Genomic DNA, 54,766 nt, shown 5'->3' with positions numbered 1-54,766 from the left:
CGCCGAACAGGTTGCTGAAGAAGTTGCCTTTCTTCGCCGCCACCGCACCAGCGCCCGCCGCAGCGGCGGCGGCGGCCGGAACCACTTTCGCCGGTTCGAACGACTTGCCCGCCGCCAGGTCTTCAACCTGGCTGGCTGCACGTTGACCGGTGCGCAGCGCGCCTTCCAAGGTGCCCGGGTACAGGGTGTCGGTGTGTTCGCCAGCGAAGGTTACGCGCTGAACCGGGCGTTCCCACAGGCGCCAGAATTTGCTGATCTGGCCCGGGCCGAAGGCCAGGTAGGCGCCGCCAGTCGACGGGTCGGTGCTGTAGCGACGGATTTCATAACCGGTGAACGAACCACGGGCCTGTGGATAGAACGCGTGCAGGCGGATCAACACCTGATCGACCATCTGCTTGTCGCCGAATGCCTGCATCACTCGCGCATTGTCGCCAGACAGGTTGATTACCACGTTGGCGCCGCCCTTCAGGGCAGGCTCGACCCACAACATGCCCAGGCCGGTGTTGCTGTAGATCTCGCCGGACATGCGCGCCTTGCTTTCCCACACCGGCGTCTTGAACTTCAGCATGATCTGGTCGCGCCAGCCGTAGTTGGTGCCCTTGATCGCCGCCAGGTGCTGGGCGTCCAGCGCCGGGGTCATCTGGATCTTGTTCAGGGCGCGCAGTGGCACCGCCAACACGACGTAGTCAGCCCGATAGCCGACGCCATCGACTTTGACAGTCACGCCATCCTTGTCCTGAATGATCGCCGAGACTGGGGAGTTGGTCTTGATGGTTTTCAACTGCTTGACCAGGGCCTGGGCCAGCACCGGGCTGCCACCGACCAGGCGCGCAGCGCGCAGGTCACGATCGGAGACGCCACGGTAGACGCGGCTCTGCTGCGCGAAGTACAGCAGCGACAAGCGCGAAGGTTCGTCGTAGCGGGTACGGATCTGCTGGTTGATCAACTGGCGGGCGGTGGCCGGCAGGTTCTGCTTGTCGAGCCAGCTGGACACGTTGATCTGATCCAGCGCGTGCAGCGTGTTGTTGGCGGCCGGGTTCAGCGGGTCGTCGATCGAACGCGCCAGATCGTCCACGGTCTTGTCGAAGCGCTTGAGCGCCTCGGCGGTGGCCGGCTGTTTGGTCGCCAGATCGGCGGCAGAGAAATACTCGCCATCGATCAGGTAGCTTGGGGTCCGCACGAACTCAGGGGCCGGCGTGGTGCTCAGCTTGAAGTTCGAAACGTACTTGTTCAGCACCGGCTGGGTCTTGTCGTTGCCGATCCATTCGCTGGTGGCCATGCCGGAACGGCCGCCCAGGCTCGACCTGGCTTCCAGCAGGGTGACCTGCCAGCCCTTGCTCTGCAGCTCGTACGCGGCAGTCAGGCCCGACAGGCCGCCGCCGATCACGATCGCGGTTTTATCCTTGGCCAGCGCAGACACGCTGAACAGCCCCAACATCACCAGCGCACAGGCGCGCAGCCAACCGACAGACATTCAGCGAACTCCGGAAATACACGAGGAAAACAGCAGTTTTTGCGAGCCAGACGGCTCAAGAGCCGCGAAGGATACGTCAGCCATCAGGCACCTGCCAGCAACGTCTATCGGCCTGAACAAAGTAGCTCATTCGACACAATGGGTTGTCCCCGTGGCACGCATTGCATAGGCTTGCCCGATTGTTTGTCCGCGCAGGTCACGGACTGCCTCCAGGAGAGTGAAAATGGGCCTGAATAATCAGTGGATGCAACGCGATCTCGCCGTGTTATGGCATCCCTGCACCCAGATGAAAGATCACGAACAACTGCCGCTGATCCCGATCAAACGCGGGGAAGGCGTGTGGCTGGAAGACTTCGAAGGCAAACGCTACCTCGATGCGGTCAGCTCCTGGTGGGTCAATGTGTTCGGGCACGCCAACCCGCGGATCAACCAGCGCATCAAGGATCAGGTCGATCAGCTCGAACATGTGATCCTTGCCGGCTTCAGTCATCAACCGGTGATCGAGTTGTCCGAGCGCCTGGTGAAGATGACGCCGGAAGGCCTGACCCGGTGCTTCTACGCCGATAACGGCTCGTCCTGCATCGAAGTCGCGTTGAAAATGAGCTTTCACTACTGGCTCAATTGCGGTCAGCCGAACAAGAAGCGCTTCGTTACCCTGACCAACAGCTACCACGGCGAAACCATGGCGGCGATGTCGGTGGGCGACGTGCCGCTGTTCACCGAGACCTACAAGGCGCTGTTGATGGACACCATCAAAGTGCCGAGCCCGGACTGCTACCAGCGTCCCGCGGGCATGAGCTGGGAAGAGCATTCGCGCAATATGTTCGCCGCGATGGAACAAACCCTGGCCGAGAACCATGACAGCGTCGCAGCCGTAATTGTCGAGCCGCTGATCCAGGGTGCCGGCGGCATGCGCATGTACCACCCGGTGTACCTCAAGCTGTTGCGCGAAGCCTGCGACCGCTACGGCGTGCACCTGATCCACGACGAAATCGCCGTCGGTTTCGGCCGCACCGGGACAATGTTCGCCTGTGACCAGGCCGGTATCCGCCCGGACTTCCTGTGCCTGTCCAAGGCCCTGACCGGCGGCTATCTGCCGCTGGCGGCGTGCATGACCACCGACGAAGTCTACAGCGCCTTCTACGACGACTACCCGACCCTGCGCGCCTTCCTGCACTCCCACAGCTACACCGGCAACCCGCTGGCGTGCGCGGCGGCCCTGGCGACCCTGGACATCTTCGAAGAAGACAACGTCATCGAGAACAACAAGGCCCTGGCGCAGCGCATGGCTTCGTCGACGGCGCATCTGGTGGATCACCCGAACGTGTCCGAAGTACGCCAGACCGGCATGGTGCTGGCCATCGAGATGGTCAAGGACAAGGCCACCAAGGAAGCTTACCCGTGGCAGGAACGTCGCGGCCTGAAGGTGTTCCAGCACGCCCTGGAGCGCGGTGCCTTACTGCGTCCATTGGGTAGCGTGGTGTATTTCCTGCCGCCGTACGTGATCACCCCGGAGCAGATCGACTTCCTGGCCGAAGTGGCGAGCGAGGGGATCGACATAGCGACCCGTGACAGCGTCAGCGTGGCGGTGCCGAAGGACTTCCATCCGGGCTTCCGTGATCCGGGTTGACAGTCGGTGATTACCCTGTGGCGAGGGGGCTTGCCCCCGTTGGGTCGCATAGCGACCCCAGATTCGGCAACCTGGTTTCCCCAGATAAATCGCACCAGCAGGATTTGCGACCGCTTCGCAGCCGAACGGGGGCAAGCCCCCTCGCCACAAAAAGCTACTCCGACACACTTACGATGCCGAACATTAGATTCAGTAGAGACCCCGCATGAGACTGTCCCGCTTCTTCATCGACGCCCCCCTGAGCACCGGCGAGCACGAGTTGCCCGAAGCCCAGGCCCATTACATCAGCCGCGTGCTGCGCATGGCCGAGGGCGATGCGTTGCAATTGTTCGACGGCTCGGGCCAGGAGTTTCGCGCCAGGCTGGTCGAAGTCGGCAAAAAGCGCGTCGTGGTGCAGATCGATGAAAGCTTCGCCGGGCAAATCGAATCGCCGCTGCAAATCCATCTCGGCCAGGGCCTGTCCCGGGGCGAGCGCATGGACTGGGCGATTCAGAAAGCCACGGAACTGGGCGTCAGCGAAATCACCCCGATCTTCACCGAACGCTGCGAAGTCCGGCTCAAGGACGAGCGCGCCGACAAACGCCTGCTGCACTGGCGCCAGGTGGCGATCAGCGCTTGCGAGCAATGCGGCCGCTCAAGGGTACCGGTGATTCATCCGCCGCTGTTGCTGGCTGACTGGTTGAAGCAGACGCAAGCCGAGTTGAAGCTGGTGCTGCATCCGGTGGCCGAGCCGCTGGTGAGCCATGCCAAACCTTCAAGCCTGGCATTCCTGATCGGTCCGGAGGGTGGTTTGTCCGATGCCGAAGTCGATCAGGCCAAGGCCGGCGGCTTCCACGCCGCCCGCCTCGGTCCACGGGTACTGCGCACCGAAACCGCGCCGGTTGTTGCACTGGCGGTGGCCCAGCAACTGTGGGGGGATTTCTGAAAAGATCGCAGCCTGCGGCAGCTCCTACAGGGATGTACGCCATCCAATTGCAGGAGCTGCCGCAGGCTGCGATCTTTTGCATTTACTGCACCGGATCGCTCACCGGTTTTGCAATGATCGCCTTGAGTTCGCTGGTCATCGGGAATTCAAGGTTCAAACCCTTCGGCGGGATCGGCTGCTCGAACCAGCGTTTGTAGATGCCATTGATCTCGCCCGAGCTGTACAGATCCGCCAATGCGCCGTTGACCAGCGCCAGGAGCTGCGGATCGTCCTTGCGCACCATGCAGCTGTAGATCTCCCGCGATTGCTCCTCCCCGACCACCACCCATTTGTGCGGGTCGTTGGCCTTTGCGCGCTCGCCATAGAGCAGCGCGTCGTCCATGTAGAACGCCGCCGCCCGGCCAGACTGCAGCATCTGGAAGGCTTCACCGTGGTCCTTGGCGCTGATCACGAACATGTCGATCTTGTGATCGACGTTGTAGCTTTTCAGGAAGCGCTCATTGGTAGTGCCGGCGGTGGTCACCACGTTCTTGCCGCGCAGGTCAGCGAAGCCCTTGATCCCGCTGTCCTTCGCGGTCAGCAACTGGCCTTTGACGTAGATGAAACCATAAGAGAACGCCACCTGCTTCTGTCGTTCGGCGGTCACGCCGGTGGAGCCGCACTCCAGGTCCACGGTACCGTTTTGCACCAGTGGAATACGGGTCTGCGAGGTCACCAGGTTGTACTTCACCTTCAAGTCCGGCAGCGCCAGTTGCTGCTGGATGCGCTCGACGATCTTGCCCGCCAGATCCACCGAGTAACCCATAGGCTTGCCGCTGTGATCACCCACGTAGGAGAACGGTACCGAAGCATCGCGATAGCCCAGGGTGATGCTGTTGGCGCTGGCGATTTTGCTCAGGGTGCCGGTCAGCGGCGCTTCATTGGCCTGAACCTGATTGCCGAGCAACAGGCCAAGTGTACAAGCGAGCAACGTGATTTTTTGCATTGTTATTCTCCGTTGTGGGTGTTGGTTTATCAGACGCGTGCAGCGATGACGGTGATTTCCACCAGCACCTGCGGGCGGGCCAGTTCGGCCTGAACGGTGGTGCGGCTCGGTGCCTGCCCCGGCGATAGCCAGGCCGACCAGGCCTCGTTCATCGCGGCGAAATCCTCGGTAATGTTCTTCAGGTAAATGGTCGCACTGAGCAGATGATCCTTGTCGCTGCCCGCCTCGGCCAGCAAGGTATCGATTTTCGCCAGCACTTCGCGGGTCTGGCCGCTGGCATCCCGGGCATCGCCCGGCACCTGCCCGGAGAGAAACACCAGGTCGCCAAAGGTCACGGCGCCGGACAGGCGCGGGTTGCTGTGCAGTCGGGTAATGGTCATTGCAGTGTCCTCTTCAGAAATCAGTATTCAGGCGGCCCGGTGGCTGAAACCCTGAAGGTCGATGGACGGCTGGCGCTCGCCGATCAGTTCGCTGATCAAGCGCCCGCTGCCGCATGCCAGGGTGAAACCCAACGCGCCGTGGCCGAGGTTGAGCCACAGGTTGCGATACGCCGTCGCGCCCAGCAACGGCACGCCGCTAGGGGTGGCCGGGCGCATGCCAGCCCACTCGACGGCCTCGTCATAGGCGCCGGCATTTGGAAAGGTGTCATGGGCCTGGCGCTTGATCAGCGCCAGGCGTTTGGGGTCCAAAGCAGGGTCGAAGCCGACAATGTCGACCATTGCCGCCACTCGCAATTGCTTGCCGATGCGGGCATAGACGATCTTGCGGTCGTAGTCGGTGATGCTCACGTCCGGCGCCCGGTGACCGGCGCCGATCGGCACGGTCAGGCTGTAGCCCTTGAGCGGATAAAGCGGCAGTTGCAGCCCGGGAAGCGCCAACAGCGGACTGCGGTGACCGGCGGCGATCACCAGTTGATCGACCGGCAGCACTAGTTCGCCCAGTTCGATGGCGTTGACGTTGCCGTTGCTGTGGCGGATGCCGGTTACCGCTTGCCCGAGACGAAACTCGCAACGGCCGGACGCTTGCAGCCGGGCGGCCAGTTGCTGGCAAAAACCGTGGCAGTCGCCCACCTCTTCGTCCGGGGTGTAGATCGCCCCGACAAAGGGCGCATCGATCAGCGCCGGTTCCAGTTGCGCGCATTCGGCCGGCGACAACACCTGCTGTTGCTGCGGGTCGGCCAGGTTCTGGCGCGCATGCTCGAAGCTGCTGTTCTGACGGAAGGTCACCAGTTTGCCATTGCGCCGCCACTGGAATCCCGTCAGCCCATCGTCCTCGCGCCAGGACTTCAATGTGTCCTGGCTGAACAGCGCCAGGCGCAGCAGGTGCGAGGCGTTCTCGCGGTTGACCGAACGGCGGCAGGCGCCGAGGAACGATGCCATCCAGCGCCACTGGGCCGGGTCAAAGCGCGGGCGCAGCTTCAACGGTGAGTCGCCGCGCAGCATCCAGCCAATGGCTTGCAAAGGCACACCGGCGTCGGCCAGGGGCGCGACATAGCGATAGGACAACTGGCCGCCGTTGGCGAAGCTGGTTTCGCTGCCCAGCGAGTCCCGCGCCTCGACCACCGTCACTTCAAAGCCGTCGCGCACCAGCGCATAGGCCGTTGCCAGGCCAATCACACCGCCACCGATGATGCACACACGCTGAGCCATGTCCGCCCTTAAAACCGTTGTGAAGACGAGGCCAAGGTTAGAGCCAGGTGACAGACGTTGAACAATGCATAAAGATGGCAACCCCATAAACAAAGGTTATGGACTTGCCATGCGCCTTCGCCATATCGAGATTTTCCAGGCCATCCGCCAGACCGGTTCGATCAGCGCTGCCGCGCAATTGCTGCACGTCTCGCAGCCGGCGGTGAGCAAGGTGTTGCAGCACGCCGAGCAACAATTGGGTTTCCCGCTGTTCCTGCGGGTACGCGGCAAGTTGCAGGCGACGCCGGAAGCGCTGGAGCTGGAGCGTGAAGTGGACAAGGTCAGTGAAAGCCTGCAAGGCGTGCGACGCCTGGCGCAGAGCCTGCGCCGCGAACCGGGCCACAGCCTGCGCATCGGCGCCACCCCGGCGCTGGCCCTGTCATTGCTGCCGCCGGCCATTCACGAATGGACCGGGCGATACCCGGACATCGCTTGCGAACTCTCCAGCGCCCACAGTCGCGAACTGATGCAGAACCTGTTGATGCGCGAAGTGGATGTCGCCCTGACCCTGCAACGCCCGGATCACCCGGGGCTCAAGGCCCAAGCGCTGGCGTCTGGCGTGTTGGTGGCGCTGGCGCCGAGTGGTTACTGGCCTCAGGAAGAGGTGGGTAAACCCTTGCCGCTGATGGCGCTGGCGGATGCGCCGCTGATCGGCTTGTCCAGCGCCGATCCTCTGGCCGCGCGGCTCGACAGTTACCTGGAAGCGGTCGAACCGCCGCCCCGGGTACGCATCGCCGTGCAAACCTACTCACTGGCACGGGCGATGGTGGAATCCGGCGCGGGCCTGGCGGTGATCGATCCGTTCACCGCCCTTGGCGCCTCTCCCGCCAACACAATGATCCGCCCTCTGGCACCGCCGCTACCCATCACCCTGTACGCAGTGACCCGCACCGCCGAACCGCCGCCCCACACCTTGAACGACCTGTTGCAGGTATTCAGCCGCCGAGCCCGGGAGCAGCTGGATCGGCTGGCCCCGGTACAGCCTTAAAGGACATAAAAGAAAATCGCCACAAAGTGCAGCAAACTCCCGGCGATCACGAACAGATGCCAGATCCCGTGGGCATGGCGCAGGCGATGATCAAGGGCAAAAAAGATAATCCCCACGGTGTACAACACCCCGCCCGAGGCCAACCACGCAAATCCGGCGCCGCCCAGTGCCGCGAGCAGCGGCTTGACCGCCACCAGCACAATCCAGCCCATCACCGCATAAATCACGATCGACAGAATCCGCGCCTCCGAACGCGGCTTGATCTCTTGCAGGATGCCGATCAGCGCCAGCCCCCAGACAATCCCGAACAAGGTCCAGCCCCACGGCCCGCGCAGGGTCACCAGGCAAAACGGTGTGTAGCTGCCGGCGATCAACAGGTAGATCGAGAAGTGATCGACCTTCTGCATGATCGCTTTCTTGCGTCCGCGCACGCTGTGGTACACGGTCGATGCGCTGTAAAGCACCAGCAAGGTAAAGGCGTAGATCGCCATGCTGACAATCTTCCACGGGCTGCCGTCGAGACTGGCCAGCACAATCAGCCACACCCCGCCGATAAACGCCGCCACCGCCCCGGCCAGATGCGTCCAGGCGTTCAGTCTTTCTCCGTGATACATGTGGTGCTCACCTCGAATTTCATCAGCGCAACGCGCAAGGCTCAGCCCTCAAGATTAAAAGCGCAATGTTTCCGTATAGCGCCATCCCGTGTAGGAGCTGCCGAAGGCTGCGATCTTTTGATCTTCAGCAGCTTCAAGGGCAGCGAAAATCAAGATCAAAAGATCGCAGCCTTCGGCAGCTCCTACAACGCTCCGTGTTTAACGGGCACAATTGACCGATACCAAAAAGAGTCCGCCCCATGCTGATCGATGAAGAGTTGACCCTGAAAAAACTCGAGGTGTTCCTGGCCTTCATGCGCACCGGCAACCTGGCACGCGCCGCCGCCGAATTGCAGACCAGCAACGTCAGCGTGCATCGGGCGATCCATTCCCTGGAAAGTGCCCTGCGCTGCCCGTTGTTCAAGCACGAAGGCCGCAACCTGACGCCGCTGGAAAGCGCCTATGTGCTGGAAGAGCGGGCGCAGAAGCTGATTCAGGATGTCGTCGAAAGCGTGCGCCTTACCCGCGAGGCCGCCGGGTTCTCGGCCGAGCGTTTCAAGTTGGGCTCGCTGTATTCGCTGACGGTGAAGACCGTACCGCAACTGATCATGGGCCTGAAAATCCGCCGCAGCGAACTCAACATCGACCTGATTCTGGGCTCCAATATCGACCTGCTCTACAAGCTCAAGAACATGGAAGTCGATGCGATCCTGGTGTCGCTGGACGACAGCATCAACGACCCGGATTGCGAACAGATCCCGCTGTTTTCCGACGACATCTTCCTCGCCACACCTGCCGACTCGAAGTTTGCCCAACGGACTGAAGTCGACCTGGCCGAAGTCCGCGACGAAACCTTCATCACCCTGACCCAGGGCTTCGCCACCCATCAGGATGGCAAGCGGGTATTCGAGCAGGCAGGGTTCGAGCCGAAGGTGGCGATGCAGGTCAACGACATCTTCACCCTGCTGAGCATGGTCAGTTCGGGCGTGGGTTATGCGTTGCTGCCGGGGCGGATTGCGGCGGTGTACGAGAACCGGGTGAAGCTGATCCCGTTGCAGGAAAAGTACCGTTTGCAGCAACACATTGGCGTCGTGTTCCTGAAGGCCAAGGAGCGTGATCCGAACCTGCTGGCGTTGCTGGCGGAGTGTCGGATGTATGCCAATCGCCAGGCTTGAAACCGTGTCGCACCCTTCGCGAGCAGGCTCGCTCCCACAGGAGGATGCATTCCAATGTGGGAGCGAGCCTGCTCGCGATGGCGCCGGGACATTCAATGATGAAGTAGCGGACTACCCGACAATCCCGCGAACAATGAAGAACAACAACGAAGGCCCGAGCAAGCAGCCAAGCCCGGTATGGAAGGTCGCGGTCAACGCGCCATAAGGCACCAGACGCCGATCCGTCGCCGCCAGCCCCGCAGTCACGCCACTGACCGTCCCGGCCAGCCCGCCGAACACCATCGCCGAACGCGGGTTGTCCAGGCCCATCCAGCGCGCCGCCATCGGTGTACCCACCATCACCAGGATCGCCTTGATCAGGCCAGTGGCAATCGACAGCGCCACCACATCGGAACTGGCGCCAATCGCGGCCCCGGTTACTGGGCCGACGATGTAGGTCACCGCACCGGCGCCAATGGTGGTCATGCTCACCGCGTCGCGGTAACCGAATACCCAGGCCATGCACGCGCCGACGATAAACGGCAGCACAGTGCCCAACAACAGCGCGATCACGCCGATCAAACCGGCCTTCTTCGCTTCCGTGGCCTGCACCTCGAATGCCGTGGCGACGATGGCGAAGTCCCGCAGCATGGCACCGCCCATCAGGCCGATGCCGGAAAACAGCGTCAAGTCCGCCAGGCCCTTTTGCCCGCCGGTCATCGTTCCGCCAACCCAGGCCAGTACCAGGCCGATGACTATGGCAATCGCCGAGCCGTGGATGCGTCCGAAGGTCAGGCGCTTGGAGATCACCACTGACACCCACATGATCACGCCGACGAAGGCGAATGCGGTGACCAGACCGTTGTGTTCCAGACCGTTCTTGATCAGATCCCACATATCAGCGACCTCCTGCCGGTGCGCCAACCTGCGTTATATCCGCCGGTTCATCGGGCAAGGGTTCGCCTTTGTGGGTCCGGCTGATCAGGGCAATGGTGCAACCGCAAACCACCACCGAACCGATCGCCGCCAGCACCGCCACCGGACCACCGTGCAGCGCCGTGACCACGTTTTGTTGCGCCGCCATCGCCACCACCACCGGGATGTACATCGCGCCCCAGAAGCCGACGCCCATCTCGCACTCCCGGGTCATGCCGCCACGCCTGTGCATCCACAACCGTGCGCAAATCAGCAGGATCATCGCGATCCCGACGCCGCCGACGTTTGATTTCACGCCCAGCAACACGCCGAGCATGTCACCCATGATCACCCCTGCCAGCGTACAGATCGCCAACAGCGCCACACCGTAAATAATCATTGTCGTAGTCCTCAAAGTGCATTTCGAATGTTGTTTTTGTTGTTCGAAGCCTGAGTTTTAGGAGTGGCGGCTTCCCTCCTCACGCATCAGCGCCTGCAGGGTATCGAGCCGCGCACCGTCGAAGGCAATCACGGTGCCCTGCTCGAATACCCGGCGCGCCAGCCCGGTCAGCACCGCACCGGGCGGCAGTTCGATCTGTAGACGTACGCCGCGCTCGTAGGCGCTTTGTACCGTGCCGCGCCAGTCGACGATGCGGCACATGTTGAAGGCCAGGTCGTCACGCAAGGCTTCAGGCTTGATCAGCGGACGCGCACGGCTGCCGCTCAGGTAGCCCATCTTCGGGGTTTGCAGCGGTACCCTGGCGAAGGCTTCGGCTAGTCGTTGCGCGGGCACCTCAAGCAATGGGCAGTGGGACGGCACGCTCACTGCCAGACGCTTGGCCAGGCCAGCTCCGCGACCTTTCGCCAACTCCGCCACCGCTTTCATCGCCGCGTCGCTGCCGGCAATCACCACCTGGTTATCGGCGTTGATATTGGCCAGATAAACCGGCATTTCTGCGCTGTGCACCCGGGCCAGCAATCCTTCCACCGTGGCCAGCTCCAGACCGATGATCGCGGTCATGCCGTAGCCCTGTGGATAAGCCTGCTGCATCAGCTCACCGCGCAGGCTGACCAGATGCAGTGCATCGCTGAAACCCAAGGCACCCGCCACCACTGCCGCCGGATAAGCGCCGATCGACAAGCCGGCCACGTAGTCCGGGGCCATGGCCAGCTGGCGTGAAGCGGCGACACCAGCGATCAGCAGGCAAAGCTGAACCGCCCTCGTCGACCGCAGTGCTTCGGCAGAATCCAGCTGCGTCACGTCTTCACCGAGCCAATCGCTCGCCTCGTTCAACGTTTCCCGAGGCAAGCGCGCCAGCATGCCGGGTTGCTGCGCACCCTGGCCGGGGAACACCAGCAAGCTGCTCACGCTGCCTGCTCCTGTGGATGCCACGGGTCAGTGACCAGACGTGCCTGAGTGGCATTTTTCAGCAGGACCCGCGACGCAGTGCCGGCCCACTCGCGCAAGGCAACGGCGCCCAAGGGTGTCTGCAACTGCAGGTCCACGCGGCACACGACCGTGTCGAGAATGGCCACCAGCGCCTGCGCGTCGGCACGACTCAACGGACGCGGTGTACGCAGGATCAGATCGAGATCGCTGCCCTCGTGCAACGCGGCAAACCCACTGGCCAACTCAAACCCGGCACTGCCACTGACACCCCAGACCCAGCCACTCTCATCGAGGTGCGAGCGCAGTTGCGCCAAGGCACGCAGCGCCGGGAAATCACGCAGGCCTTGAACACGGCAGAGTTCTTCCGGCCGCACCCGCCGCGTGATGGCGGCGACTTCCATCTGCGTCGCAAACCGCTGCTCGCGCAACGGCCCGCGCACACCCACCGCCACCTGCCCCGCCGCGCTCAAGGCGCGACGGACCACCACCGGCTGGCCGGCACTGATCGAGTCGATCACCCAGGTCGGGGCATCCGCAGGCAACTGCCGCGGGGTCATGCCCCACAGCAGGTCGTGAGCCAGAAGCGCCTTCACCACTGTGCTCTCAACAATTGGCGAACCTTGCTCGACGCCGCACGATTGGCCGCACCGAGACGACCGCTGAGATCTGCACCCTTATCGGCGATATCGCCCATCGCCTGACCCAGGCACTCGGTCACCCGCGCCAGATCCGCCGCAGTCGGCTGCTCGATCTGCTCCACCGACAAGGTTTCCCACAGCAGCCCGAGGCTGGCATAACTGTCGATGTCATAGGCCATCGGCGGCACGCTGGCCGCCAGGGCTTCGAGCTCTTCGACGCTGCGCAAGGTCACTCGCGCCGCCGACGCCTTGCCCATGGCATGCACCATCACCCCCGGATCGCGCAGGGCGATCAAACGATTGGCCTGATAGCCGTGGGCGAGGAACGCCCCGGACATCGCCTTGCCCACCAGCAAACCGATCACTGCATGGCCGGCCAGACGGGCACGGGCGTAACTGCCCGCCGCTGCGGCCAGCGCCTGATGAATGCCGAGGGCTTCTTCGCGGCGACCGTAGGCCTGGCTCGGCACGTCGACGACGGCGATCAGGGCGCGTTTTTGCGTCTTGTTCTGATCGGCCGCGATGACTTCATCCACCGCCTTGGCCAGGCCCCAGCCTTCGAGCAAACCCACTTCGCCATTGCGTGCACGGACGAAGCGGTTTTCCGGGTCGGCCACCACCGCGATGAAACGCACAGGCTGATCGCCCAGCGCACCGTCCGCGACCTTCAGCGAAGCCGGCAAACCCTCGACCGCTTTCGCCCCGGCACTCAAGGCGTTGAACCAGTTCAAACCACGCAGGGAATACGAGCTCATGGGCGTTCTCCTTGGTACAGATCGCGAACCACGGACGGCTCGATTTGCGGTTCGGCGTCCAGATGCGCCAGGCGTTGCAGGAACAGTTCGGCCTGACGACTGCGTGATTGCGCCGGCAAACCTTGCTGGAGCAACTCAAGCACCTGCTGGCGAATCTGCGCCACGTCGTCGGCCACATAGCGATCCACCAGACCACTGGCGAAGCGCTGCTCGCCTCCGGTCAGGCTCCAGATGAAGGGCCGGTCGCGGGAGTCGTATTCCTCGAGTCCGGCTTCCTGCTCGATCACCTGTGGACCGTTCAGGCCGAGTCGCGCTTCCTGGGTCACCAACAGGTAGCTGCACAACCCGGCAGCAATCGACATGCCGCCAAAGCAACCAACGCTGCCCGCCACGACGCCGACCACGGGTTGGTACTGCTGCAAATCGACAATCGCCGCGTGGATGTCCGCAATCGCCGCCAGACCGAGGTTGGCTTCCTGCAAACGCACGCCACCGGTTTCCAGCAGCAGCACGGCGCGAGTCGGGATGCCGTTGCGGTTGTCTTCGGCGGCCAGTTCCAGCGCACCGGCGATTTTTGCCCCGCCGACTTCACCGAGGCTGCCGCCCTGGAACGCGCCTTCAATGGCGGCGATCACCACCGGCAAACCATCGAGGTTGCCCTTGGCGATCACCACGCCGTCATCGGCTTGCGGCACCACGCCCTGGCGCGACAGCCACGGCGACATGATCCGTTGAAAGGGGTCGAGCAGTTCGCGGAAGGTGCCGGCGTCGAGCAGGGCCTTGGCCCGTTGCCGCGCACCGAGTTCGACGAAGCTGTGCTTGTTCAGCAGGGATGCGCTGTCAGTCATGGCCGATCTCCTCGAAACCCTGTTCCAGACGCAGGCGCACCACGCCGGGGGTCGCGCCGAAATCGTGGATGTCGATATCCATCGCCGGCGGCGTCTGGCCGTCGAACATCCGTGCGAACAGATGCCGCCAGCGTTGTTCGCTGCCATTGACCGAGGTCTGCACGTTGATCGTCAGCTTGCCGGCCTGACCCGGTTCGATCAGCACTTCCAGATCGCCCGAGCCGACGCAACCCACCAAGGTACGACCGCGTGGCGGCTGCCCGGCGGGGAATTCAAAAGATAAGGTTTCCATCAGAAAGCTCCCTGTTTGAGGCTGTCGCCCGACTCGATACGGTCGATGAACAGGCAGGCTGCGAGCAGGTCCGCAGCACCACCGGGCGAGGCATTCAACGCGATGAGTTGTTGGTCCAGCTCATGCAGGCGACAACGTCCGGGGAGGCTGGCGCTCCCCCCGGCATCGAGCACTGCCTGGGCACCAAGTTGCATGGTGTGCAGGCCTTGTTCTCCAGCGCGGTACAGCACGCAGGTGTCGGCCAGATTCGTCATGATCGCCAGCAGCGCATCGAGCCGGGCGTTCTGTTCGCCATGGCCGGCGGCGCGGCTGCATTTGAGTTGCGGCAACGCGCGTTGCAACACCGCCGGGAAGCCCAGCTGCGCTTCCTCACGGGCTCCGCGAGCGCCGTAACGTTGAGCGACTTGAGCACCGTGGCTGAGTGGACGCGGCGCGTAACGGTCGTCGAGCAGCGCCAGGCGCGCCGCACGAATCGATACGCTGCTTGCAGCCGTGGATTCAGGGTCCAGCGCAGCGGCAGTGACCAACAGGCCCAAGGCCCAGATCGCCCCGCGATGAGTGTTCACGCCGCCCGTGGTGTCGAGCATCGCTTGCTCGCCTTCGCGACCGATGCGACCGACGGCTTCGCGCAGGGGCAAGCCGATCTCTCCGAACGCTATCGCAGCATCGGCCATCGCCTTGAAGGCCGGCCACAGGGACAGCGCCGACGCGTGCATCAGCCCCAGGTGCAAATCGGTGTGGGCGCCATTGCCGCGACGGTCGACCAGTGCCGGTTTCGGCGACAGATCAGCCTCGTCGATCAGCGCGTCCACCGCCAGGTCCGACAGCCGCTCGGGCAGGCTCAGGGGTTTGGGTTGCAGGTTGAATGCGTGCATTACCAGCTCCTGAACTTGGCGGGCGGGTTGTAGAGGCCACCGGACCACTCCACCAGATCGGCCACGCTTTTCGCCGCGAGCAGTTCGCGAGTGGCGTCGGTGCGACGGATGCCGAGGTCTTCGGGCAAGGCGATCAGGCCTTCGCGGCGCATGCGCGCGGTGTCTTTGGGGTTGTGGCGCAAACCGATGGCGGTCACCCCGGCGACGGCAGCGATCATCGCCTGGCGTTCTTCCAGCGAGCGCGCCTTGTACAGGTAGGCGATGCCTTCTTCGGTCAACAAATGGGTGACGTCGTCGCCGTAGACCATGATCGGCGCCAGCGGCATGCCGCTTTTCTTCGCTACCTCAACGGCATCAAGGGTTTCGACGAAGGTCGGTTTGCCGCCCTCCTGGAAGGTCTCGACCATCTGCACCACGAGTTTCTTGCCGCGCTCGAGCATTGGCTCGGCCACGTCGGTGTTGCGCATATCGAGCCAGGCGGGCGTGCCGTGGCGACGACCGCGCGGGTCGTGGCCCATGTTCGGTGCCCCGCCGAAACCGGCCAGGCGCCCACGGGTCACGGTGGAAGAATGGCCGTCGCCATCGACCTGCAAGGTCGCGCCGATGAACAGGTCCACGGCGTATTGCCCGGCCAGTTGGCTGAACATCCGGTTGGAACGCAGGGAGCCGTCACGCCCGGTAAAGAACACATCCGGCCGCGCCGCAATGTAGTTCTCCATCCCCAGTTCGGTGCCGAAGCAATGCACGCTTTCGACCCAGCCACTTTCAATCGCCGGAATCAGGGTCGGGTGTGGATTGAGCGTCCAGTTGCGGCAGATCTTGCCTTTGAGGCCGAGGGATTCGCCGTAGGTCGGCAGGATCAGCTCGATGGCCGCGGTGTTGAAACCGATGCCGTGGTTGAGCGACTGCACGTTGTGTTTTTCGTAGATGCCGCGGATCGCCATCATCGCCATCAGCACGTGCACCGGCTTGATGTGCCGTGGGTCGCGGGTGAACAGCGGTTCGATGTAGAACGGCTTGTCGGCCACCACCACGAAGTCGACCCAGGAGGCGGGAATGTCGACGCGCGGCAGATCGCTGACGTCGTCCACCAACTGGTTGACCTGGACGATGACGATGCCGTCGCTGAAGGCCGCCGGTTCGATCAGTGCCGGGGTGTCTTCGGTGCTCGGCCCGGTGTAGATGTTGCCGGCGCGGTCGGCCATGAAGCCGGCCGAGAGCACGACGTTGGGAATCAAATCCACCACCAGCCGTGCGTAGAGTTCGATGTAGGTGTGGATCGCACCGATTTCCAGCAGGCCGTCTTCGAGCAACTGGCTGATGCGCAGGCTTTGGGTGCCGGCGAAAGAGAAGTCGAGCTTGCGCGCAATGCCGCGTTCGAACAGGTCCAGGTGCTCGGAGCGCCCGACGCTGGGCATGATCATGTGCAGGTCATGCAGCTTCGCGGGGTCGGCCTTGGCCAGGGAACGTGAAAGGAAATCCGCCTGCTTCTGGTTGTTGCCTTCGAGCACCACGCGGTCGCCCGGCAGGATCAACGCCTCCAGCGCCGCGACGATGTTATCGGTGGGCAACACCACACCGTCGGCAAGACCTCGCACCAGCTCGAGACGCCGCTGCTTTTCGCTGCGCCGCCGCGTCCATCGCGAGTCGGGGGATATTGTTGTTGTCATGACCACTCCACGGGTTCGCTGTCGTGGGGGTCACATTAGGAGTGTTGGGTGGGGAGCATCAATCAAGCAGAGTGGCGGATCGTTACGCTTGGAGTAATGGTTGTCTGGACTGACGCCTTCGCGTGCAGGCTCGCTCCCACAATGGGCCTGTGTCGCACCCAAGAACCCTGTGGGAGCGAGCCTGCTCGCGAAGAAGCCGGTGCAGTCAACGCAAGGCCGCGATCAGGTGACCAACCCGGCATCCACCAGCAACGCCTCCAGCGCCAACAAATCCGGCACCTTCGCCACCTGCTCCGCCACCTGCACCGCCGCCTGCTCCAGCGCACACAACGGCACATCCACGTAACTCAACTGGCTGTCGAGCTTGCACGAGCGCGGAATCCCCTGCACCAGCAGCGCGATGAACTTCAGCTCGGGTCGCCCGCCCAGGGCGTTGAGAATGACGATCCGCGCGCGTTCACCGATGACGATTTTCTGCCCGCAGGCCGACTCGAAACTCAGCAGCGGTATCTGCCGTTCGCGCCATGTCACCAGGCCCAGGTACCACGGCGGAGTGTCGAGATCGAAAGTCCCCGGTTGCTGGTAATCGATCAGCTCGGCCACGGCGACGTTGGGCAGGATCAGGTTGCGGTCGGCCAACGGCAGCAGCAGGCCGGTGAGGTTGCTGGTGCGGTGTTCAAGCATGGGTCTTGCTCCAAAAGGCGATGCTTTCGAGCAGCACCGATTCCTGGTACGGCTTGCCCAGGTAGTCGTTGACGCCGATGGCCATGGCACGGTCGCGGTGTTTCTGCCCGGTGCGGGAGGTGATCATGATGATCGGCAGGTGCTGCAGGCGTTCGTCGTTGCGCACCTGGGTCGCGACCTCGAAGCCGTCCATGCGCGGCATCTCGATATCCAGCAACATCAGGTCGGGCATGTGCTCTTCCAGCAGCAGCATGGCATCGACCCCGTCCTTGGCGGTCAGTACGTTCATGCCGTGGCGTTCGAGCAAGCGGCTGGTGACCTTGCGCACGGTGACCGAGTCGTCGACCACCATCACCAGCAACGGCCGATGCGGTTCGACCTCGATCTCCTGTCCCGCGGGATGATGGGGTACGCGGGCCTGCATGGCGCGGATCGGCGCCAGCAGATCCAGAATCAGCACCACCCGGCCATCGCCGAGAATCGTCGCCCCGGACACCCCTTGCACCGCCGCGAACTGCGGCCCCAGGCTCTTGACCACGATCTCGCGAGTGCCGGCCATGGCGTCCACCAGCACCGCGATGTGCCGTTCGTTGCACTGCACCAGCAACACCGGCAATGGCAGGCTCTGACCCAACAGTTTCGGGCGCGGGAAGGTTTTCAGCAGCTCACCCAGATAGCACAGTTCGTAACGTTGCCCGGCGTATTCGTAGGTTGGCGAATCGAAACGGAAATAGCCTTCAAGCTCATTGGGCAGGACGCGCACGATGCCGTCGATGGTATTGAGCGGGATCGCGTATTGGTCCTCACCGCACTGCACCATCAGTGCCCGGTTGACCGATACGGTAAACGGCAGGCGAATGCGGAAATGCACACCCTGCCCGGGCACCGAGTCGATGCTCATGGTGCCGCCCAGTTGCCGCACCTCTTCGTGCACCACGTCCATGCCGACGCCGCGACCGGAGATCTGGGTGATTTTCTCGGCCGTGGAAAACCCCGGTTGCAGGATGAACTGCAACACGTCGTGATCACTGATGACGCTGTCCGGGGCGAGCAAGCCGCGCTTGATCGCCTTGCGCCGCACCGCATCCAGCGGCACACCGGCGCCGTCGTCGCGGATGTCGAAAATGATGTCGCCGCCTTCGCGCAGCAGATCGAGGGTGATCTTGCCCTTGGCTGGCTTCCCCGCCGCCAGCCGCGCTTCGACGGATTCCAGGCCGTGGTCGACGGCGTTGCGCAGCATGTGTTCCAGCGGCGCGGCCATGCGTTCAAGCACGTTGCGATCCATCTCGCCTTCGGCGTTATCGACGATGAAATCCACGTCCTTGCCCAACTCGCTGGACACCTGGCGGACGATGCGCTGTAACCGCGGGAGCATGCGTTCGAACGGCACCATGCGCGTGCGCATAAGGCCTTCCTGCAACTCGGTGTTGATGCGGCCCTGCTGTTGCAGCAGGTTTTCCGTGTCCTGATTGCGTCGCTCGAGGGTTTCCTTGAGGTCGAGCAAGTCAGAGGCCGATTCGAACAGCGCGCGGGACAGTTGCTGCAACTGCGAGTGGCGGTCCATTTCCAGCGGGTCGAACTCTTCATAGCCCAGGCGTTCGGCATCGACTTGCTGGCGGCTGAGGATCCGCCCCTGGGTTTCGGTATCGAGGCGGCGCAACTGGTCGCGCATGCGCTCGATGGTGGTCTCCATCTCGCTCAGGGCGATGTGCGCATCGTTGACCTGCTGTTCGATCCGGCCACGGAAGATCGATGTTTCACCGGCCAGGTTGACCAGATCGTCGAGCAGCTCCGCCGAGACCTTGACCATGTCGGCGCCGGCATCGGACGGCGGCGCCAGTGGCTCGGCCTTGGGCGTGGCCGGCGACGCAACCGGCGCGGGCGCTTCGGGCACGGCCGGGTGGCTGAAGTTCTTGATCGCGTCGATCAAGCGGTCGGCGGGCGGCATCGGCTCACCGGCGCGGGCCGCGTCGAGCATCTGCGCCAGGCGGTCATGGCTGCGTTGCAACAGCGCGAACAACGGCGCCGTCGGTTGCAGCACGCCGGTGGACAGACCTTCGTAGAGGAATTCCAGTTCATGGGCCAGGTCGCCAATCGCGGCGATTTCCACCATGCGCGCGCCGCCCTTGAGGGTGTGCAGGTCGCGCAGCAGGGTTTCCACTTCCTGGCGACTTGAAGGCTGGGCCTGCCAGCGCTCCAGCGCCGCACCGGAGCTTTCGATGATGTCGAAACCTTCCTCGAGGAAGATCTCCAGCAACTCCGGATCATGGGCGACCGAGTCATTAGTGGCCGCCAGTTCGCTGACCTCGGCGGTGCCCGAGTGGCCCTGCCGGTAGGCGCGAATGGCCTCGATCAGCTCAGCGCAATCGCCCAGGGGCTGGTTGTGCCGTAACTGGTCAAGGTACTGCGCCAAGCGGTCATGGCTCTGCTGCAACAGCACTGCCAATGAGTCGCTGTAGGCGTAGCGACGATCCACCAGGCCTTCGTAAAGGCTTTCCAGTTCATGGGCCAGATCACCGACCGGCCCGACCTCGGCCATGCGCGCGCCGCCTTTGAGGGTGTGCAAATCCCGTTGCAGGGACGACAGCGGCGCGGCGTTGTCCGAGTCGCGCAACCAGCGCTGCAAGGCCTGACCGGCGCTTTCGAGGATATCCACCGCTTCTTCAAGGAAGATCGCGACGATTTCATCATCCAGTTCGCGCCCCTCTCCTGTAGGAGCGAGCTCGCTCGCGATGGTCTCACCGGCGCCGCGTTTATCCAATGATAACGCGTCATCGTTAACGTCCATCGCGAGCGGGCTCGCTCCTACAGGGGGTAGCGCGTGCTCTAGATCGGCGGTGGCTGCGCCCAATTCGCGGATGCTCAGGGTGCGGCTGCCATCACTGCGGATCAGGCCCATGGCCGACGGGTCGAGGCTCTCGTCGAGCAGCTCGCGCAAGGCCCTGATTCGTTGCGGCTGCGGGCTGACTTCCTGACCGGCGGCCAGTTCGTCGAGCATGTTGATCAGCGCTTCGTGGGCACCCTGAGCCTCATGGAAAAACCGCTCGCTGACCGCCAGGCTGCTTTCTTCCACGGCACCGTAGAGATCGAGCAACGCCTCGCACAGCTCATCCACCGGGTGCAGGTCGGCCAGGTGGGCGCCTTCGCCGAGGGTGGTCAATTCATCCAGCAGCGCGCTGAGTTCCTGGCGTTCGCCGGGGTGTTGCTGCCAACGTTGCAGCAGGCTCTCGGCGTCCAGCAGGATGTCCATGCCCTGGGCGAGGAAGTTGTTGATCAGTTGCGGGTCGCGCTTGATCCGTAGCCCGGTGTTCGGAGTGTTCAGGAGGTTTTCCAGGCGCTCGGCCAGCAGCGCTTTGGCTCGCTCGGTCAAATCCCGGGCGCCGGGAATTTCCGCCAGCGGATCGGTCTTGAGCTGACGCAGACCGAGGCGGAACAGCCCTTCTGCTTCCAGCAGCAATTCCACTTCGTCCAGGTCCAGCGCGATCAGGTGAGCCTTGTACTCCCGGGCCAGTTGATCCAGCGGCGCGGCCAGCTCGGCAATCGGCAGGACACCGGCCATGGAAGCACTGCCCTTGAGGGTGTGCAAGGCCCGCTGCAATTCGTCGCTGGCCTGCAACGGCACGTGCTCGGCGGCCTGATCAAGGAAGCGATTGAGGCTGCCCAAGTGGGTTTGCGCCTCTTTGCGGAAGATCTCCAGCAACAGCGGGTCGAGGGCCGCGACATCCTGCGTATCCTCATCGGACACCGGTTCATCGCCCTTGGCCAGGGCATGGGCGCGGGCGGCCAACTGGTCGACATCGTTGCGCTGACGCTGGGCATTGGCGGCGTATTCAGCCACCAGCTCCGGCAGCAGCTGCAGCACGTCGCCGATCAGTTGCTGCACCGTAGCACCCGGTTCCACGCTGTTTTCCAGTACGCGGTTGAGCAGGTTTTCCACGGCCCAGGCCAGCTCGCCCAGCACCAGGGCACGCACCATGCGGCCACTGCCCTTGAGGGTATGAAAGGCGCGGCGCAGTTCGCTCAGGGCCGAGCGGTTGTCAGGGTTGACCGACCAGCGCGGCAAATACTCGCGCAGGATTTCCAGGACTTCGTCGGTCTCTTCAAGGAACACCTCGCGCAGTTCCTCGTCCACCGGCTCTTCGCCCGGGGGTGGCGGCAGCAGGCTGCCCGGGGTGTCCAGGGCGGGCGGGTTCAGGCTCGAAACCGGGCTGGCGAGCACATCGGCCAGGGTCTGGACGATCTGCGGGTCATCCAGCTCCTGCATCATCTGCATGACCTGCGCTTCGCTCGGGTTGAGCACATCATCCAGCACGGGCACATGCTGCTCACTGGGGAAAAACCCGAGGCTCGCCAGGCTTTTTTCCGCGACATCGAGCAGGTTTTCACCCTGCGCCTGCGGGTCATCGCCGAGTCGCTCGAGGTAGTACTCGATGCTGGTGATCACGTCGGCCAGACTGTCCAGTTCCTGCCAGCCCGGCTGACCCGGCTCGAGCAACAGGTGCTCGCGAATGAAGTGATTGCAGGTGTCGACCAGGCTCGCCGCGCGGCTCAACGGAATCATCGCCAGCGCGCCGCGTACCTGGGTCAGCAAGGCCGGCAGCGCCTGCAAATGCTGGCGGTCCCAATCGGCGTCGATGTAGTCGACGATCATGTCCTTGGCCTGCTGCAAACAGATGCGGGCCTCCTTGATCACGATCTGATGGATCTGCGTCAGGTCGGTGGTCGGCAGGCGATTGTCATCCTGGCTCTCCGGCTCCACGGTTCCGACCATGCCGGCCAGCGTCGCTTCGACGTACAGCAAGGCCCCGGCAACGTCCATGAGGATCGCATCGTTGGGTTCGCGCTGGCCCTGGGCGAGACTGAGCACCACCGCCAATTGATCGATGATCACCTTGCGCGGCTGGCCGAAGCCCAGGACCGCCAGGGTGTCGGCGATTTGCCGCAGTGGTGCCAGCAGGCTGTCGAGGTCAGCGGTGTGCTGGCGGTCACTGCGCACGAACAGATCCAGGCGTTCCTTGACCCGCACCAGCTCTTCGCAGAGCGCTGCCAGCACCGAGCGCATGGCGTCACGGTCGGGACCGGCCAGCCGCGCGCGTTCTTCATCGACCATCGCGCTGTCGGGCAGCGCGTCGTCCAGTGAGTAGCGTTCTTTCATGGTCAGCATCTGCCCGGTGGGATGTTCGGCTTTGGCAATGTAGAACAGCAAACTCTTGAGCAGCTCCGGTGGCGCCGGTTGGTTGATGCCGCGTATGCCTTCTTCGAGCAGGCGCTTGAGCTCCTTGTCGGCATCCTTGAACAGGCTGCGCAAGGCCGGGCTGTTGGCAATCGCACCGCCCTGCATGCCTTCGACCAGCGCCGAGGCCACCTGCCATAGCGGGCTCAGGGGTGCATTGGCGCACAGTGCTTCGAGGCGGGCGAAGACCTTGGCCAGGTAATCGAGGTTGGTTTCGTTGTCCTGCTCACGCAGGAACCCGACCAACGCCATTTGCAGCATCTGCCGCAGCTTGCGCAGCACATTGGGCAATTCCGCCGGCTCAAGCTGCGCCAGCGTTTCTGCGTCCAGCACTGGCAACTCGGGCAATTGCGGGCTGAACAGGCTGGTTTCCGACAGCAGGCTTTCGCCACGGGCGCTGCGCAGGTCGTTGATCAGTGGCAACACCACCAGTGGCAAGTCGCGGCGCGCACCTTGCACCCGGTCCAGGTAGATCGGCAACTGCCCGAGGGCCTGCATCAACAGGTGCAACGCCTCGTCGCGATGACTGACACGGTTGCCCTGCAAGGCCATGGCCAGCTGTTCCATTTCCTCGGCGAGCAACGCCGCACCGTAGAATTCGACCATCTGCAAACTGCCGTGGACCTGATGGATGCACGCAAGGCATTCATCCAGCGCGTGCGTCGCCTGCGGGTCATCGAGCAGGTTTTCAATCGCGTGATGAGCCTGTTTCAGCGTTTCGGCAATCTCGCCCTTGACCCACTCGAGGGCCACATAGTCGTGCCGATCACCCATAACCACTCCAATCACAATTCAGATACCCATGGGCGGTTCAAGCTTTGTCCACAACCTGCGCCTTGGCATCCGGCAAGGTGAAACCGGACACCGAACGACGTAACTGACTGGCCATTTTAGCCAGGTTGCCGATGCTGTCGGCCGTGGCGGTGGAACCCGACGACGTCTGCGAGGTGATCTGCTGGATCACGTTCATCGTCAGGGAAATCTGGCCGGCCGACGACGTCTGCTGTTGCGCGGCATTGGAGATACTCTGGATCAGTGCCGCGAGCGTCTTCGACACACCCTCGATTTCTTCCAGGGCCACACCGGCATCCTGCGCCAGACGGGCGCCGCGCACCACTTCGGTCGTCGTCTGCTCCATGGAGATGACCGCCTCGTTGGTGTCGGTCTGGATCGCCCGCACCAGGGTCTCGATCTGCCGGGTGGCCGCGGACGAGCGCTCGGCCAGCCGCTGCACTTCATCGGCCACCACGGCGAAACCGCGACCGGCGTCGCCGGCCATGGACGCCTGGATGGCCGCGTTGAGGGCGAGGATGTTGGTCTGGTCGGCAATGTCATCGATCAGGCTGACAATGTCGCCGATTTCCTGGGACGACTCACCAAGGCGCTTGATGCGCTTGGCGGTGTCCTGAATCTGCTCGCGAATGTTGTCCATGCCATGGATGGTGTTGTGCACCACCTCGTTGCCCTTGTTGGCGATTTCCACCGAGCGCTCGGCAACCGCCGAAGATTCAGCGGCATTGGCCGACACCTGGTCGATGGACTCGGCCATGTCGTTGATCGCCATCGAAGCCTCGGAAATCTGCTGGGCCTGATGCTCCGAAGCCTGGGCCAGGTGCATGGCGGTGGCCTGGGTTTCCTGCACGGCGGCGGCGACCTGGCCGGCGGTGAGGTTGATGGTCGCGACCAGATCGCGCAACTGGTCGACGGAGTAATTGATCGAGTCGGCGATGGTGCCGGTGAAGTCTTCCGTCACCGAGGCCGTCACCGTGAGGTCGCCGTCAGCCAGGTCTTCGATCTCGTCTAGCAAACGCATGATCGCGTTCTGGTTACGCTCGTTTTTCTCGGCGGTTTCGCGCAGCTGGCGATTGGTTTCACGCACCATCACCAGGCCGATCAGAATGATCGAAGTCAGCGCCAGCAAGCCCAGCACATAACCGCCTATGGTGTCGGTGGTGCGCCCGCCGACCATGTTTTCAAAACCGCTAGCCAGGTGTGAGGCTTCGTCGAGCAGGGTTTGCGACAGACTGAAAATGTTCGAGGCCGATTCACGGACCTTGAACAGCTCGGGCGAGGTTTCGAGGATCTCGTCCACCGAGCCCGAGACGAACTCGAACAGCTCGGCGATTTCCGCCAGTCGCGCACGGGCGTCGTGGTCTTCGACCTGGCTGACCTTGAGCGCCGGGTCGCCCTGGAGCATGCCGTTGAGCACCTTGCCGAACTGCGTCGCGTCACGCCCGAACGCATCGGCGGCCTGCTGTGAGTTTTCGTCGCCGGCCAACACCGTATTGACCGCACCGAGGATCCGCTCGGCCAGCAGCGACTGGCGCTGGGCCATGGCCACCTGGGCCGCCGGGGCGCCCCGTTGCAGAAGGATCTCGACGACCTTTTCGTACTCGACCTGCAACTGCGGCACGGTTTCGGCCAGCGTCGCCGCGACCTGATGCAGGGACAGTACGGTTTGTTCGCTGGAGAGAATCGCGTCGGTGTTTTTCAGCAGGCGTTCCCAGTCCTGTTGTACCGCGCGCATCTCTGGACGCACGGTGGCGGGAGCCGGTGGCAGGCTGGTGGCCGGGTCGCCCTTCTTCAGATAGCCCCAGCGTCGGGCAAAATCATTGCGCGCATCACTGAGCAACTTGAACGCAGCAGCCTTGCCGGCGGCAGCCTCTGTGGCGTTCTTGGCGATGCGCTGGGACAACACGCGCAGTTCGCCGGCGTGGCCGATGTACTGCTTGTCGTAGGTAGCCTGGGTGTTGAGGTACGCGAAGTTGGCGAACAGCAGCATGATGAAGACGATCAGCGCGATAAACAGCACGATGATCTGCGACCGGCTGCGCGACCCTTCCATTGGCTTGCCTGCTTTTGTTTTTGTCATCGGTCCTCGCCTGTTAACCCACTTTTGCGCTTGCCAGGAAACCTGTGGGAGCGAGCTTGCTCGCGATTGCGTTGTGTCAGTCGACATCAATGTTGGCTGCAAGTCCGTCATCGCGAGCAAGCTCGCTCCCACAAGATTCCCTGGTGTTCCGGTTAAATCGCGACGTTCATGAACCCTTGAGACCGCGTCAACGCAAACGGGCTGAACACCTGCCAGCACTGCCCGCGCTGAAACCGACCTTTGACGAATGCCGCCACCGACCCCTTCAACGCGTCTGCCGGCACCGGCTCCAGGCTGTCCCGGGCAAAGTGCTGGAGGCCGAAGACTTCATCGACCAGCAACCCGGCAAACACCTCATCGTGGTCCACCACCAACACTCGGCGCTGCCGGCGCACCGCCGAAAGTTCGTGCCCGAAAAAACCGCTCAGGTCCATGACCGGCAGCAATCGCCCGCGCAGGTTGGCGACACCCTTGACCCAGGGTTTGACCCCCGGTAGCTGAGTGAGTCGCGGCTCATGCAAGACTTCGCTGACTTCACTCATGGGCGCGACGTACCAGTGCTCGCCCAGGCGAAAACCGATGCCGCTCCAGCTGTCCCGGCGGGTCGGCTGGGACGGCAAGTCCGCCGCCAGCAAACGACAACGCTGGTCGATTTGCAGCAGCAGTTCGAAAGCCGTCAGCGACTCGTTCATGGCCTGACGATCAACCGGCCAGCACGTTGTTCAGGGTTTTGATCAGGGTCTCCTCATCGACCGGTTTGGTCAGGTAGTCCTTGGCGCCCTGGCGCGTGCCCCAGACCTTGTCGGTGTCCTGGTCCTTGGTGGTGATGATGATCACCGGGATGTGCCCGGTTTCCGGGTCCTTGGTCAACTGGCGTGTTGCCTGGAAGCCATTGAGACCGGGCATGACGATGTCCATCAGGACGGCGTCGGGCTTTTCCTGGCGGGCCAGGGCCACGCCGTCGGCGCCGTTTTCGGCTTTCAACACTTCATGACCGTGCTTTTCCAGCATGCCGGTCAGTTTGTACATTTCGGTCGGCGAATCATCGACGATCAGAATACGTGCCATGGTCTTCCCCATTCTTGTCGACGCAGGGCCCGATGGCCGAGCGTCACTGTGCGTGTCCTACTGCGGCAAAACGGCGGCGAAGCCAGGTACATGGGCCTGGATCGCATCGAGCAACTCTTCCTTGCTGAAAGGCTTGGTCAAAAACTGGTCGGAGCCGACGATGCGCCCCTTGGCCTTGTCGAACAGGCCATCCTTGGATGACAGCATAATCACCGGGATGGACTTGAACGCACTGTTGTTCTTGATCAGGGCGCAGGTCTGATAGCCATCCAGGCGCGGCATCATGATGTCGACAAAGATGATGCCGGGGTGGTTGTCGGCAATCTTGGCCAGGGCATCGAAGCCGTCGATGGCCGTGATGACCTCACAACCCACATTCTTGAGCAGCGTTTCGGCGGTGCGACGGATCGTCTTCGAATCGTCGATCACCATGACCTTCAAGGCGCTGGGGTGCTGTTCCATAAGATGCTCTGCGTCGCCTTTACGAATCAAATTGTCCGTTTGCGGGTAATTGGCGGCTCGAAACCCTTGATACTCAAGGGCCAGCACGGCATGGCAGCCTTTTTAGCACAGTCTCCAGAACCAATCTATCGGCCGACCGGGGCGATGGTTTTTCCTTGACCGCAAACACACTCAGCGCCACTCTGACGCCACTTTTATACGGCCCTTTGACCTGATCGCTTTTTGTGGGAGCGAGCCTGCTCGCGATGGTGTATCAGCTGCATCGATGTCGACTGACACGCCATCGCGAGCAGGCTCGCTCCCACAGAAGATCAACGTCCGGCCCCCAAATTTCGAGGAAAACCCAATGAGCGTTCGCGTCGGGATTGTCATGGACCCTATCGCCAGCATTTCCTATAAAAAGGATAGCTCGCTGGCCATGCTGCTGGCCGCGCAGAAGCGTGGCTGGGAGCTGTTCTATATGGAACAGCGCGACCTGTATCAGGGCGAAGGTGAGGCCCGGGCGCGGATGCGTCCGCTGCAGGTGTTCGCCAACCCGGAAAAATGGTTCGAACTGGGCGCCGAAAGCGACGCGCTGCTGAGCGATCTGGACGTGATCCTGATGCGCAAGGATCCGCCGTTCGACATGGAGTTCGTCTACTCCACCTATTTGCTGGAACAGGCCGAGCGCGCTGGCGTGCTGGTGGTCAACAAGCCGCAGAGCCTGCGCGACTGCAACGAAAAGCTGTTCGCCACGCTGTTCCCGCAGTGCACGCCGCCGACCGTGGTCAGCCGCCGCGCCGACGTGTTGCGTGAGTTCGCCGCCAAACACGGCGATGTGATCCTCAAGCCGCTGGACGGCATGGGCGGCACGTCGATCTTCCGTCACCGCGCGGGCGACCCGAACCTGTCGGTGATCCTCGAAACCCTCACGGCCCTCGGCGCCCAACAGATCATGGGCCAGGCCTACCTGCCGGCCATCAAGGACGGCGACAAGCGCATCCTGATGATCGACGGCGAGCCTGTGGATTATTGCCTGGCACGGATTCCGGCCCAGGGCGAAACCCGTGGCAACCTCGCCGCCGGCGGCCGTGGCGAAGCCCGTCCCCTGACCGAAAAGGATCGCTGGATCGCCGCACAAGTCGGCCCGACCCTGCGTGAAAAAGGCCTGTTGTTCGTTGGCCTGGACGTGATCGGCGAGCACCTGACCGAGATCAACGTCACCAGCCCGACCTGCATCCGCGAAATCGACAATGCCTTTGGCACCGATATCGGCGGCCTGCTGATGGAGGCCATAGAAAAGCAGCTACAAGCTGCAAGCCTCAAGCGGCAAGCTTGAAGCACGCGCACTTGCTTTTCGCTTGAAGCTTGAAGCTTGAAGCTTGAAGCTGATCCTCTTGCAGCTTGTCGCTTGCAGCTTGAAGCTTGAAGCTAAAAACCAACATTGCGTTATCATGCCGGGCCCGTAAAAACGCGATGTTGGTTTTTTTGCCATGACCCTCCCGTCCGATCTGCCTGTCGAACTCGCCCACCGTGGCGTGCGCCCGGCCGATCGCCTCGGTTTTACCCTGTTCCTGGCGGCGCTGATCCACCTGGCCTTGCTGCTGGGTGTCGGGTTTGCCGTGGTCGAGCCCAAGCAGATCAGCAAAACCCTGGAAATCACCCTCGCCACCTTCAAAAGCGAAAAGAAGCCTGAAAAGGCCGATTTCCTGGCGCAAGAGAACCAGCAAGGCAGCGGCACCCTGGATAAAAAGGCAATTCCCAAGACCACCGAGGTCGCGCCCTTCCAGGACAACAAGGTACAGAAAGTCACGCCACCGCCGGCCGCCAAGCCTGAAGTGCAGGTAGCCCCGCCGAAGGCTGCCGTGACCACCGTGGCGCCGAAGCCGAAAAAAGCCCCCGCCAAGACCGAGGAGCCCAAGACCGAGGTCAAACCCCAGGTCCAGGCGCCGACGTTCGACAGCGAGCAACTGTCCAGCGACATCGCCAGCCTCGAAGCGGAACTGGCCGCCGAACAACAACTGTACGCCAAGCGCCCGCGCATCCACCGCTTGAGCGCCGCCTCGACCATGCGCGACAAGGGCGCCTGGTACAAGGACGAATGGCGCAAGAAAGTCGAGCGCATCGGCAACCTCAATTACCCCGACGAAGCACGGCGCAAACAGATCTACGGCAATTTGCGCCTGATGGTGTCGATCAACCGTGACGGCTCGCTGTATGAGGTGCTGGTGCTGGAATCTTCAGGCCAGCCGCTGCTGGACCAGGCGGCGCAACGGATCGTCCGGCTGGCGGCGCCGTTCGCACCCTTTACCGGGGATCTGTCGGATGTTGACCGGCTGGAGATCATCCGGACCTGGAAGTTTGCCCGCGGCGATCGCCTTTCCAGTAATTAAAAGATCGCAGCCTTCGGCAGCTCCTACAGATGTACACATTCCCCCTGTAGGAGCTGCCGAAGGCTGCGATCTTTTGGCGCTCTCAAGCTTGTCAGTTCGCCCCTCGAACGCCACACTAGCGCACATGAAAAACGTCAGCCCCAGCTACCTCAAGCATCAATTCCTGATCGCCATGCCGCACATGGCCGACCCGAACTTTGCGCACACCTTGACCTACATCGTCGAGCACACGGCCAATGGTGCCATGGGGCTGGTGGTCAACCGTCCGCAAGAGCTGAGTCTGGCCGATATCCTTGAGCAATTACGCCCGGAAATCGAACCACCAGCGCTGTGCCAGCATGTGCCGATCTTCATCGGCGGCCCGGTGCAAACCGATCGCGGCTTCGTCCTTCACCCCAAGGGGCAGAGTTTCCAGGCGACCGTTGATCTGGAAGATGAGCTGTCCCTGTCGACTTCCCAGGACGTCCTGTTCGCCATCGCTGACGGCGTCGGCCCGACAAAAAGCCTGATCGCCCTCGGTTATGCCGGCTGGGAAGCCGGGCAACTGGAGGCTGAGCTGGCGCAGAACGCCTGGCTGAACTGCCCGTTTGACGCCGACATCCTGTTCAACACCAGCAGCGAACTTCGCCTCGAAGCGGCCGCCAGACACCTGGGCGTCAACCTCAGCCTGCTGACCAGCCAGGCGGGGCACGCCTGATGGCCCTGAAGCTGATTCTGGGTTTTGACTACGGCACCAAACAGATCGGCGTTGCGGTCGGCCAGGTGATTACCGGTCAGGCCCGTGAGCTGTGCACCCTGAAAGCGCAGAACGGCATTCCTGACTGGAACCAGGTCGAAGCCCTCATCAAAGAGTGGAAACCCGATGCCGTGGTGGTCGGCCTGCCGCTGAACATGGACGGCACGCCCAGCGACATGTGCGCCCGCGCGGAAAAGTTCGCCCGGCGCCTGAACGGCCGCTTCAACCTGCCCTTCTATACCCACGATGAACGCCTGACCACCTTCGAGGCCAAGGGCGAACGCCTGGCTCGTGGCGGTCAGAAAGGCAGTTACCGCGACAACCCGGTCGACGCCATCGCCGCCGCCCTGCTGCTGCAAGGCTGGCTCGACGAAAATGGCGCACTGTTCGAATCCTGAAGAGCCGCGATGCGTCTCTCTTAGCTACAACCCGAGCCACCTTGCGTGAAACCCGGCTCGGGCCCAAGAAGGAGCAACCATGAGCCTGCCCAATCCCGCCGAACTGATCAGCCAGATGGCCACGCGCCTGAAGGCCCACCTGGAACACCGTGGCATCAGCGACCCGCGTTTCATCGGCATTCGTACCGGCGGCGTCTGGGTGGCCCAGGCCCTGCTCAAGGAATTGGGCAGCAATGAGCCCCTCGGCACCCTCGACGTGTCCTTTTACCGCGACGATTTCAGCCAGAACGGCCTGCACCCGCAGGTTCGCCCTTCGGCGCTGCCGTTCGAAATCGAAGGCCAGCACCTGGTGCTGATCGACGACGTGCTGATGAGCGGCCGGACCATCCGCGCCGCCATGAACGAACTGTTCGACTACGGCCGCCCGGCCAGTGTGACGCTGGTGTGCATGCTGGACCTGGACGCCGGCGAACTGCCGATCCGCCCGAACGTGGTTGGCGCGACCCTGTCGCTGGCCGCACACGAACGGGTGAAGCTGTCCGGTCCGGAGCTCGCGCTCGAACTGCAAGACCTCGCCCTTTAATTCGCCCTATTGAGAGTCCCCCTTGCGATGACGCCTCTAGACACCAAGCGCCCGCTGCAGCTCAATGATCAGGGCCAGCTGCGCCATTTCCTCTCGCTCGATGGTTTGCGCCGTGAGCTGTTGACGGAAATCCTCGACACTGCCGACTCCTTCCTCGAAGTCGGCGCCCGGGCCGTGAAGAAAGTCCCGTTGCTGCGCGGCAAGACCGTGTGCAATGTGTTCTTCGAGAACTCGACCCGTACCCGCACCACCTTCGAACTGGCGGCCCAGCGGCTCTCGGCGGACGTGATCACCCTCAACGTGTCCACGTCGTCGGCGAGCAAGGGCGAAACCCTGCTCGACACCCTGCGCAACCTGGAAGCCATGGCCGCCGACATGTTCGTCGTGCGCCACGGCGATTCCGGCGCCGCACACTTCATCGCCGAGCATGTCTGCCCGCAAGTAGCGATCATCAACGGTGGTGACGGCCGGCACGCGCACCCGACCCAGGGCATGCTCGACATGCTCACCATCCGCCGGCACAAGGGCGGTTTCGAAAACCTTTCGGTGGCCATCGTCGGCGACATCCTGCACTCGCGGGTCGCTCGCTCGAACATGCTGGCCCTGAAAACCCTCGGCTGCCCGGACATTCGCGTGATCGCACCGAAGACCCTGCTGCCGATTGGCATCGAGCAATACGGCGTGAAGGTCTACACCGACATGACCGAAGGCCTGAAGGACGTCGACGTGGTGATCATGTTGCGTCTGCAGCGTGAACGCATGACCGGCGGCCTGCTGCCGAGCGAGGGCGAGTTCTACCGCTTGTTCGGCCTGACCACCGCGCGCCTGGCCGGCGCCAAACCCGATGCCATCGTGATGCACCCGGGGCCGATCAACCGCGGCGTGGAAATCGAGTCGGCAGTGGCCGACGGCCCGCACTCGGTGATCCTCAACCAGGTGACCTACGGGATCGCCATTCGTATGGCCGTGCTGTCCATGGCCATGAGCGGGCAGACTGCGCAGCGTCAATTCGAGCAGGGCCAATTCGAACAGGAGAGCGCACAGTGAAGCTCAGCATTCTCGGCGCCCGCGTGATCGATCCGGCCAGCGGCCTGGATCAAGTGACCGATATCCACATTGAAGCCTGCAAAGTCGTCGCCCTTGGCGCGGCGCCCGCCGGTTTTGTCGCCGTCGAAACGATCAACGCCAAAGGCCTGGTGGCCGCTCCCGGCCTGGTCGACCTCAACGTTGCCCTGCGCGAGCCGGGCTACAGCCGCAAGGGCTCGATTGTCAGCGAAACCCGTGCGGCGGCGGCTGGCGGCGTGACCAGCCTGTGCTGCCCGCCGAAGACCAAACCGGTGCTGGACACCTCGGCGGTGGCCGAACTGATCCTCGACCGCGCTCGTGAGGCCGGCAATACCAAAGTCTTCCCGATTGGCGCCCTGAGCAAAGGCCTGGACGGTGAACAGCTGGCCGAGCTGGTTGCCTTGCGCGACGCCGGTTGCGTGGCCTTCGGCAACGGTCTGAAGAGTTTCCGCAACACCCGCACCCTGTGCCGGGCGCTGGACTACGCGGCAACGTTCGACCTGACGGTGATTTTCAACTCCCAGGATCACGACCTGGCCGAAGGCGGCCTGGCTCACGAAGGCCCGACCGCCAGTTTCCTTGGCTTGCCGGGCATCCCGGAAAGCGCCGAAACCGTCGCCCTGGCCCGGGACCTGCTGCTGGTTGAACAGACCGGCGTGCGCGCACACTTCAGCCAACTCACCAGCGCCCGCGGCGTGGAACTGATCGCCCAGGCCCAGGCCCGAGGCCTGAAGGTGACCGCGGATGTCGCCCTGTACCAGTTGATCCTGACCGACGAAGCCCTGATCGACTTCAGCAGCCTGTATCACGTCCAGCCGCCGCTACGCACCCGCGCCGATCGCGATGGCCTGCGCGCAGCGGTGAAATCCGGCGTGATCTCGGCCATCTCCAGCCATCACCAACCCCATGAGCGTGACGCCAAGCTGGCACCGTTCGGCGCCACCGAGCCAGGCATCAGCAGCGTTGAACTGCTGTTGCCACTGGCGATGACCCTGGTCGAAGACGGCTTGCTGGACCTGCCGACGTTGCTGAAACGCCTGAGCGCCGGCCCTGCCGAGGCCTTGCGCCTGCCGGCAGGCAAACTGGCGGTGGGTGGCGCGGCGGACATCGTGCTGTTCGACCCGGCGTCCTCGACCGTCGCGGGCGAAACCTGGTTGTCGAAGGGCGAGAACTGCCCGTTCATTGGTCACAGCCTGCCGGGCGTGGTGCGTTACACCCTGGTGGACGGGCGCATTAGCCACCAGGCTTAGAAACAAAAGATCGCAGCCTGCGGCAGCTCCTACAGGGAAATGCATACTCCTGTGTAGGCGCTGCCGCAGGCTGCGATCTTTTGCGCTTCGCTTATCGTCTCTGCGCGTTACGCACGGAAACCTGGTCATTCAACGTCCAGAAGTCATACAGCACCCCGAGAAAGAACAACCCGCCGGTGAGCAGGTACAGCAGCCCGCTGATCCATTTCCCCTGATACATCCGGTGCACACCGAACACCCCGAGAAACGTCAGCAGAATCCACGCCACGTTGTATTCGATAGGTCCCGCGGTAAACCGCAGGTCAGCCTCGCGATCCATCGCCGGGATCAGGAACAGGTCGATCAGCCAGCCGATGCCCAGCAAACCAAAGGTGAAGAACCAGATCGTCCCGGTCACCGGCTTGCCGTAATAGAAGCGGTGAGCGCCGGTAAATCCGAAAATCCACAGCAAATAACCGATCACTTTGCTGTGGGTGTCTTGCTGCGGATAAGTCTGTTGATAGGGGTTCATGAATGACCTCGATTCACACGATAGATAAATATTCTTCAATTCTTTGTGACTTTTTTACAGGCACCCGACGTATGGCAAATGCTACCTTCACTCCCGTCAAAGCCTTGTAACACCGGACTTCTGTCCGACAATTGCGCCATTCTGCCGCTTTTTTGCCACCATTGTCCCCCAGGTTGAATCGACCAACGGCCTCGGAAGCGGCAAAAAAGCTGTTATAAAGTTGCGCGCTAACTTATTAAGAGCCTTGCCTAATGCGTTCATTTTTCAAGACATGGCTAACCATTTGCCTTTTGATGCCACTGGCCGCCCACGCCACCAATCGTGAGCAACGTCTTCCTAACGTTAATGGTTACACCCCAAAATCCCATGTCTCTGCTCCTTCGAGCAAAGACAAAAAATCCGCTAAATACGCTCCAAGCCTGGCCAACAGCAAAAGCGGCCTGGTTCCACCGATGGGCACCAAGGAAAGCAGCGACGTGCTGAGCCGCGCCGTGAACGTCCTTGGCACTCCTTATCGTTGGGGCGGCAGCAGCCCAAGCAAAGGCTTCGATTGCAGCGGCCTGGTGAAATACGCGTTCAACGACGCCACGTTCGACCTGCCACGCACCTCCAATGCCATGGCCAGCGGTCATGGGGAGAAAGTCGATCGCAACGACCTGAAGCCGGGCGACCTGATTTTCTTCAACATCAAGAGCCGTCGGGTGAATCACGTCGCCATTTACCTGGGCAACGACCGTTTCATCCACGCGCCACGTCGCGGCAAGTCGGTGAGCATCGACACCTTGAAGAAACCGTACTGGGAAAACCACTACGTGGTTGCCAAGCGGGTTCTGCCGAAAGAACCGAATCAGATGCGTGTGGTTCAGCGCTGATTGAAACAAGGTCAAAGGATCGCAGCCTTCGGCAGCTGTGTAGGAGCTGCCGAAGGCTGCGATCTTTTGCTTTTCAGGGCTATCAAAACCCCTCCGGCGACCGCGCCTTCTCCCGCGCATGATCACTACTGATCAACCCCCTGGTCACCAAGTCCTTCAAGCACATATCCAGCGTCTGCATGCCCAACGCCCCTCCCGACTGAATCGCCGAGTACATCTGCGCCACCTTGTCCTCGCGGATCAGGTTGCGGATCGCCGACGTCCCCAGCATGATCTCGTGGGCCGCGATGCGTCCGCCGCCGACCTTCTTCACCAGCGTCTGGGACACCACCGCCAGCAGTGACTCGGAGAGCATCGAGCGCACCATTGACTTCTCGTCCCCCGGAAACACGTCCACCACCCGGTCAATGGTCTTCGCCGCCGACGTGGTGTGCAGCGTGCCGAACACCAGATGGCCGGTTTCAGCGGCGGTCAACGCCAGGCGTATGGTTTCCAGATCGCGCATCTCCCCCACCAGAATCACGTCCGGGTCCTCCCGCAACGCCGAGCGCAGGGCCGTGGCGAAGCTGCGGGTATCGCGGTGGACCTCACGCTGGTTGATCAGGCACTTGCGCGGCTCGTGGACAAACTCGATAGGGTCTTCAATGGTGAGGATGTGGTGATGGCGATGGTTATTGAGGTAATCGATCATCGCCGCCAGCGTGGTGGACTTTCCGGAGCCGGTCGGGCCGGTCACCAGCACCAGGCCACGGGGAGCGTCGGTCATTTTGCGAAACACCTCTCCCATGCCCAGTTCGTCCATGCTCTGCACTTTCGCCGGTATGGTGCGAAACACCGCACCCGCGCCACGGCTCTGATTGAACGCATTGGCCCGAAAACGCGCCACACCGGGCACTTCAAAGGAAAAGTCGATTTCCAGATGCTTCTCAAAGTCCGCCCGCTGGGTGTCGTTCATGATGGCATCGATCAGCGCCTGCACCTGTTGGTGGTCCAGGGCCGGCAGGTTGATGCGCCGCACATCGCCGTCCACCCTGATCATCGGTGGCAGGCCAGCAGACAAATGCAGGTCCGATGCCCCCTGTTTGGCGCTGAACGCCAGCAGTTCAGTGATATCCATAGCGCCTCTCAATTCCAGTAGAATGCCGCGAACCTTCAGACCGCTGGCGCCTCTTGATGTCCACCATAGCAGACAACATTCTCGAAGTTAGTTCGCGCATCCATGCCGCAACACTTGCCGCCAATCGCGCCGAAAACAGCGTCCATCTGCTGGCCGTGAGCAAGACCAAACCTGCACAGGACCTGCGTGAAGCCTACGCCGCCGGCCTGCGCGACTTTGGCGAGAACTACCTGCAGGAAGCGCTGGGCAAACAGCTTGAACTGGCCGACCTGCCCTTGATCTGGCACTTCATCGGCCCCATTCAATCGAACAAGACTCGTGCTATCGCCGAGCACTTCGACTGGGTGCACTCCGTGGATCGTCTGAAAATCGCACAACGCCTGTCCGAACAACGTCCTGCCGATTTGCCGCCCCTGAATATCTGCATTCAGGTCAACGTCAGCGGTGAAGTCAGCAAATCCGGCTGCACCCCGGCTGATCTGCCGGCCCTGGCCAGTGCCATCAGCGCCCTGCCGCGCCTGACGTTGCGCGGGCTGATGGCCATCCCTGAGCCGACCGAAGATCGCGCCGCCCAGGACGCCGCGTTTGCGGCCGTGCAAAGCCTGCAAGCCAGCCTGAATCTGCCACTCGACACACTTTCCATGGGCATGAGCCACGACCTTGAGTCAGCCATTGCCCAGGGCGCCACCTGGGTCCGTATCGGTACGGCCCTGTTTGGCGCCCGTGATTACGATCGGCCATAACCCATGACCGACTCTCTTCTTTATAAGGACCTGACATGAGCAAGACGCGTATTGCCTTTATCGGTGCCGGCAACATGGCCGCCAGCCTGATCGGCGGCCTGCGGGCCAAGGGTCTGGAAGCCGCGCAGATCCGCGCCAGCGATCCGGGCGAAGAAACCCGCGCCCGCGTGAGCGCTGAACACGGCATCGAAACCTTCGCCGACAACGCCCAGGCCATCGACGGCGCCGACGTCGTCGTCCTTGCGGTCAAGCCGCAGGCGATGAAAGCCGTGTGCGAAGCGATTCGCCCAAGCCTCAAGCCCCATCAACTGGTGGTGTCGATCGCCGCAGGCATCACCTGCGCCAGCATGAACAACTGGCTTGGCGCCCAGCCGATCGTGCGCTGCATGCCCAACACCCCGGCGCTACTGCGTCAGGGCGTGAGCGGCTTGTTCGCAACAGCCCAAGTGAGCGCCGAACAGCGTCAGCAAGCCCAGGAGCTGCTGTCTGCGGTCGGCATCGCCTTATGGCTCAATGAAGAGCAGCAACTGGATGCCGTCACCGCCGTTTCCGGCTCGGGCCCGGCGTACTTCTTCCTGCTGATCGAGGCCATGACCGCCGCCGGCGTGAAACTTGGCCTGCCGGCGGACATCGCCGCGCAACTGACCCTGCAAACCGCACTGGGCGCCGCGCACATGGCGGTCTCCAGCGACGTCGACGCGGCCGAGCTGCGCCGCCGTGTCACCTCCCCTGCGGGCACCACTGAAGCTGCAATCAAGTCGTTCCAGGCCAATGGTTTTGAAGCCCTGGTCGAAAAAGCACTCCGCGCTGCCGCGCATCGCTCGGCCGAGATGGCCGAACAACTGGGTCAATAAGGAGCTTTTCATGATTGGATTGAACACCGCAGCGGTCTACGTGCTGCAAACCCTCGGCAGCCTGTACCTGCTGATCGTGCTGATGCGCTTCGTGCTGCAACTGGTGCGGGCGAACTTCTACAACCCGATCTGCCAGTTCATCGTCAAGGCCACCCAGCCACTGCTCAAGCCGCTGCGCCGGATCATCCCGAGCGTGTTCGGCCTGGACATGTCCTCGCTGGTGCTGGCGATCCTGGTGCAACTGGCACTGATGGCCCTGACCCTGTTGCTGACCTACGGCACCACCGGCAATCCGCTGCAACTGCTGATCTGGTCGATCATCGGTGTGACCGCGCTATTCCTGAACATCTTCTTCTTTGCCCTGATCATCAGTGTGATCCTGTCCTGGGTCGCACCGGGCAGCCATAACCCGGGCGCCGAACTGGTGAACGACGTCTGCGAGCCGGCCCTGGCGCCGTTCCGCAAGTTCCTGCCGAACCTGGGCGGGCTTGATCTGTCGCCGATCTTTGCGTTCCTGGCGATCAAACTGATCGACATGCTGGTGATCAACAACCTCGCCGCCTTGACCATGATGCCGGAAATCCTCCGCGTGTTGATCTGACCCGGTGAGCTGGTTTCGCTGGGACGGTGACGACCTGATTCTGGAGTGTCACCTGCAACCGGCAGCCCGTAGCGATGATTTCGCCGGGCTGCACGGTGATCGCCTGAAGATCCGCCTGACCGCACCGCCAGTCGAGGGCAAGGCCAACGCGTATCTGATGGCGTTTCTGGCCAAGGCCTTTGGCGTGTCCAAGAGCCAGGTCAGCTTGATCAGTGGCGAGTTGAACCGGCAGAAACGGGTGCGAATTTGCTCGCCGAAGAAGTTGCCGGCCCTGCCTGATCTGGTGCGCCCGGCAGGCTGACCGCGTCATCGTTCATCGCGAGCAGGCTCGCTCCCACATGGACTGCATCAATCCTGTGGGAGCGAGCCTGCTCGCGAATGGCACACCTCGGTCTTACATGAAAAAATCAGCTCGGACCTTTGCTTGCCGCTAACCCCAGCGGTCTTTAGACTTACGCCTCATTTCAATGAGAGCAGGGTCGATGCCAGCTGCCTTTCCCCCCGATTCTGTTGGTCTGGTGACGCCGCAAGTGGCGCACTTCAGCGAGCCGCTGGCTTTGGCCTGTGGTCGTTCGCTCCCGGCCTATGACCTGATCTACGAAACCTACGGCACGCTCAACTCCACGGCGAGCAATGCCGTGCTGATCTGCCACGCCTTGTCCGGGCACCACCACGCTGCCGGCTATCACAGCCCCGACGACCGTAAACCCGGTTGGTGGGACAGCTGCATCGGCCCCGGCAAGCCGATCGACACCAACAAGTTCTTCGTGGTCAGCCTGAACAACCTCGGCGGCTGCAACGGCTCCACCGGCCCGAGCAGCATCAACCCGGACACCGGCAAGCCGTTCGGCGCCGATTTCCCGGTATTGACCGTCGAAGATTGGGTGCACAGTCAGGCGCGTCTGGCCGATCGCCTCGGCATCGCTCAGTTCGCGGCCGTGATCGGCGGCAGCCTTGGCGGCATGCAAGCGATGCAATGGAGCATCACCTACCCCGACCGCATCCGTCACTGCCTGGCCATCGCCTCGGCCCCCAAGCTGTCGGCACAGAACATCGCGTTCAACGAAGTGGCGCGTCAGGCGATCCTCACCGACCCTGAATTCCACGGCGGTTCGTTCCAGGAACAGGGCGTGATCCCCAAGCGCGGCCTGATGCTGGCGCGGATGGTCGGGCACATCACCTACCTCTCCGACGACTCCATGGGCGAAAAATTCGGCCGCGGGCTGAAGAGCGAGAAACTCAACTACGACTTCCACAGCGTCGAGTTCCAGGTTGAAAGCTACCTGCGCTATCAGGGCGAAGAGTTCTCCGGGCGCTTTGATGCCAACACGTATCTGTTGATGACCAAAGCGCTCGATTACTTCGATCCGGCGGCGAACTTCGACGATAACCTGGCGAAAACCTTCGAAGGCGCCAAAGCCAAGTTCTGTGTGATGTCGTTCACCACCGACTGGCGCTTCTCCCCTGCCCGCTCGCGCGAGCTGGTGGACGCGCTGATGGCCGCGCGCAAGGACGTCTGCTACCTCGAGATCGACGCACCGCAAGGCCACGACGCCTTCCTGATTCCGATCCCGCGCTACCTGCAGGCATTCGGCAATTACATGAACCGCATTACGTTGTGAGAAAGCCATGAGAGCTGATCTGGAAATCATCCAGGAATGGATCCCCGCCGGCAGCCGCGTGCTCGACCTCGGGTGCGGCGATGGCGAACTGCTGACCTGGCTGCGCGATAACAAACAAGTCACCGGTTATGGCCTGGAAAACGACGCCGACAACATCGCCGAGTGCGTGGCCAAGGGCATCAACGTCATCGAACAGGACCTGGACAAGGGCCTGGGCAACTTTGCCAGCAACAGTTTCGACATCGTGGTCATGACCCAGGCGCTGCAAGCAGTGCACTACCCGGACAAGATCCTCGAAGAAATGCTGCGCGTGGGCCGTCAGTGCATCATCACCTTCCCCAATTTCGGTCACTGGCGCTGCCGCTGGTACCTGGCGAGCAAAGGCCGGATGCCGGTTTCCGAGTTCCTGCCGTACACCTGGTACAACACGCCGAACATCCACTTCTGCACCTTCGCGGACTTTGAAGCCTTGTGTCGCGAACGTGAAGCGAAGGTCATTGATCGGCTTGCCGTGGATCAACAGCATCGGCACGGGTGGGCCAGTAAGCTATGGCCTAATCTGTTAGGTGAGATCGGAATCTACCGCGTCAGCAGTCCGGGACTTTCCGACCACAAGGTCGCGGTCTGATCCACCCTATTTCAAGGAGAACGATCATGGGTCGTCTTGCTTTGTTTCTACTCACTGCCTGCCTGAGCGTCACCGCCATGGGCGCCGAAGCCATCAAGGGCGAGCGCCAGGAAACCTTCGGCGACGTGACGGTGCACTACAACACGTTCAACTCCACCTACCTGACCCCGGACATTGCCAAGTCCGCCGAACTGATCCGCAGCAAGAACCAGGGCGTGATCAATATCTCGGTGCTCAAGGAAGGCAAGCCACTGATGGCCCAGGTGAGCGGTTCGGTCAAAGACCTGACCAGCCAGACGGTGCCACTGCAGTTCAAACAGATCACCGAACAAGGCGCGATCTACTACATTGCGCAATATCCGGTGGATCAACAGGAAGTCCGCACCTTCGACATCAAGGTGCAGACCGGCGATAAAATCAACACCATCAATTTCAACCAAGAGCTCTTCCCTGGCCAATGATCAACTTCACGCAACTCGTATTGGCCAGCCATAACGCCGGCAAACTCAAAGAACTCCAGGCCATGCTCGGCGAGTCGGTGCACCTGCGCTCGATCGGCGAGTTCAGCAGCGTCGAGCCTGAAGAAACCGGTCTGTCGTTCGTCGAGAACGCCATCCTCAAGGCCCGTAATGCCGCACGCATTTCCGGTTTGCCGGCGCTGGCCGACGATTCCGGGCTGGCGGTGGATTTCCTCGGCGGTGCGCCGGGTATCTACTCGGCGCGTTATGCCGACGGCAAGGGCGATGCGGCGAACAACGCCAAGCTCCTCGACGTGTTGAAAGACGTGCCTGAAGCCGAGCGTGGTGCGCAGTTCGTCTGCGTGCTGGCACTGGTACGTCACGCCGACGATCCGCTGCCGATCCTCTGCGAAGGTTTGTGGCACGGGCGAATCCTGACCCAGGCCAGCGGCGAACACGGTTTTGGCTACGACCCGCTGTTCTGGGTGCCGGAGCGCGATTGCTCCAGCGCCGAGTTGAGCCCGGCCGACAAGAACCAGATCAGCCACCGCGCCCGTGCAATGGATCTGCTGCGCCAGCGTCTGGGCTTGAAATGACCCGTGAATCATCCGCATCGCCGCTGATCTTCGGCGGCGATGCTTCATCGCCCCGGGCGGCACTGCCTGTGCTGCCGCCCCTGGCGCTGTACATCCACATCCCGTGGTGTGTGCGCAAATGCCCTTATTGCGACTTCAACTCCCACACCGCCAGCCCTGTGCTGCCGGAAGAAGAGTATGTCGACGCGTTGCTGGCCGATCTCGACCAGGACCTGCACGCCGTCTATGGCCGTGAATTGAGCTCGATCTTCTTTGGTGGCGGCACGCCGAGCCTGTTCAGTGCCGATTCCCTGGGTCGCTTGCTCAAAGGCGTCGAGCAGCGCATCCCCTTTGCCAGCGACATCGAAATCACGCTGGAAGCCAATCCGGGTACGTTCGAGCAAGACAAGTTCGTGGCGTACCGGAAACTGGGGATCAACCGCCTGTCGATCGGCATCCAGAGTTTCCAGCAGGAAAAACTCCAGGCTTTGGGCCGGATTCACAACGGCGACGAAGCCGTACGCGCCGCCGGCATGGCGCGGCAGGCCGGTTTCGATAACTTCAACCTGGACTTGATGCATGGCTTGCCGAATCAGTCCCTGGACGATGCCTTGGCCGACCTGCGCACAGCCATCGCCCTGAAACCGACACACCTGTCGTGGTATCAACTGACCCTGGAACCGAACACGGTGTTCTGGAACCAGCCGCCGACGCTGCCGGAAGACGACACGCTGTGGGACATTCAGGAAGCCGGGCAAGCGCTGCTGGCCGAACACGGTTACGCCCAGTACGAAGTCTCGGCCTATGCCCTGCCCGGACGTCCGGCGCGACACAACCTCAACTACTGGAGTTTTGGCGACTTCATCGGCATCGGTGCCGGTGCCCACGGCAAGCTCAGTCACCCGGACGGGCGCATTGTCCGCACCTGGAAAACCCGCCTGCCGAAGGATTACCTGAATCCGGCGAAAAGCTTCCGGGCCGGCGAGAAAGCGCTGGGCAACGATGAAATGCCGTTCGAATTCCTGATGAACGCGTTGCGCCTGACTGAAGGTGTCGAATCGCGGCTGTACCCTGAACGTACCGGCATGACCCTGGAAAGCCTTGCTGAAGGCCGCCGAGAAGCCGAACAAAGCGGCCTGTTGCAGGTCGAACCGTCACGCCTGGTAGCCACGATGCGCGGACAACTCTTCCTCAACGACTTGCTGCAGAAATTTCTGACATAAGGAAATCGAATGGATTTGGTACTCGACCTGCTTGCCACCGTGTCTCGCTGGAGCCGCAGCAATCTCTCGGAAATCGCCCTGGCCCTGGTGGGCTGCCTGCTGGTGCTGTTTGGTGCGGATTTCAAAGGCTGGGTCGAGCAGCGCCTGGGCAGCATCGCCGGCGCCTTGCGCGTGCCACTGATGGCCCTGCTGTGCATGATCGGCAGCGGTGCAGCGCTGATCTACGCCACGCCGTGGGTCGTACGCGGCTTGAGCCAATTCAACAACTACAGCCTGGCACCGGTGTTGTTGGTGGTGTTGGTACTCATCGGCGTAGTAGCCGACCGCCGCTGATCTCAGCCACATCCTAAAACAACTGTGGGAGCGAGCCTGCTCGCGAAAGCGGTGTGTCCGACAGCACTTCTGTCGACTGACACTCCCTCTTCGCGAGCAGGCTCGCTCCCACAGTTTGTATTGGGTGATGCTTAGGACTGCTTTTCGAACTTCAAATCCCACACGCCATGCCCAAGACGTTCGCCGCGGCGTTCGAACTTGGTGATCGGCCGCTCGGCCGGGCGCGGTACGCACTTGCCGTCTTCGGCCAGGTTGCGATAACCCGGGGCGACATTCATCACTTCCAGCATGTATTCGGCGTACGGTTCCCAGTCGGTGGCCATGTGCAGAATGCCGCCGACCTTCAACTTGCTGCGTACCAGCTCGGCGAAGGACGCCTGAACGATACGGCGCTTGTGGTGACGGCTCTTGTGCCACGGATCCGGGAAAAACAGCATCAGGCGATCAAGGCTGTTATCGGCCACGCAGCGGTTGAGCACTTCGATCGCATCGCAATCGTAGACCCGCAGGTTGGTCAGCCCCTGGGTCAACACGCCATTGAGCAGCGCCCCGACACCCGGACGGTGAACCTCGACGCCGATGAAGTCCTGGTCCGGTGCAGCCGCTGCCATTTCCAGCAGCGAATGGCCCATGCCGAAACCGATTTCCAGCGAGCGCGGTGCCGAGCGACCGAACACCTGGTCGAAGTCCACCGGCGCGTCGGCCAGCGGCAGCACGAACAGCGGCGCGCCCTGCTCCAGGCCGCGTTGCTGGCCTTCGGTCATGCGCCCGGCGCGCATCACGAAACTCTTGATGCGGCGGTGTTGGCGCTCGTCGCCTTCTTCCGTCTGGATTGGCGTGTCGTTCGATTCAGTCATCAATGGCTCTTACTTGATCAGACCATCCAGCGGCGAAGAGGCGCTGGCATAGAGTTTTTTCGGCATACGGCCGGCGAGGTAAGCCAGGCGGCCTGCGACGATCGCATGTTTCATGGCTTCAGCCATCATGACCGGCTGCTGGGCGTGGGCGATGGCCGAGTTCATCAGCACCGCATCACAACCCAGCTCCATGGCGATGGTGGCGTCGGAAGCGGTACCGACGCCGGCATCCACCAGCACCGGGATTTTGGCTTCTTCGAGGATGATCTGCAGATTGTACGGATTGCAGATACCCAGACCCGAACCGATCAGTCCGGCCAGTGGCATCACCGCGATGCAACCGATTTCCGCCAGTTGCCGGGCGATGATCGGGTCATCACTGGTGTAGACCATCACGTCGAAGCCTTCCTTGACCAGCGTTTCGGCAGCCTTGAGGGTTTCGATCACGTTGGGGAACAGGGTTTTCTGATCGGCCAGCACTTCCAGCTTCACCAGGTTGTGGCCGTCGAGCAGCTCACGGGCCAGGCGGCAGGTGCGCACGGCTTCGATGGCGTCGTAGCAACCGGCGGTGTTCGGCAGGAAGGTGTAGCGATCCGGCGACAGCACTTCGAGCAGGTTCGGCTCGCCCTCGATCTGACCAAGGTTGGTGCGACGTACGGCGAAGGTGACGATCTCGGCACCCGAGGCTTCGATGGCCAGGCGAGTTTCTTCCATGTCACGGTACTTGCCGGTACCGACCAGCAAACGCGACTGGTAAGTACGACCGGCCAGGACGAAAGGCTTGTCGCTGCGAACGATGCTCATGGGAAATCCTCTGTAGGGGTGAGGTACTTGCAGAATTCTGTGGCCACTCGGCCGAGACTACTAGCCGCCGCCGATGGCGTGCACCACTTCGACGTTGTCGCCGTCGTTCAACGTGGTGTCTGCATGCTGGCTGCGCGGGACGATATCCAGATTGAGTTCGACCGCCACCCGGCGCCCGGTCAGGTCCAGACGGGTCAGCAGGGCCGCAACGGTTTCACCGTCGGGCAGTTCAAAGGATTCGCCGTTCAACTGAATGCGCATGCCGGATGCCGCCATCATTTTTTGGGGCAGGCATTCTAGCCCGATCAGTCAGGCCGACCCAAGCCATTCGTCTTGAAATGCAATTCATGTAATTCGTGTAGGAGCTGCCGCAGGCTGCGATCTTTTGATCTTAAAAAACAAAAGGCAAAAGATCGCAGCCTGCGGCAGCTCCTACATGAGGTCATATCCCGGATCAGGTCAGGCGCCAGGCGGCGAGGCCCAGGCAGAACCAGCCGACCAGGAATGCCAGACCGCCGAAAGGCGTGATGATGCCAAGCTTGCTGATGCTGGTCAGCGTCAATACATACAGGCTGCCAGAGAACAGCAGGATACCGATGGCAAACGATGCGCCGGCCCAGGTGGCGAGTCGACCGGGAATCTGCGTGGCCAGCACTGCGACACCGAGCAACGCCAGGGCGTGCACCAGTTGATAGGTGACGCCGGTGTGGAAGATCGCCAGGTACTCGGCGCTCAGGCGGCTCTTCAGGCCATGGGCGGCAAAGGCCCCGAGGCCGACACCGGTGAAGCCGAAAAAAGCGGCCAGCATCAGAAAGCCACGCAGCATGCAGAACTCCAGTCAGTTTCGATCCAAAGGGTCTGTATAATGGCCCGCTCAACGGGTTCGGCCAAGCCATCTCTATGCTGCGTATCTATTTCCGTCATTTCTCCAAGGCCGTGCTCTGGTTCATGGGTGGCAGTGTATTGCTGGTGCTGATCTTTCGCGTGGTACCGCCTCCGGGGACGACGCTGATGGTCGAGCGCAAGATCGAATCCTGGTTTGACGGCGAACCCATCGACCTGCAACGGACCTGGAAACCCTGGGACGAGATCTCCGACGACCTGAAAGTCGCGGTGATTGCCGGCGAAGACCAGAAATTCCCGGAGCACTGGGGCTTCGATATCGGCGCGATTCAGGCGGCGTTTGCCCATAACGAGCGCGGCGGTTCGATCCGCGGCGCCAGCACCCTCAGCCAGCAAGTCTCGAAAAACCTGTTCCTGTGGTCTGGCCGCAGCTGGCTGCGCAAAGGCCTGGAAGCCTGGTTCACCGGACTGATCGAAGTGTTCTGGCCCAAGCAGCGGATTCTTGAGGTGTACCTGAATAGCGTTGAGTGGGATGACGGGGTGTTTGGCGCGGAGGCTGCGGCACGGCATCATTTTGGGACCAGCGCGAAAAACCTCAGCCGTCAGCAATCGAGCTTGCTGGCCGCCGTACTGCCAAACCCGCGGGTCTGGAGCGCAAGCCATCCGACTTCATACGTATCGCGGCGAGCGGGCTGGATTCGACAGCAGATGAGCCAGTTGGGCGGGGATAGCTATCTGGTGGGCCTGAACGATTCGCGTCGGGCGCCTTGGTCTCAATAACCGATCACAATTCTTCAGGCCCTGAAAACCACTGTGGGAGCGGGCTTGCCCGCGATGACGGCCTGACATTCAACTTATGTATTGAATGTTCGGACCTCATCGCGAGCAAGCTCGCTCCCACAGGATCACTGCTCGGTTTTTTTACTGCCTGCCCGCCAGTTACGCAGCGATCGACAACTTGAGCTTGTTCATCGCGCTCTTCTCGAGCTGACGAATACGCTCGGCCGACACGTTGTACTTCTGCGCCAGGTCATGCAGCGTGGCTTTTTCTTCCGCCAGCCAGCGCTGGTAGAGAATGTCACGGCTACGGTCGTCCAGCACTTCCAACGCTTCGTGCAGGTTGTGGCTGGAGTTGTCGCTCCAGTCGGCGTCCTCCAGTTGACGGGCCGGGTCGTACCGGTGGTCTTCCAGATAGTTGGCCGGCGACTGGAAAGCACTGTCGTCGTCCGCTTCGGCAGCCGGGTCGAAGGCCATGTCATGGCCGGTCAGGCGGCTTTCCATCTCGCGCACTTCCCGAGGCTCTACGCCCAGGCTTTCAGCGACGCGATGAACTTCCTCGTTATTCAACCAGGCCAGGCGTTTCTTCTGGCTGCGCAGGTTGAAGAACAGCTTGCGCTGGGCCTTGGTGGTCGCGACTTTCACGATGCGCCAGTTGCGCAAGATGAACTCGTGGATTTCCGCCTTGATCCAGTGCACGGCAAAGGACACCAGGCGCACGCCCATTTCCGGGTTGAAGCGCTTCACGGCCTTCATCAGGCCGACGTTGCCTTCCTGGATCAGGTCAGCCTGAGCCAGGCCGTAGCCGGAATAGCTACGGGCGATATGTACGACAAAACGCAGGTGGGCGAGCACCATCTGCCGAGCCGCCCCCAAATCCTGCTCATAATAGAGACTCTCGGCCAGTTCACGCTCCTGCTCCGGCGACAGCAATGGAATGCTGTTGACGGTGTGCACATAGGCCTCCAGGTTCGCACCCGGGACCAGAGCATATGCAGGTTGCAAAGAATTGGTCATACGAAAAAACCTCCGACTTACAAACTCGTGCAGTTCAGCACTGCGAAAATTGACCGGAAACCGAAAGACAAGTTCCCTAAAACCCAAAAACGCTGAAAGGTCAATACGAGCAAAATGATACTACTTAGGCGCAAGCTCCCTCAGGTGGCGTGCGACTGCAATCCATGCACCGATATACCCCAACAGCACCGCGCCAAGCAAGAGAGACAGACCGTCGGCAACTGGCACTCCAGCCAGCGCAAAATCACTGCCGTACAAACCAGCCAGCCCTACCACCGCGTCGTTCAGCCAATCAAGGCCGAACGCAAGCACGCCCCAGGACAGAATCCCCGCACCGAAGCCATACAGCGCCCCCATGTACAGGAAGGGCCTGCGAACATAGCTGTCAGTGCCGCCGACCAGTTTAATCACTTCTATCTCTGTGCGGCGGTTTTCAATATGAAGACGAATGGTATTGCCTATCACCAAAAGTAATGCAGAAACCAGAAGCACGGTCAGACCGAAGACAAAACGGTCACCCAGCTTGAGGATGGCTGCCAGACGCTCGACCCAGACTAAATCAAGTTGCGCCTGCTGTACCTTCGGCAGCTCGGATAGTTTTTGTCTTAATGCTTCAAGGGCCGGCTTGTCGACTTCAGTTGGCGTTACCAACACCACGCCTGGCAACGGGTTCTCCGGCAATTCCTTGAGCGCCTCGCCCAGCCCCGACTGTTGCTGGAACTCTTCCAGCGCCTGATCCCGGCCAACGTATTCGGCATCGGCGACGCCAGGCATGCCCTTGATCTGATCGCGCAGCGATTCGCCTTCGGCCGGTTTGGCCTCAAGGTCCAGATACAGGGAAATCTGCGCCGCGCGCTGCCAGGAACCACCCAGGCGCTCGACGTTACTTAGCAAAAGTGACAGCCCCATGGGCAAGCTCAGGGCCACCGCCATTACCATGCAGGTGAAAAAACTGCCGATGGGCTGCTTGCCCAGGCGGCGCAAGCTGTCGACCATGCTGGCGCGATGGCTTTCGATCCAGGCACGGAACAACGTGGCGAAGTCCGGCCCGTCATCATCGTCGTGTTTTTTCTTTTGCGGCTGCGGATCGGCGGCTTTCGGGGCCACGCGCTCGGAAACCTTGGGGCTACGTGTTGCACTCATACCGCGGCCTCCCCGTCACCGATCAATCGACCGCGTTGCAACGTCAGCATGCGGTGGCGCATGCGGGCGATCAGGGCCAGGTCGTGACTGGCGATCAGCACGCTGGTACCCAGGCGATTGATGTCTTCGAACACACCCATGATCTCGGCGGCCAGACGCGGGTCGAGGTTACCGGTCGGCTCATCCGCCAGCAGCAAGGCCGGGCGATGGACGATGGCACGGGCGATGCCGACGCGCTGCTGCTGACCGGTGGACAGGTCGCCCGGGTACAGGTCGGTTTTATCCGACAGCGCTACTCGCTCCAGTGCCGAGTCCACGCGCTTGGCGATCTCGGCCTTGGACAGCCCGAGGATCTGCAAAGGCAACGCGACGTTATTGAACACCGTGCGATCGAACAACAACTGGTGATTCTGGAACACCACGCCGATCTGCCGACGCAGGAAAGGAATCTGTGCGTTGCTGATGGTGCTCAGGTCTTGCCCGGCGAGCAGCAGCTTGCCGCTGGTCGGGCGCTCCATCGCCAGCAACAGGCGCAACAGCGTGGATTTACCGGCGCCGGAATGGCCGGTGACAAACAGAAACTCGCCACGACGGACTCGAAAGCTCAGCTCATGCAAGCCGACGTGACCGTTCGGGTAGCGCTTACCGACCTGTTCGAAACGAATCATGAACGCTCCCGCTCGGCAAACAATGCCTGGACAAAGGGTTCTGCTTCAAAGGTACGCAAATCGTCGATGCCTTCGCCGACGCCGATGTAGCGGATCGGCAGGCCGAATTGCTTGGCCAGGGCGAAAATCACCCCGCCTTTGGCGGTGCCGTCGAGCTTGGTCAGCGCCAGGCCGGTCAGTTCGACGGTCTGGTTGAATTGCTTGGCCTGATTGATGGCGTTCTGGCCGGTGCCGGCGTCAAGCACCAGGAGCACCTCGTGAGGTGCGTCGGCGTCGAGCTTGCCGATCACGCGGCGAACCTTTTTCAGTTCTTCCATCAGATTGTCTTTGGTGTGCAGGCGGCCGGCGGTGTCGGCGATCAGCACATCGATGCCGCGAGCCTTGGCGGCCTGCACGGCGTCGAAGATCACCGAGGCCGAGTCGGCACCAGTATGCTGGGCGATCACCGGGATCTTGTTGCGCTCGCCCCAGACCTGCAACTGCTCTACCGCAGCCGCGCGGAAGGTGTCGCCGGCGGCGAGCATGACTTTCTTGCCTTCCAGCTGCAGTTTCTTCGCCAGCTTGCCGATGGTGGTGGTCTTGCCAGCACCGTTGACGCCGACGACCAGAATCACGAACGGCTTGCTCTGCGAGGTGATTTTCAGCGGCTGCTCGACGGGCTTGAGCATGGCCGCCAGCTCGGCTTGCAGGGATTTGTACAGGGCATCGGCGTCGGCCAGTTCCTTGCGCGCAACCTTCTGCGTCAGACGCTGAATGATCACCGAGGTGGCTTCGACACCGACGTCGGCGGTCAGCAAACGGGTTTCGAGGTCCTCGAGCAGTTCGTCATCAATTACCTTTTTGCCCAGGAACAGGCTGGCCATGCCTTCGCCGATACTGGCGCTGGTCTTGGACAGGCCCTGCTTGAGGCGGGCGAAGAAACCGGCTTTGGTTTCTTCGGTGCGCACAGGTTCTACCGGGGTTTCGACGGGTGCCGCGATCGGCGCAGGAATCGGAGCAGGTGCCGGTGCTTGAGCAACTGTAGCAACCGGAGCAACTGGAGCAACTGGAGCAACTGGAGCAACTGGAGCAACGAATACCGGAACCTCTGGCTGGCTGACAACGGGAACAGGCTCGGCCACGACGACTGGTTCAACAATCGCTTCGACCACAGGCGCATGAACCGGTACAGGCGCAAACGCTGCCGGGGCCGGAATCGGCGGGGTCACATGGGGGGCCAGGTCATTTTCGACAAACGCCACGGGCTCTTCGGCTACCGGCAGGGTCAACCAGGGTTCGGCCGTCGGGGCCAGCGGCTGTTCGGTGACGATTTCGCTGACGGGTTCGGGAGCGGCTTCAACCTTGGGTTGCAGCAACGGCTCGGCAACCGGCAGAACAACCGGCGCGGGCGCTTCTTCTATTACCGGGACCGGCGTCGGCGCTGGCTCAGGAATGGCTTGTGGCTGTTCGACGACGGGTTCCTGCGGCTTTTTGCGCAGCCATCCGAACAGGCTTTTCTTCTCGCCAGCCGCAGCTGGGGTCTTCTTGTCGTCGTTGGAACCAAACATGGAGGACGGCTATCTCACGGTAGCGACGCGCCAATGGCGCCCCGGCAAATAAATAATCGATGCAGAACAGACTGTGTTTCACCCAGCTTGTTCACGCGCAACATTTTGTCGAGGTGCCAACGGCGCCTCAAAGGTCGACTAATACGAAGGACTGAAACGGCATCGTCGGCGAAAACGCAGAGTTTAGCTGACAAACTCAAAGTTTCTGCCGGTAACCCATACAACCCGCAGGCCAATCAAAGGCCTGATAGGCGTGGCCGCCAGTAAAACGGATCAGTATCCTAGCACCCTCTCGCCCGCTGACGCTAAGAACAAGCGGGCAGCCCCAAAGGTTTGAAAACGAATGAATGCTCTTGCCCGCCGCGCCGCAGGCCTGCTGCTCAGCACAGTTTGCCTGCCCCTTTCGGCCCTGGCTGCCGACCCGCAACCCACCCACGAATTCACTCTCGACAACGGCTTGAAGGTGGTCGTGCGCGAAGACCATCGTGCGCCTGTTGTGGTTTCCCAAGTCTGGTACAAGGTCGGCTCCAGCTACGAGACGCCGGGCAATACCGGCCTGTCCCACGCTCTGGAACACATGATGTTCAAGGGCAGCGAGAAGGTCGGCCCCGGTGAAGCCTCGCTGATCCTGCGCGACCTCGGCGCCGAAGAGAACGCTTTCACCAGCGACGACTTCACCGCCTACTACCAGGTGCTGGCCCGGGATCGCCTGGGCGTAGCCTTCGAACTGGAAGCCGACCGCATGGCCAACCTGCGCCTGCCGGCCGACGAGTTCGCCAAGGAAATCGAAGTCATCAAGGAAGAACGTCGGCTGCGCACCGACGACAAGCCGATGTCCAAGGCCTATGAGCGCTTCAAGGCCATGGCTTACCCGGCCAGCGGCTATCACACGCCGACCATCGGCTGGATGGCCGATCTTGAGCGGATGAAGGTCGAAGAACTGCGCAACTGGTACCAGACCTGGTACGTGCCGAACAACGCCACGCTGGTGGTGGTCGGCGACGTGACGCCGGACGAAGTCAAGGCGCTGGCCCAACGCTATTTCGGCCCGATCGCCAAGCGTGATGTGCCGGCCGCGAAAAAGCCGCTGGAACTGGCCGAACCGGGCGAGCGCCAGATCACCCTGCATGTGCAAACCCAGCTGCCCAGCCTGATGCTGGCCTTCAACGTGCCGAGCATTGCCACCGCCGAAGACAAGCGCCTGGTCAACGCCCTGCGCCTGATCTCGGCACTGCTCGATGGCGGCTACAGCGGGCGCATCCCGACGCAACTGGAGCGCGGAGAAGAACTGGTGTCCGGCGGCTCGTCGAGTTACGACGCCTACACCCGTGGCGACAGCCTGTTCACCCTGTCGGCATCGCCAAACTCGCAGAAACACAAGACCATCGCCCAGGCAGAAGCCGGATTGTGGAAGCTGCTCGACCAGTTGAAAACCACTGCGCCGACGGCCGAAGAACTCGAACGGGTTCGTGCACAAGTCATCGCCGGCCTGGTCTACGAGCGCGACTCGATCACCAGCCAGGCCACCGCCATCGGCCAACTGGAAACCGTCGGCCTGTCATGGCAGCTGATGGATACCGAACTGGCCGACCTGGAAAGCGTGACCCCGGAAGATGTCCAGAAAGCCGCCAAGCTGTATTTCACCCGCGAACGTCTCAGCGTCGCCCATGTACTGCCTCTGGAGACGACTCATGAGTGAGCGTAAACCCTCCCGCCTGGCCCTGATCGGGCTGATCGCTGCCGCCGTTATCGGCTCTGCCGCGTTCTATCTGTCGCGCTCCGGCGAAACCAGTGCCAGTGAAGCCCTGGACAAAGCCAAAGCCAGCCAGAAACTGCAATCGCTGACCGAACTCAACGGCAAGGCGCCGGACCACCGCAAGCTGGACGTGCAGACCTGGAACACGGCCGAAGGCACCAAGGTGTTGTTCGTCGAAGCCCATGAGCTGCCGATGTTCGACATGCGCCTGATTTTTGCCGCCGGCAGCAGCCAGGACGGCGATGCACCGGGCCTGGCGCTGTTAACCAACGCCATGCTCAACGAAGGCGTGGCCGGCAAGGACGTCGGCGCCATTGCCCAAGGCTTCGAAGGCCTGGGCGCCGATTTCGGCAACGGTGCTTACAAAGACATGGCAATCGCTTCACTGCGCAGCCTGAGTGCCAAGGACAAGCGCGAGCCGGCCCTGAAGCTGTTCGCCGAAGTCATCGGCAAGCCGACCTTCCCGGCCGACTCACTGCTGCGCATCAAGAACCAGATGCTCGCCGGTTTCGAATACCAGAAACAGAACCCCGGCAAACTGGCGAGCCTGGAACTGATGAGCCGCTTGTACGGTGATCACCCGTACGCGCATTCCAGCGACGGCACGGCGAAAAGCGTACCGGCGATCACCCAGGCACAACTGCGCGCTTTCCACGAGAAAGCCTACGCAGCGGGTAACGTGGTGATCGCGCTGGTCGGCGACCTGTCCCGCGCCGAAGCCGAAACGATTGCCGCACAGGTTTCCGCCGCCGTGCCCCAAGGTCCGGCGCTGCCAAAAATCGCGCAGCCGACAGAGCCGAAGGCGAGCATCGGCCACATAGAGTTCCCGTCCAAGCAAACCAACCTGATGCTCGCGCAGTTGGGCATCGATCGCGACGATCCGGACTACGCGGCGCTGTCCATGGGCAACCAGATTCTCGGTGGCGGCGGTTTCGGCACCCGGTTGATGAGCGAAGTGCGCGAGAAGCGTGGACTGACTTACGGCGTGTACTCGGGCTTCACCCCGATGCAGGTGCGCGGCCCGTTCATGATCAACCTGCAGACCCGCGCCGAGATGAGCGAAGGCACCCTGAAACTGGTGCAGGACGTCCTGGCCGACTACCTTGAAACCGGCCCGACCGAAAAGGAACTCGACGACGCCAAGCGCGAACTGGCCGGCAGTTTCCCGCTGTCCACCGCCAGCAACGCCGATATCGTCGGCCAACTGGGCGCCATCGGTTTCTACAACCTGCCGTTGAGCCACCTGGAAGAATTCATGCAGCAGTCCCAGGCCTTGACCGTCGAACAGGTCAAAGCCGCCATGAACAAACACCTGGGCACGGACAAAATGGTCATCGTCAGCGCTGGCCCGACCGTGCCGCAAAAGCCGTTACCGGCCCCTACTGATAAACCTTCCGAGCAGCCGCTCGGGGTTCCGGAGCATTAATGGCCAGTCCCAAGAAACCCGCCAAAAACGTCCATAACGGCGTGAACCAGCTGCGCATCATCGGTGGCGAATGGCGCAGCCGCAAACTGAGTTTCCCCGACGCCCCTGGCCTGCGCCCGACGCCGGACCGCGTGCGTGAAACCCTGTTCAACTGGCTCGCGCCGTACGTGCCGGGCGCCAAGGTGCTCGACCCGTTCACCGGCAGCGGCGCGTTGTTCCTCGAAGCCCTGTCCCGTGGCGCGGCCATGGGCCAGGCGCTGGACGCCAGCAGCATCGCGGTGTCCAGCCTGAAGGAGCACCTGGGCACCCTGCGGTGCACCAACGGCCAGGTCCAGACCGCCGATGCCCTGCGCTACCTGGAAACCCAGACCGCAACGGCCTACGACCTGGTGTTCCTCGACCCGCCGTTCAACCAGAACCTGCTGCCCGCCGTTTGCAAGTTGCTCGAAGAGCGCCAGTGGCTGGCCGAAGATGCCTGGGTGTACACCGAAAGCGAATCCGCGCCGTCGACCCTGGGCCTGCCTGAGAACTGGCGCCTGCACCGGGAACAGAAATCCGGGCGCGTCTACTACTCGTTATGGCAACGAAGCGCCTGACACTCCGTTGAGATGACGGCTACCGAGTCGATTGGGGAGTGCACTACATAGTTACCGCCTGACACCTTTCCAGATGATCCACAGTGGTTTGCGCAAATACCTGCAAACCACTGAGGATGTACACGGATGAACATCTCCTGCAGCACGCTGGTGCTGTCCCTTATCGCCTGGTTGCCGCTCATGGCTGCCGCGGCATCACCCCCTGCAACACAAGACTTCTTGCTGGATAACGGTCTCAAGGTCGTCGTGCGC

Annotated in this window: 57 protein-coding genes (2 of these 57 cut by a window edge); 27 read left to right on the top strand and 30 right to left on the bottom strand. The window is 62.1% G+C overall.

Annotated elements, in window-relative coordinates; translation table 11 throughout:
• Positions 1-1,474, bottom strand: the 5' portion of a protein-coding gene (locus AC3WJW_RS08725) for a flavin monoamine oxidase family protein (protein WP_493725747.1). Its footprint begins 287 nt before the window's first position; 1,474 of the gene's 1,761 nt are visible here — the first part of the coding sequence; it begins with the start codon at positions 1,472-1,474; its stop codon lies off the left edge, out of view.
• A 223-nt stretch (positions 1,475-1,697) separates the two neighbouring features.
• On the opposite strand from AC3WJW_RS08725, the gene AC3WJW_RS08720 reads away from it, so the two are divergent.
• Together AC3WJW_RS08720 and AC3WJW_RS08715 are read left to right on the top strand one after the other, a co-directional pair.
• The gene (locus AC3WJW_RS08720) at positions 1,698-3,104 is read left to right on the top strand and encodes an adenosylmethionine--8-amino-7-oxononanoate transaminase (RefSeq protein ID WP_493725746.1); all 1,407 of its coding nucleotides are present in this window, start codon (positions 1,698-1,700) and stop codon (positions 3,102-3,104) included.
• A gap of 205 nt (positions 3,105-3,309) precedes the next feature.
• The gene (locus tag AC3WJW_RS08715; RefSeq protein ID WP_095964181.1) at positions 3,310-4,029 is read left to right on the top strand and encodes a 16S rRNA (uracil(1498)-N(3))-methyltransferase; all 720 of its coding nucleotides are present in this window, start codon (positions 3,310-3,312) and stop codon (positions 4,027-4,029) included.
• 82 nt (positions 4,030-4,111) lie between these two features.
• On the opposite strand, the gene AC3WJW_RS08710 is transcribed toward AC3WJW_RS08715, so the two are convergent.
• From AC3WJW_RS08710 to AC3WJW_RS08700, 3 genes are read right to left on the bottom strand one after another with little or no spacing between them, the layout of a single operon-like run.
• The gene (locus tag AC3WJW_RS08710) at positions 4,112-5,014 is read right to left on the bottom strand and encodes a transporter substrate-binding domain-containing protein (protein ID WP_493725745.1); all 903 of its coding nucleotides are present in this window, start codon (positions 5,012-5,014) and stop codon (positions 4,112-4,114) included.
• A 29-nt stretch (positions 5,015-5,043) separates the two neighbouring features.
• A complete protein-coding gene (locus AC3WJW_RS08705; protein ID WP_218473315.1) occupies positions 5,044-5,394 on the bottom strand; it encodes a RidA family protein in 351 nt (116 codons plus the stop codon).
• A 27-nt stretch (positions 5,395-5,421) separates the two neighbouring features.
• Positions 5,422-6,663: a D-amino acid dehydrogenase gene (locus AC3WJW_RS08700; RefSeq protein ID WP_493725744.1), complete on the bottom strand. Its 1,242-nt coding sequence runs from the start codon at positions 6,661-6,663 to the stop codon at positions 5,422-5,424.
• A gap of 109 nt (positions 6,664-6,772) precedes the next feature.
• Here AC3WJW_RS08700 and AC3WJW_RS08695 point away from each other — a divergent pair, with 109 nt between their 5' ends.
• The gene (locus AC3WJW_RS08695; protein ID WP_493725743.1) at positions 6,773-7,690 is read left to right on the top strand and encodes a LysR family transcriptional regulator; all 918 of its coding nucleotides are present in this window, start codon (positions 6,773-6,775) and stop codon (positions 7,688-7,690) included.
• Here the strand turns inward: AC3WJW_RS08695 and trhA are convergent.
• On the bottom strand, positions 7,687-8,304 hold the full coding sequence (gene trhA / locus AC3WJW_RS08690) for a PAQR family membrane homeostasis protein TrhA (protein ID WP_007975433.1): 618 nt from the start codon (positions 8,302-8,304) through the stop codon (positions 7,687-7,689). The two genes, AC3WJW_RS08695 and trhA, sit on opposite strands and share 4 nt — an antisense overlap.
• Positions 8,305-8,543: 239 nt before the next feature.
• Between trhA and AC3WJW_RS08685 the strand changes: the two genes are divergently transcribed.
• Positions 8,544-9,458, top strand: coding sequence for a LysR family transcriptional regulator (locus AC3WJW_RS08685; RefSeq protein ID WP_126048048.1), 915 nt, complete (start codon positions 8,544-8,546; stop codon positions 9,456-9,458).
• Positions 9,459-9,569: 111 nt separating this feature from the next.
• Here AC3WJW_RS08685 and madM read toward each other — a convergent pair whose 3' ends face one another.
• The 15 genes from madM to pilG all read right to left on the bottom strand — a co-directional run bounded on the left by madM (position 9,570) and on the right by pilG (position 27,139).
• Positions 9,570-10,334 (bottom strand): malonate transporter subunit MadM, encoded by a 765-nt coding sequence (gene madM, locus AC3WJW_RS08680; protein WP_102673448.1) that lies wholly within the window; start codon positions 10,332-10,334, stop codon positions 9,570-9,572.
• Position 10,335: 1 nt separating this feature from the next.
• Positions 10,336-10,752 (bottom strand): malonate transporter subunit MadL, encoded by a 417-nt coding sequence (madL, locus tag AC3WJW_RS08675; RefSeq protein WP_493725742.1) that lies wholly within the window; start codon positions 10,750-10,752, stop codon positions 10,336-10,338.
• 57 nt (positions 10,753-10,809) lie between these two features.
• Positions 10,810-11,721: a malonate decarboxylase subunit epsilon gene (mdcH, locus tag AC3WJW_RS08670; RefSeq protein ID WP_493725741.1), complete on the bottom strand. Its 912-nt coding sequence runs from the start codon at positions 11,719-11,721 to the stop codon at positions 10,810-10,812.
• Positions 11,718-12,338 (bottom strand): malonate decarboxylase holo-ACP synthase, encoded by a 621-nt coding sequence (locus tag AC3WJW_RS08665; RefSeq protein WP_493725740.1) that lies wholly within the window; start codon positions 12,336-12,338, stop codon positions 11,718-11,720. The genes mdcH and AC3WJW_RS08665 overlap by 4 nt, the downstream gene beginning before the upstream one ends.
• Positions 12,332-13,135, bottom strand: coding sequence for a biotin-independent malonate decarboxylase subunit gamma (mdcE, locus tag AC3WJW_RS08660; protein ID WP_493725739.1), 804 nt, complete (start codon positions 13,133-13,135; stop codon positions 12,332-12,334). The genes AC3WJW_RS08665 and mdcE overlap by 7 nt, the downstream gene beginning before the upstream one ends.
• A complete protein-coding gene (locus tag AC3WJW_RS08655; RefSeq protein WP_493725738.1) occupies positions 13,132-13,983 on the bottom strand; it encodes a biotin-independent malonate decarboxylase subunit beta in 852 nt (283 codons plus the stop codon). The genes mdcE and AC3WJW_RS08655 overlap by 4 nt, the downstream gene beginning before the upstream one ends.
• Entirely contained in the window at positions 13,976-14,275 is a 300-nt protein-coding gene (locus AC3WJW_RS08650; protein ID WP_057712932.1) for a malonate decarboxylase subunit delta, read from the bottom strand. Before AC3WJW_RS08650 ends, AC3WJW_RS08655 begins: the two co-directional genes overlap by 8 nt.
• A complete protein-coding gene (locus tag AC3WJW_RS08645; RefSeq protein ID WP_493725737.1) occupies positions 14,275-15,150 on the bottom strand; it encodes a triphosphoribosyl-dephospho-CoA synthase in 876 nt (291 codons plus the stop codon). Before AC3WJW_RS08645 ends, AC3WJW_RS08650 begins: the two co-directional genes overlap by 1 nt.
• Positions 15,150-16,820, bottom strand: coding sequence for a malonate decarboxylase subunit alpha (gene mdcA / locus AC3WJW_RS08640; RefSeq protein WP_095964193.1), 1,671 nt, complete (start codon positions 16,818-16,820; stop codon positions 15,150-15,152). The genes AC3WJW_RS08645 and mdcA overlap by 1 nt, the downstream gene beginning before the upstream one ends.
• Positions 16,821-17,042: 222 nt before the next feature.
• Entirely contained in the window at positions 17,043-17,504 is a 462-nt protein-coding gene (locus tag AC3WJW_RS08635) for a chemotaxis protein CheW (protein WP_493725736.1), read from the bottom strand.
• Positions 17,497-23,511 (bottom strand): Hpt domain-containing protein, encoded by a 6,015-nt coding sequence (locus AC3WJW_RS08630; RefSeq protein WP_493725735.1) that lies wholly within the window; start codon positions 23,509-23,511, stop codon positions 17,497-17,499. The genes AC3WJW_RS08635 and AC3WJW_RS08630 overlap by 8 nt, the downstream gene beginning before the upstream one ends.
• Positions 23,512-23,548: 37 nt before the next feature.
• Positions 23,549-25,609 (bottom strand): methyl-accepting chemotaxis protein, encoded by a 2,061-nt coding sequence (locus AC3WJW_RS08625; protein WP_116579624.1) that lies wholly within the window; start codon positions 25,607-25,609, stop codon positions 23,549-23,551.
• Between the two features lie 152 nt (positions 25,610-25,761).
• Positions 25,762-26,301 (bottom strand): chemotaxis protein CheW, encoded by a 540-nt coding sequence (locus AC3WJW_RS08620; RefSeq protein WP_493725734.1) that lies wholly within the window; start codon positions 26,299-26,301, stop codon positions 25,762-25,764.
• 10 nt (positions 26,302-26,311) lie between these two features.
• Positions 26,312-26,677, bottom strand: coding sequence for a twitching motility response regulator PilH (gene pilH, locus AC3WJW_RS08615; RefSeq protein WP_007975417.1), 366 nt, complete (start codon positions 26,675-26,677; stop codon positions 26,312-26,314).
• A 57-nt stretch (positions 26,678-26,734) separates the two neighbouring features.
• Complete coding sequence (pilG, locus tag AC3WJW_RS08610) at positions 26,735-27,139, bottom strand: twitching motility response regulator PilG (protein WP_493725733.1); 405 nt, start codon at positions 27,137-27,139, stop codon at positions 26,735-26,737.
• A gap of 346 nt (positions 27,140-27,485) precedes the next feature.
• Here pilG and gshB point away from each other — a divergent pair, with 346 nt between their 5' ends.
• The 7 genes from gshB (at position 27,486) to AC3WJW_RS08575 (ending at position 33,543) form a co-directional block, all read left to right on the top strand.
• On the top strand, positions 27,486-28,457 hold the full coding sequence (gene gshB, locus AC3WJW_RS08605) for a glutathione synthase (protein WP_102673459.1): 972 nt from the start codon (positions 27,486-27,488) through the stop codon (positions 28,455-28,457).
• Between the two features lie 154 nt (positions 28,458-28,611).
• A complete protein-coding gene (locus AC3WJW_RS08600) occupies positions 28,612-29,511 on the top strand; it encodes an energy transducer TonB (protein ID WP_104450133.1) in 900 nt (299 codons plus the stop codon).
• Positions 29,512-29,635: 124 nt separating this feature from the next.
• Complete coding sequence (locus AC3WJW_RS08595) at positions 29,636-30,208, top strand: YqgE/AlgH family protein (protein WP_493725732.1); 573 nt, start codon at positions 29,636-29,638, stop codon at positions 30,206-30,208.
• The gene (gene ruvX, locus AC3WJW_RS08590; RefSeq protein WP_007975412.1) at positions 30,208-30,645 is read left to right on the top strand and encodes a Holliday junction resolvase RuvX; all 438 of its coding nucleotides are present in this window, start codon (positions 30,208-30,210) and stop codon (positions 30,643-30,645) included. The genes AC3WJW_RS08595 and ruvX overlap by 1 nt, the downstream gene beginning before the upstream one ends.
• A gap of 79 nt (positions 30,646-30,724) precedes the next feature.
• The gene (gene pyrR / locus AC3WJW_RS08585; protein WP_007975411.1) at positions 30,725-31,228 is read left to right on the top strand and encodes a bifunctional pyr operon transcriptional regulator/uracil phosphoribosyltransferase PyrR; all 504 of its coding nucleotides are present in this window, start codon (positions 30,725-30,727) and stop codon (positions 31,226-31,228) included.
• A gap of 27 nt (positions 31,229-31,255) precedes the next feature.
• Entirely contained in the window at positions 31,256-32,275 is a 1,020-nt protein-coding gene (locus tag AC3WJW_RS08580; RefSeq protein WP_007975410.1) for an aspartate carbamoyltransferase catalytic subunit, read from the top strand.
• Positions 32,272-33,543 (top strand): dihydroorotase, encoded by a 1,272-nt coding sequence (locus tag AC3WJW_RS08575; RefSeq protein ID WP_493725731.1) that lies wholly within the window; start codon positions 32,272-32,274, stop codon positions 33,541-33,543. Before AC3WJW_RS08580 ends, AC3WJW_RS08575 begins: the two co-directional genes overlap by 4 nt.
• Positions 33,544-33,634: 91 nt before the next feature.
• Here the strand turns inward: AC3WJW_RS08575 and AC3WJW_RS08570 are convergent, their stop codons facing one another.
• The gene (locus AC3WJW_RS08570) at positions 33,635-34,054 is read right to left on the bottom strand and encodes an NINE protein (protein ID WP_102699957.1); all 420 of its coding nucleotides are present in this window, start codon (positions 34,052-34,054) and stop codon (positions 33,635-33,637) included.
• Between the two features lie 251 nt (positions 34,055-34,305).
• On the opposite strand from AC3WJW_RS08570, the gene AC3WJW_RS08565 reads away from it, so the two are divergent.
• Positions 34,306-34,926 (top strand): C40 family peptidase, encoded by a 621-nt coding sequence (locus tag AC3WJW_RS08565; protein ID WP_104450138.1) that lies wholly within the window; start codon positions 34,306-34,308, stop codon positions 34,924-34,926.
• An 82-nt stretch (positions 34,927-35,008) separates the two neighbouring features.
• Here AC3WJW_RS08565 and AC3WJW_RS08560 read toward each other — a convergent pair whose 3' ends face one another.
• A complete protein-coding gene (locus tag AC3WJW_RS08560) occupies positions 35,009-36,043 on the bottom strand; it encodes a type IV pilus twitching motility protein PilT (RefSeq protein ID WP_493725730.1) in 1,035 nt (344 codons plus the stop codon).
• A gap of 56 nt (positions 36,044-36,099) precedes the next feature.
• Between AC3WJW_RS08560 and AC3WJW_RS08555 the strand changes: the two genes are divergently transcribed.
• The 10 genes from AC3WJW_RS08555 (at position 36,100) to AC3WJW_RS08510 (ending at position 43,080) form a co-directional block, all read left to right on the top strand.
• Positions 36,100-36,786, top strand: a complete 687-nt coding sequence (locus AC3WJW_RS08555) for a YggS family pyridoxal phosphate-dependent enzyme (RefSeq protein WP_493725729.1) — start codon at positions 36,100-36,102, stop codon at positions 36,784-36,786.
• A 35-nt stretch (positions 36,787-36,821) separates the two neighbouring features.
• A complete protein-coding gene (gene proC / locus AC3WJW_RS08550) occupies positions 36,822-37,640 on the top strand; it encodes a pyrroline-5-carboxylate reductase (protein WP_493725728.1) in 819 nt (272 codons plus the stop codon).
• A gap of 10 nt (positions 37,641-37,650) precedes the next feature.
• Positions 37,651-38,241, top strand: a complete 591-nt coding sequence (locus AC3WJW_RS08545) for a YggT family protein (protein ID WP_493725727.1) — start codon at positions 37,651-37,653, stop codon at positions 38,239-38,241.
• Between the two features lie 4 nt (positions 38,242-38,245).
• Positions 38,246-38,542, top strand: a complete 297-nt coding sequence (locus AC3WJW_RS08540) for a DUF167 domain-containing protein (protein ID WP_493725726.1) — start codon at positions 38,246-38,248, stop codon at positions 38,540-38,542.
• Positions 38,543-38,723: 181 nt separating this feature from the next.
• Positions 38,724-39,863, top strand: a complete 1,140-nt coding sequence (gene metX / locus AC3WJW_RS08535) for a homoserine O-succinyltransferase MetX (RefSeq protein ID WP_493725725.1) — start codon at positions 38,724-38,726, stop codon at positions 39,861-39,863.
• 7 nt (positions 39,864-39,870) lie between these two features.
• On the top strand, positions 39,871-40,491 hold the full coding sequence (gene metW, locus AC3WJW_RS08530) for a methionine biosynthesis protein MetW (protein ID WP_007975398.1): 621 nt from the start codon (positions 39,871-39,873) through the stop codon (positions 40,489-40,491).
• Between the two features lie 26 nt (positions 40,492-40,517).
• Positions 40,518-40,952, top strand: coding sequence for a DUF4426 domain-containing protein (locus AC3WJW_RS08525; RefSeq protein ID WP_007975397.1), 435 nt, complete (start codon positions 40,518-40,520; stop codon positions 40,950-40,952).
• Positions 40,949-41,545, top strand: a complete 597-nt coding sequence (gene rdgB, locus AC3WJW_RS08520) for an RdgB/HAM1 family non-canonical purine NTP pyrophosphatase (RefSeq protein ID WP_007975395.1) — start codon at positions 40,949-40,951, stop codon at positions 41,543-41,545. The genes AC3WJW_RS08525 and rdgB overlap by 4 nt, the downstream gene beginning before the upstream one ends.
• Positions 41,542-42,747, top strand: coding sequence for a radical SAM family heme chaperone HemW (gene hemW, locus AC3WJW_RS08515; protein ID WP_007975394.1), 1,206 nt, complete (start codon positions 41,542-41,544; stop codon positions 42,745-42,747). Before rdgB ends, hemW begins: the two co-directional genes overlap by 4 nt.
• Before the next feature lie 9 nt (positions 42,748-42,756).
• On the top strand, positions 42,757-43,080 hold the full coding sequence (locus AC3WJW_RS08510) for a DUF3392 domain-containing protein (protein WP_007975393.1): 324 nt from the start codon (positions 42,757-42,759) through the stop codon (positions 43,078-43,080).
• A 131-nt stretch (positions 43,081-43,211) separates the two neighbouring features.
• On the opposite strand, the gene trmB is transcribed toward AC3WJW_RS08510, so the two are convergent.
• The 4 genes from trmB to AC3WJW_RS08490 form a co-directional block, all read right to left on the bottom strand.
• Entirely contained in the window at positions 43,212-43,937 is a 726-nt protein-coding gene (gene trmB, locus AC3WJW_RS08505) for a tRNA (guanosine(46)-N7)-methyltransferase TrmB (RefSeq protein ID WP_085716366.1), read from the bottom strand.
• Between the two features lie 9 nt (positions 43,938-43,946).
• Positions 43,947-44,741 carry a thiazole synthase gene (locus AC3WJW_RS08500; RefSeq protein WP_007975390.1) on the bottom strand — a complete coding sequence of 265 codons (795 nt, stop codon included), beginning with the start codon at positions 44,739-44,741 and terminating at the stop codon, positions 43,947-43,949.
• 60 nt (positions 44,742-44,801) lie between these two features.
• On the bottom strand, positions 44,802-45,002 hold the full coding sequence (thiS, locus tag AC3WJW_RS08495) for a sulfur carrier protein ThiS (protein ID WP_007953386.1): 201 nt from the start codon (positions 45,000-45,002) through the stop codon (positions 44,802-44,804).
• Positions 45,003-45,195: 193 nt separating this feature from the next.
• Positions 45,196-45,567: a DUF423 domain-containing protein gene (locus AC3WJW_RS08490; protein ID WP_493725724.1), complete on the bottom strand. Its 372-nt coding sequence runs from the start codon at positions 45,565-45,567 to the stop codon at positions 45,196-45,198.
• A 74-nt stretch (positions 45,568-45,641) separates the two neighbouring features.
• Between AC3WJW_RS08490 and mtgA the strand changes: the two genes are divergently transcribed.
• Positions 45,642-46,364, top strand: coding sequence for a monofunctional biosynthetic peptidoglycan transglycosylase (mtgA, locus tag AC3WJW_RS08485; RefSeq protein ID WP_126048094.1), 723 nt, complete (start codon positions 45,642-45,644; stop codon positions 46,362-46,364).
• 159 nt (positions 46,365-46,523) lie between these two features.
• On the opposite strand, the gene rpoH is transcribed toward mtgA, so the two are convergent.
• From rpoH to ftsY, 4 genes are all read right to left on the bottom strand, one after another.
• On the bottom strand, positions 46,524-47,378 hold the full coding sequence (rpoH, locus tag AC3WJW_RS08480; protein WP_493725723.1) for an RNA polymerase sigma factor RpoH: 855 nt from the start codon (positions 47,376-47,378) through the stop codon (positions 46,524-46,526).
• A gap of 120 nt (positions 47,379-47,498) precedes the next feature.
• Complete coding sequence (gene ftsX / locus AC3WJW_RS08475; RefSeq protein ID WP_095964214.1) at positions 47,499-48,521, bottom strand: permease-like cell division protein FtsX; 1,023 nt, start codon at positions 48,519-48,521, stop codon at positions 47,499-47,501.
• Positions 48,518-49,189, bottom strand: a complete 672-nt coding sequence (gene ftsE / locus AC3WJW_RS08470) for a cell division ATP-binding protein FtsE (RefSeq protein ID WP_007975383.1) — start codon at positions 49,187-49,189, stop codon at positions 48,518-48,520. The genes ftsX and ftsE overlap by 4 nt, the downstream gene beginning before the upstream one ends.
• Complete coding sequence (gene ftsY / locus AC3WJW_RS08465; RefSeq protein WP_493725722.1) at positions 49,186-50,736, bottom strand: signal recognition particle-docking protein FtsY; 1,551 nt, start codon at positions 50,734-50,736, stop codon at positions 49,186-49,188. Before ftsY ends, ftsE begins: the two co-directional genes overlap by 4 nt.
• Positions 50,737-51,079: 343 nt before the next feature.
• Here ftsY and AC3WJW_RS08460 point away from each other — a divergent pair, with 343 nt between their 5' ends.
• The 4 genes from AC3WJW_RS08460 to AC3WJW_RS08445 all read left to right on the top strand — a co-directional run.
• Positions 51,080-52,435, top strand: coding sequence for a M16 family metallopeptidase (locus AC3WJW_RS08460; protein WP_493725721.1), 1,356 nt, complete (start codon positions 51,080-51,082; stop codon positions 52,433-52,435).
• Positions 52,428-53,918: a M16 family metallopeptidase gene (locus AC3WJW_RS08455; RefSeq protein WP_493725720.1), complete on the top strand. Its 1,491-nt coding sequence runs from the start codon at positions 52,428-52,430 to the stop codon at positions 53,916-53,918. The genes AC3WJW_RS08460 and AC3WJW_RS08455 overlap by 8 nt, the downstream gene beginning before the upstream one ends.
• Positions 53,918-54,514 (top strand): 16S rRNA (guanine(966)-N(2))-methyltransferase RsmD, encoded by a 597-nt coding sequence (rsmD, locus tag AC3WJW_RS08450; RefSeq protein ID WP_104450149.1) that lies wholly within the window; start codon positions 53,918-53,920, stop codon positions 54,512-54,514. The genes AC3WJW_RS08455 and rsmD overlap by 1 nt, the downstream gene beginning before the upstream one ends.
• 126 nt (positions 54,515-54,640) lie before the next feature.
• Positions 54,641-54,766, top strand: the beginning of a protein-coding gene (locus tag AC3WJW_RS08445; protein WP_493725719.1) for a M16 family metallopeptidase. The gene runs 1,221 nt beyond the window's last position; 126 of the gene's 1,347 nt are visible here — the first part of the coding sequence; its start codon is at positions 54,641-54,643; the stop codon falls past the right edge of the window.

The sequence above is a fragment of the Pseudomonas sp. GW821-FHT07G06 genome (assembly GCF_058986625.1).
Note: the sequence above shows the minus strand (reverse complement) of the source record. Positions and strands in the feature narration are given on the sequence as shown.

What these genes read in the sequence shown, in the direction of transcription:
- AC3WJW_RS08720 (WP_493725746.1), top strand. Translation starts at nt 1,698, where the DNA reads ATGGGCCTGAATAATCAGTGGATGCAACGCGATCTCGCCGTGTTATGG.
- AC3WJW_RS08715 (WP_095964181.1), top strand. Translation starts at nt 3,310, where the DNA reads ATGAGACTGTCCCGCTTCTTCATCGACGCCCCCCTGAGCACCGGCGAG.
- AC3WJW_RS08710 (WP_493725745.1), bottom strand. Translation starts at nt 5,014, where the DNA reads ATGCAAAAAATCACGTTGCTCGCTTGTACACTTGGCCTGTTGCTCGGC.
- AC3WJW_RS08705 (WP_218473315.1), bottom strand. Translation starts at nt 5,394, where the DNA reads ATGACCATTACCCGACTGCACAGCAACCCGCGCCTGTCCGGCGCCGTG.
- AC3WJW_RS08700 (WP_493725744.1), bottom strand. Translation starts at nt 6,663, where the DNA reads ATGGCTCAGCGTGTGTGCATCATCGGTGGCGGTGTGATTGGCCTGGCA.
- AC3WJW_RS08695 (WP_493725743.1), top strand. Translation starts at nt 6,773, where the DNA reads ATGCGCCTTCGCCATATCGAGATTTTCCAGGCCATCCGCCAGACCGGT.
- trhA (WP_007975433.1), bottom strand. Translation starts at nt 8,304, where the DNA reads ATGTATCACGGAGAAAGACTGAACGCCTGGACGCATCTGGCCGGGGCG.
- AC3WJW_RS08685 (WP_126048048.1), top strand. Translation starts at nt 8,544, where the DNA reads ATGCTGATCGATGAAGAGTTGACCCTGAAAAAACTCGAGGTGTTCCTG.
- madM (WP_102673448.1), bottom strand. Translation starts at nt 10,334, where the DNA reads ATGTGGGATCTGATCAAGAACGGTCTGGAACACAACGGTCTGGTCACC.
- madL (WP_493725742.1), bottom strand. Translation starts at nt 10,752, where the DNA reads ATGATTATTTACGGTGTGGCGCTGTTGGCGATCTGTACGCTGGCAGGG.
- mdcE (WP_493725739.1), bottom strand. Translation starts at nt 13,135, where the DNA reads ATGAGCTCGTATTCCCTGCGTGGTTTGAACTGGTTCAACGCCTTGAGT.
- AC3WJW_RS08655 (WP_493725738.1), bottom strand. Translation starts at nt 13,983, where the DNA reads ATGACTGACAGCGCATCCCTGCTGAACAAGCACAGCTTCGTCGAACTC.
- AC3WJW_RS08650 (WP_057712932.1), bottom strand. Translation starts at nt 14,275, where the DNA reads ATGGAAACCTTATCTTTTGAATTCCCCGCCGGGCAGCCGCCACGCGGT.
- AC3WJW_RS08645 (WP_493725737.1), bottom strand. Translation starts at nt 15,150, where the DNA reads ATGCACGCATTCAACCTGCAACCCAAACCCCTGAGCCTGCCCGAGCGG.
- mdcA (WP_095964193.1), bottom strand. Translation starts at nt 16,820, where the DNA reads ATGACAACAACAATATCCCCCGACTCGCGATGGACGCGGCGGCGCAGC.
- AC3WJW_RS08635 (WP_493725736.1), bottom strand. Translation starts at nt 17,504, where the DNA reads ATGCTTGAACACCGCACCAGCAACCTCACCGGCCTGCTGCTGCCGTTG.
- AC3WJW_RS08630 (WP_493725735.1), bottom strand. Translation starts at nt 23,511, where the DNA reads ATGGGTGATCGGCACGACTATGTGGCCCTCGAGTGGGTCAAGGGCGAG.
- AC3WJW_RS08625 (WP_116579624.1), bottom strand. Translation starts at nt 25,609, where the DNA reads ATGACAAAAACAAAAGCAGGCAAGCCAATGGAAGGGTCGCGCAGCCGG.
- AC3WJW_RS08620 (WP_493725734.1), bottom strand. Translation starts at nt 26,301, where the DNA reads ATGAACGAGTCGCTGACGGCTTTCGAACTGCTGCTGCAAATCGACCAG.
- pilH (WP_007975417.1), bottom strand. Translation starts at nt 26,677, where the DNA reads ATGGCACGTATTCTGATCGTCGATGATTCGCCGACCGAAATGTACAAA.
- pilG (WP_493725733.1), bottom strand. Translation starts at nt 27,139, where the DNA reads ATGGAACAGCACCCCAGCGCCTTGAAGGTCATGGTGATCGACGATTCG.
- gshB (WP_102673459.1), top strand. Translation starts at nt 27,486, where the DNA reads ATGAGCGTTCGCGTCGGGATTGTCATGGACCCTATCGCCAGCATTTCC.
- AC3WJW_RS08600 (WP_104450133.1), top strand. Translation starts at nt 28,612, where the DNA reads ATGACCCTCCCGTCCGATCTGCCTGTCGAACTCGCCCACCGTGGCGTG.
- AC3WJW_RS08595 (WP_493725732.1), top strand. Translation starts at nt 29,636, where the DNA reads ATGAAAAACGTCAGCCCCAGCTACCTCAAGCATCAATTCCTGATCGCC.
- ruvX (WP_007975412.1), top strand. Translation starts at nt 30,208, where the DNA reads ATGGCCCTGAAGCTGATTCTGGGTTTTGACTACGGCACCAAACAGATC.
- pyrR (WP_007975411.1), top strand. Translation starts at nt 30,725, where the DNA reads ATGAGCCTGCCCAATCCCGCCGAACTGATCAGCCAGATGGCCACGCGC.
- AC3WJW_RS08580 (WP_007975410.1), top strand. Translation starts at nt 31,256, where the DNA reads ATGACGCCTCTAGACACCAAGCGCCCGCTGCAGCTCAATGATCAGGGC.
- AC3WJW_RS08570 (WP_102699957.1), bottom strand. Translation starts at nt 34,054, where the DNA reads ATGAACCCCTATCAACAGACTTATCCGCAGCAAGACACCCACAGCAAA.
- AC3WJW_RS08565 (WP_104450138.1), top strand. Translation starts at nt 34,306, where the DNA reads ATGCGTTCATTTTTCAAGACATGGCTAACCATTTGCCTTTTGATGCCA.
- AC3WJW_RS08560 (WP_493725730.1), bottom strand. Translation starts at nt 36,043, where the DNA reads ATGGATATCACTGAACTGCTGGCGTTCAGCGCCAAACAGGGGGCATCG.
- AC3WJW_RS08555 (WP_493725729.1), top strand. Translation starts at nt 36,100, where the DNA reads ATGTCCACCATAGCAGACAACATTCTCGAAGTTAGTTCGCGCATCCAT.
- proC (WP_493725728.1), top strand. Translation starts at nt 36,822, where the DNA reads ATGAGCAAGACGCGTATTGCCTTTATCGGTGCCGGCAACATGGCCGCC.
- AC3WJW_RS08545 (WP_493725727.1), top strand. Translation starts at nt 37,651, where the DNA reads ATGATTGGATTGAACACCGCAGCGGTCTACGTGCTGCAAACCCTCGGC.
- metX (WP_493725725.1), top strand. Translation starts at nt 38,724, where the DNA reads ATGCCAGCTGCCTTTCCCCCCGATTCTGTTGGTCTGGTGACGCCGCAA.
- metW (WP_007975398.1), top strand. Translation starts at nt 39,871, where the DNA reads ATGAGAGCTGATCTGGAAATCATCCAGGAATGGATCCCCGCCGGCAGC.
- AC3WJW_RS08525 (WP_007975397.1), top strand. Translation starts at nt 40,518, where the DNA reads ATGGGTCGTCTTGCTTTGTTTCTACTCACTGCCTGCCTGAGCGTCACC.
- rdgB (WP_007975395.1), top strand. Translation starts at nt 40,949, where the DNA reads ATGATCAACTTCACGCAACTCGTATTGGCCAGCCATAACGCCGGCAAA.
- hemW (WP_007975394.1), top strand. Translation starts at nt 41,542, where the DNA reads ATGACCCGTGAATCATCCGCATCGCCGCTGATCTTCGGCGGCGATGCT.
- AC3WJW_RS08510 (WP_007975393.1), top strand. Translation starts at nt 42,757, where the DNA reads ATGGATTTGGTACTCGACCTGCTTGCCACCGTGTCTCGCTGGAGCCGC.
- trmB (WP_085716366.1), bottom strand. Translation starts at nt 43,937, where the DNA reads ATGACTGAATCGAACGACACGCCAATCCAGACGGAAGAAGGCGACGAG.
- AC3WJW_RS08500 (WP_007975390.1), bottom strand. Translation starts at nt 44,741, where the DNA reads ATGAGCATCGTTCGCAGCGACAAGCCTTTCGTCCTGGCCGGTCGTACT.
- thiS (WP_007953386.1), bottom strand. Translation starts at nt 45,002, where the DNA reads ATGCGCATTCAGTTGAACGGCGAATCCTTTGAACTGCCCGACGGTGAA.
- AC3WJW_RS08490 (WP_493725724.1), bottom strand. Translation starts at nt 45,567, where the DNA reads ATGCTGCGTGGCTTTCTGATGCTGGCCGCTTTTTTCGGCTTCACCGGT.
- mtgA (WP_126048094.1), top strand. Translation starts at nt 45,642, where the DNA reads ATGCTGCGTATCTATTTCCGTCATTTCTCCAAGGCCGTGCTCTGGTTC.
- rpoH (WP_493725723.1), bottom strand. Translation starts at nt 47,378, where the DNA reads ATGACCAATTCTTTGCAACCTGCATATGCTCTGGTCCCGGGTGCGAAC.
- ftsX (WP_095964214.1), bottom strand. Translation starts at nt 48,521, where the DNA reads ATGAGTGCAACACGTAGCCCCAAGGTTTCCGAGCGCGTGGCCCCGAAA.
- ftsE (WP_007975383.1), bottom strand. Translation starts at nt 49,189, where the DNA reads ATGATTCGTTTCGAACAGGTCGGTAAGCGCTACCCGAACGGTCACGTC.
- ftsY (WP_493725722.1), bottom strand. Translation starts at nt 50,736, where the DNA reads ATGTTTGGTTCCAACGACGACAAGAAGACCCCAGCTGCGGCTGGCGAG.
- AC3WJW_RS08460 (WP_493725721.1), top strand. Translation starts at nt 51,080, where the DNA reads ATGAATGCTCTTGCCCGCCGCGCCGCAGGCCTGCTGCTCAGCACAGTT.
- AC3WJW_RS08455 (WP_493725720.1), top strand. Translation starts at nt 52,428, where the DNA reads ATGAGTGAGCGTAAACCCTCCCGCCTGGCCCTGATCGGGCTGATCGCT.
- rsmD (WP_104450149.1), top strand. Translation starts at nt 53,918, where the DNA reads ATGGCCAGTCCCAAGAAACCCGCCAAAAACGTCCATAACGGCGTGAAC.